This is a genomic window from Variovorax sp. GW821-FHT09D04, assembly GCF_059416405.1.
The window spans coordinates 1-40,510 of record NZ_JBWKPA010000017.1; the positions used below are offsets into that span (position 1 = coordinate 1).

General features: G+C 69.4%; 35 protein-coding genes. 18 read left to right on the forward strand and 17 right to left on the reverse strand.

What is annotated here, in order from left to right; all coding sequences use genetic code 11:
• The first annotated feature begins 90 nt into the window (after nt 1–90).
• Together AC07O4_RS30275 and AC07O4_RS30280 are read left to right on the forward strand one after the other, a co-directional pair.
• The gene (locus tag AC07O4_RS30275; protein WP_495267634.1) at nt 91–3,351 is read left to right on the forward strand and encodes an efflux RND transporter permease subunit; all 3,261 of its coding nucleotides are present in this window, start codon (nt 91–93) and stop codon (nt 3,349–3,351) included.
• 11 nt (nt 3,352–3,362) lie between these two features.
• On the forward strand, nt 3,363–4,862 hold the full coding sequence (locus AC07O4_RS30280) for an efflux transporter outer membrane subunit (RefSeq protein WP_495306453.1): 1,500 nt from the start codon (nt 3,363–3,365) through the stop codon (nt 4,860–4,862).
• A gap of 131 nt (nt 4,863–4,993) precedes the next feature.
• Here the strand turns inward: AC07O4_RS30280 and AC07O4_RS30285 are convergent, their stop codons facing one another.
• On the reverse strand, nt 4,994–5,359 hold the full coding sequence (locus tag AC07O4_RS30285; protein WP_062474873.1) for an SPW repeat protein: 366 nt from the start codon (nt 5,357–5,359) through the stop codon (nt 4,994–4,996).
• A 169-nt stretch (nt 5,360–5,528) separates the two neighbouring features.
• Here AC07O4_RS30285 and AC07O4_RS30290 point away from each other — a divergent pair, with 169 nt between their 5' ends.
• From AC07O4_RS30290 to AC07O4_RS30305, 4 genes are all read left to right on the forward strand, one after another.
• The gene (locus tag AC07O4_RS30290; protein WP_495306454.1) at nt 5,529–6,113 is read left to right on the forward strand and encodes a TetR/AcrR family transcriptional regulator; all 585 of its coding nucleotides are present in this window, start codon (nt 5,529–5,531) and stop codon (nt 6,111–6,113) included.
• A 51-nt stretch (nt 6,114–6,164) separates the two neighbouring features.
• The gene (locus AC07O4_RS30295; protein WP_495306455.1) at nt 6,165–8,444 is read left to right on the forward strand and encodes a xanthine dehydrogenase family protein molybdopterin-binding subunit; all 2,280 of its coding nucleotides are present in this window, start codon (nt 6,165–6,167) and stop codon (nt 8,442–8,444) included.
• A gap of 28 nt (nt 8,445–8,472) precedes the next feature.
• Nucleotides 8,473–8,937 carry a (2Fe-2S)-binding protein gene (locus AC07O4_RS30300; protein WP_062474886.1) on the forward strand — a complete coding sequence of 155 codons (465 nt, stop codon included), beginning with the start codon at nt 8,473–8,475 and terminating at the stop codon, nt 8,935–8,937.
• Nucleotides 8,938–9,101: 164 nt separating this feature from the next.
• On the forward strand, nt 9,102–9,833 hold the full coding sequence (locus AC07O4_RS30305) for a GntR family transcriptional regulator (RefSeq protein WP_495306456.1): 732 nt from the start codon (nt 9,102–9,104) through the stop codon (nt 9,831–9,833).
• On the opposite strand, the gene AC07O4_RS30310 is transcribed toward AC07O4_RS30305, so the two are convergent.
• Complete coding sequence (locus tag AC07O4_RS30310; protein ID WP_307589068.1) at nt 9,834–10,700, reverse strand: MurR/RpiR family transcriptional regulator; 867 nt, start codon at nt 10,698–10,700, stop codon at nt 9,834–9,836. It abuts the gene before it with no gap.
• A gap of 205 nt (nt 10,701–10,905) precedes the next feature.
• Here AC07O4_RS30310 and AC07O4_RS30315 point away from each other — a divergent pair, with 205 nt between their 5' ends.
• From AC07O4_RS30315 to AC07O4_RS30325, 3 genes are read left to right on the forward strand one after another with little or no spacing between them, the layout of a single operon-like run.
• On the forward strand, nt 10,906–12,240 hold the full coding sequence (locus AC07O4_RS30315) for an aspartate aminotransferase family protein (RefSeq protein WP_495306457.1): 1,335 nt from the start codon (nt 10,906–10,908) through the stop codon (nt 12,238–12,240).
• A gap of 43 nt (nt 12,241–12,283) precedes the next feature.
• Nucleotides 12,284–13,201, forward strand: coding sequence for a transporter substrate-binding domain-containing protein (locus AC07O4_RS30320; protein ID WP_159276009.1), 918 nt, complete (start codon nt 12,284–12,286; stop codon nt 13,199–13,201).
• Between the two features lie 15 nt (nt 13,202–13,216).
• Complete coding sequence (locus AC07O4_RS30325; RefSeq protein ID WP_159276010.1) at nt 13,217–13,867, forward strand: aspartate/glutamate racemase family protein; 651 nt, start codon at nt 13,217–13,219, stop codon at nt 13,865–13,867.
• On the opposite strand, the gene AC07O4_RS30330 is transcribed toward AC07O4_RS30325, so the two are convergent.
• A complete protein-coding gene (locus AC07O4_RS30330) occupies nt 13,859–14,716 on the reverse strand; it encodes a hypothetical protein (RefSeq protein WP_062474909.1) in 858 nt (285 codons plus the stop codon). The two genes, AC07O4_RS30325 and AC07O4_RS30330, sit on opposite strands and share 9 nt — an antisense overlap.
• A gap of 182 nt (nt 14,717–14,898) precedes the next feature.
• Here AC07O4_RS30330 and AC07O4_RS30335 point away from each other — a divergent pair, with 182 nt between their 5' ends.
• Nucleotides 14,899–15,723, forward strand: a complete 825-nt coding sequence (locus tag AC07O4_RS30335) for an undecaprenyl-diphosphate phosphatase (protein WP_062474913.1) — start codon at nt 14,899–14,901, stop codon at nt 15,721–15,723.
• Nucleotides 15,724–15,733: 10 nt separating this feature from the next.
• Here AC07O4_RS30335 and AC07O4_RS30340 read toward each other — a convergent pair whose 3' ends face one another.
• The gene (locus tag AC07O4_RS30340) at nt 15,734–16,543 is read right to left on the reverse strand and encodes an IclR family transcriptional regulator (protein ID WP_062474916.1); all 810 of its coding nucleotides are present in this window, start codon (nt 16,541–16,543) and stop codon (nt 15,734–15,736) included.
• 113 nt (nt 16,544–16,656) lie between these two features.
• Between AC07O4_RS30340 and AC07O4_RS30345 the strand changes: the two genes are divergently transcribed.
• The 3 genes from AC07O4_RS30345 (at nt 16,657) to azu (ending at nt 20,541) form a co-directional block, all read left to right on the forward strand.
• The gene (locus AC07O4_RS30345; RefSeq protein WP_095746145.1) at nt 16,657–17,631 is read left to right on the forward strand and encodes a Bug family tripartite tricarboxylate transporter substrate binding protein; all 975 of its coding nucleotides are present in this window, start codon (nt 16,657–16,659) and stop codon (nt 17,629–17,631) included.
• A 10-nt stretch (nt 17,632–17,641) separates the two neighbouring features.
• Complete coding sequence (locus AC07O4_RS30350; RefSeq protein WP_495306458.1) at nt 17,642–19,990, forward strand: cytochrome P450/oxidoreductase; 2,349 nt, start codon at nt 17,642–17,644, stop codon at nt 19,988–19,990.
• A 98-nt stretch (nt 19,991–20,088) separates the two neighbouring features.
• Complete coding sequence (gene azu, locus AC07O4_RS30355; RefSeq protein ID WP_307589052.1) at nt 20,089–20,541, forward strand: azurin; 453 nt, start codon at nt 20,089–20,091, stop codon at nt 20,539–20,541.
• Here the strand turns inward: azu and AC07O4_RS30360 are convergent.
• The 5 genes from AC07O4_RS30360 to AC07O4_RS30380 all read right to left on the reverse strand — a co-directional run bounded on the left by AC07O4_RS30360 (nt 20,534) and on the right by AC07O4_RS30380 (nt 25,775).
• Nucleotides 20,534–22,465 carry a sensor histidine kinase gene (locus AC07O4_RS30360; protein WP_495306459.1) on the reverse strand — a complete coding sequence of 644 codons (1,932 nt, stop codon included), beginning with the start codon at nt 22,463–22,465 and terminating at the stop codon, nt 20,534–20,536. The genes azu and AC07O4_RS30360 overlap by 8 nt on opposite strands.
• A complete protein-coding gene (locus tag AC07O4_RS30365; protein ID WP_495306460.1) occupies nt 22,375–23,088 on the reverse strand; it encodes a response regulator transcription factor in 714 nt (237 codons plus the stop codon). The genes AC07O4_RS30360 and AC07O4_RS30365 overlap by 91 nt, the downstream gene beginning before the upstream one ends.
• A 113-nt stretch (nt 23,089–23,201) precedes the next feature.
• Nucleotides 23,202–24,014, reverse strand: coding sequence for an SDR family NAD(P)-dependent oxidoreductase (locus tag AC07O4_RS30370; RefSeq protein ID WP_495306461.1), 813 nt, complete (start codon nt 24,012–24,014; stop codon nt 23,202–23,204).
• A 100-nt stretch (nt 24,015–24,114) separates the two neighbouring features.
• The gene (locus tag AC07O4_RS30375; RefSeq protein WP_070062632.1) at nt 24,115–24,495 is read right to left on the reverse strand and encodes a YciI family protein; all 381 of its coding nucleotides are present in this window, start codon (nt 24,493–24,495) and stop codon (nt 24,115–24,117) included.
• Nucleotides 24,477–25,775: an RNA polymerase sigma factor gene (locus tag AC07O4_RS30380; RefSeq protein ID WP_495306462.1), complete on the reverse strand. Its 1,299-nt coding sequence runs from the start codon at nt 25,773–25,775 to the stop codon at nt 24,477–24,479. The genes AC07O4_RS30375 and AC07O4_RS30380 overlap by 19 nt, the downstream gene beginning before the upstream one ends.
• Before the next feature lie 113 nt (nt 25,776–25,888).
• Between AC07O4_RS30380 and AC07O4_RS30385 the strand changes: the two genes are divergently transcribed.
• Nucleotides 25,889–26,401, forward strand: coding sequence for an MOSC domain-containing protein (locus AC07O4_RS30385; RefSeq protein ID WP_495306463.1), 513 nt, complete (start codon nt 25,889–25,891; stop codon nt 26,399–26,401).
• Between the two features lie 7 nt (nt 26,402–26,408).
• Here AC07O4_RS30385 and AC07O4_RS30390 read toward each other — a convergent pair whose 3' ends face one another.
• From AC07O4_RS30390 to AC07O4_RS30405, 4 genes are read right to left on the reverse strand one after another with little or no spacing between them, the layout of a single operon-like run.
• A complete protein-coding gene (locus AC07O4_RS30390; protein WP_495306500.1) occupies nt 26,409–27,215 on the reverse strand; it encodes an alpha/beta fold hydrolase in 807 nt (268 codons plus the stop codon).
• A 2-nt stretch (nt 27,216–27,217) separates the two neighbouring features.
• On the reverse strand, nt 27,218–28,057 hold the full coding sequence (locus tag AC07O4_RS30395; RefSeq protein WP_495306464.1) for a proteasome-type protease: 840 nt from the start codon (nt 28,055–28,057) through the stop codon (nt 27,218–27,220).
• A gap of 28 nt (nt 28,058–28,085) precedes the next feature.
• Nucleotides 28,086–30,743, reverse strand: coding sequence for a DNA mismatch repair protein MutS (gene mutS, locus AC07O4_RS30400; protein ID WP_495306465.1), 2,658 nt, complete (start codon nt 30,741–30,743; stop codon nt 28,086–28,088).
• Nucleotides 30,744–30,775: 32 nt separating this feature from the next.
• Nucleotides 30,776–30,955, reverse strand: a complete 180-nt coding sequence (locus tag AC07O4_RS30405; RefSeq protein ID WP_354344846.1) for a hypothetical protein — start codon at nt 30,953–30,955, stop codon at nt 30,776–30,778.
• A gap of 321 nt (nt 30,956–31,276) precedes the next feature.
• Here AC07O4_RS30405 and AC07O4_RS30410 point away from each other — a divergent pair, with 321 nt between their 5' ends.
• The 3 genes from AC07O4_RS30410 to AC07O4_RS30420 all read left to right on the forward strand — a co-directional run bounded on the left by AC07O4_RS30410 (nt 31,277) and on the right by AC07O4_RS30420 (nt 33,188).
• On the forward strand, nt 31,277–31,465 hold the full coding sequence (locus AC07O4_RS30410; RefSeq protein ID WP_354344848.1) for a polysaccharide deacetylase: 189 nt from the start codon (nt 31,277–31,279) through the stop codon (nt 31,463–31,465).
• A gap of 73 nt (nt 31,466–31,538) precedes the next feature.
• The gene (locus AC07O4_RS30415; protein WP_495306466.1) at nt 31,539–32,165 is read left to right on the forward strand and encodes a hypothetical protein; all 627 of its coding nucleotides are present in this window, start codon (nt 31,539–31,541) and stop codon (nt 32,163–32,165) included.
• Between the two features lie 33 nt (nt 32,166–32,198).
• On the forward strand, nt 32,199–33,188 hold the full coding sequence (locus AC07O4_RS30420; protein WP_495306467.1) for a magnesium and cobalt transport protein CorA: 990 nt from the start codon (nt 32,199–32,201) through the stop codon (nt 33,186–33,188).
• Nucleotides 33,189–33,232: 44 nt separating this feature from the next.
• Here the strand turns inward: AC07O4_RS30420 and AC07O4_RS30425 are convergent, their stop codons facing one another.
• From AC07O4_RS30425 to AC07O4_RS30440, 4 genes are all read right to left on the reverse strand, one after another.
• Nucleotides 33,233–34,075, reverse strand: coding sequence for a siderophore-interacting protein (locus tag AC07O4_RS30425; RefSeq protein WP_495306468.1), 843 nt, complete (start codon nt 34,073–34,075; stop codon nt 33,233–33,235).
• Nucleotides 34,076–34,089: 14 nt separating this feature from the next.
• Nucleotides 34,090–34,677, reverse strand: coding sequence for a PadR family transcriptional regulator (locus tag AC07O4_RS30430; RefSeq protein WP_062474958.1), 588 nt, complete (start codon nt 34,675–34,677; stop codon nt 34,090–34,092).
• A gap of 119 nt (nt 34,678–34,796) precedes the next feature.
• Nucleotides 34,797–37,109, reverse strand: a complete 2,313-nt coding sequence (locus AC07O4_RS30435) for a sensor histidine kinase (protein WP_495306469.1) — start codon at nt 37,107–37,109, stop codon at nt 34,797–34,799.
• 15 nt (nt 37,110–37,124) lie between these two features.
• Nucleotides 37,125–37,952 carry a response regulator transcription factor gene (locus AC07O4_RS30440; protein ID WP_354344853.1) on the reverse strand — a complete coding sequence of 276 codons (828 nt, stop codon included), beginning with the start codon at nt 37,950–37,952 and terminating at the stop codon, nt 37,125–37,127.
• 621 nt (nt 37,953–38,573) lie between these two features.
• On the opposite strand from AC07O4_RS30440, the gene AC07O4_RS30445 reads away from it, so the two are divergent.
• A partial coding sequence (locus tag AC07O4_RS30445; RefSeq protein ID WP_495306470.1) for an Ig-like domain-containing protein occupies nt 38,574–40,510 on the forward strand: 1,937 nt, incomplete at its 3' end.

Below are 40,510 nucleotides of genomic sequence, written 5' to 3' on the forward strand. Positions count from 1 at the left end.
CTTTTGCCTACGTTTCTTTGGCGAAGCAAAGAAAAGTAGGTCGGCCGCCGGGCCGAGACCCGGCCTCGGGAAGCAAAACGAGGCACTGCGATGAACCTGTCGCGTCCTTTCGTCCGCCGCCCCATAGGCACAGTCCTCCTGACCATAGGCATCGCCCTGGCAGGAATCGCAGCGTTCTTCGTCCTACCAGTCTCCCCGCTACCCCAAGTCGACTATCCAGTCATCTCGGTAAGAGCCTCGATCCCAGGCGCAAGCCCAGAGACGATGGCAACCAGCGTCGCCACGCCACTGGAAAGACACCTGGGCACCATCGCAGGCGTCAACGAAATGACGTCCACCAGCTCCGTAGGCTCCTCCCGAGTCACGCTGCAATTCGACCTCAGCCGCAACATCGACGGCGCCGCCAGAGAAGTCCAGGCCGCCATCAACGCCAGCCGCGTAGACCTGCCCGCCACGCTAAGAAGCAACCCCACCTACCGCAAAGCCAACCCGGCGGCGTCGCCAGTCATCATCCTGGCCCTCACGTCCAAAACAAAGACCCCAGGCCAGATCTACGACGCCGTCTCCAACATCGTCAGCCAGCGCCTGTCTCAGGTAGACGGCGTAGGCGACGTAGAGATCGGCGGCGGCTCGCTCCCCGCGGTACGCATCGAGCTGCTCCCCTTCGCCCTCAACCGCTACGGCATCAGCACCGAAGACGTGCGCGCCGCGATTCAAGCGTCCAACGCCAACCGCCCCAAGGGCATGGTGCAAGGCGAAGGCCGCAAGCTGCAGATCTACACCCAGACCCCGGCGCTGCGCGCGAGCGACTACGCCTCGATGGTCGTGGCCTGGCGCAACGGCGCGGCGGTGCGGCTGCGCGAGGTGGCCGATGTGATCGACGGCGTGGAAGACACGCGCACGCTGGGCCTGTTCAACGGCGAGCCGGCGATCATCGTGCTGATCACGCGCCAGCCCTCGGCCAACATCATCGAGACCGTCGACAACGTGCGTGCGCTGCTGCCCGAGTTGCAGGCGCAACTGCCGCCCGACGTGACGCTGCAGGTCGCCTCGGACAGCACCAACTCCATCCGCAGCTCGCTGCGCGAGGTGGAGATGACGCTGGTCATCGCGGTGCTGCTGGTGGTGCTGGTGGTCAGCCTGTTCCTGCGCAGCGTGCGCGCGACGGTGGTGCCGGCGGTGGCCACGGTGGTGGCGCTGCTGGGCACGTTCGGGGTGATGCACCTGCTGGGCTTCAGCCTTAACAACCTGAGCCTGATGGCGCTCACGGTGGCCACGGGCTTCGTGGTGGACGACGCCATCGTGGTGCTGGAGAACACCAGCCGCCACATCGAATCGGGCATGTCGCGCATGAAGGCGGCGCTGCTCGGCGCGCAGGAAGTGGGCTTCACGGTGCTGTCGATCAGCGTGTCGCTGGTGGCGGTGTTCATTCCGCTGCTGTTCATGGGCGGGCAGGTGGGGCGGCTGTTCCGCGAGTTCGCGGTCACGCTGTCGGCGGCGGTGCTGATCTCGCTGGTCATTTCGCTCACCACCACGCCGATGATGTGCGCGTGGATGCTCAAGCCCGGCGGCGAGCACGACAAGAACAAGCCGCAAGGCCGCTTCGGCCGCGCGGCGGCGCGCAGCTACGACTGGATGCTCAAGCGCTACGAGAGCGCACTCGACTGGGCGCTGGACAGCAAGGCGATCGTCATGGTCGTGCTGCTGGCGGTGGTGGGGCTCAATGTCTACCTGTTCAGCGCGGCGCCCAAGGGCTTCTTCCCGCAGCAGGACAGCGGCCAGCTCAACGGCGGCCTGCGTGCCGACCAGAGCATTTCGTCGCAGGCCATGGGCGCCAAGCTGCGCGAGGTGGTCGACATCATCCGCAAGGACGAGGCGGTCGACACCGTGGTGGGCTTCACGGGCGGCGGGCGCGCGGGCGGCGGCTTCATGTTCGTCAACCTGAAGCCGGCCAGCCAGCGCAAGGACAGCGGCCTGGCCGTGATCGCGCGGCTGCGCCCGCAGCTGGCGCAGGTGACGGGGCTGCGCGTGTTCCTCGGCCCGGTGCAGGACGTGCGCTCGGGCGGACGCTCCAGCAACTCCACCTACCAGTACACGCTCAAGAGCGACAGCCTCTCCGACCTGCGCACCTGGGCCGTGAAGCTGGCCGACGAGATGAAGCAGCAGCCCACGCTGACCGACATCGACACCGACCAGGACCAGAACGGCGTGGAGACGGTGGCCAAGGTCGACCGCGACAGCGCGCGGCGGCTGGGGCTCACCTCCACCGCCATCGACAACGCGCTGTACAACGCCTTCGGCCAGCGGCAGGTGGCCACCATCTACACCGAGCTCAACCAGTACCACGTGGTGATGGAATGGGCGCCGGGCTACACGCGCAGCCCGAACGCGCTGCGCGACGTGTACGTGCCGGCCACCAAGACCTCGGTGGTCGCGGGGCAGGCGGTGACCACGCAGGTGGCGGCCACGACGTCCACGGGCGGCACGACGACGTCTGCCAGCGCCGCTGCCGCGACGGTGCCGGTGTCGGCCAACGCCGGCTCGCGCAACGCCTCGACCGGCAACGTGCTGAGCAACACGGCCACCGCGCTGGTGCCGCTGTCGGCGGTGGCGAAGTTCGAGGAGCAGTCGGTGGCCACGTCGGTGAGCCACGAGGACGGCGAGCTGGCCACCACCATCTCGTTCAACCTCGCCGAGGGCGCCAACCTCGGCGACGCGCGCGAGGCCATTGCCAAGGCCGAGGCCAACATCGCCATGCCGACCAACGTGCGCGGCGCCTTTGCCGGCACCGCGCTGAGTGCGCAGCAGTCGCAGGGGCAGCAGGCGATGCTGATCGTGGCGGCGCTGGTGGTGATCTACATCGTGCTGGGCATCCTGTACGAGAGCCTGGTGCATCCGGTGACGGTGCTCTCGACCTTGCCTTCGGCCGGCGTGGGCGCGGTGCTGGCGCTCTTGATGTTCCGCATGGAGTTTTCCATCATCGCGCTGATCGGCGTGTTCCTGCTGATCGGCATCGTGAAGAAGAACGCCATTTTGATCATCGACTTCGCGCTGGAGGCCGAGCGCTCGCGCGGCCTGAGCCCGCTCGAGGCGGTGCGCGAGGCCTGCCTGCTGCGTTTCCGTCCCATCCTGATGACCACCCTGGCCGCCGCGCTCGGTGCGCTGCCGCTGGCCATCGGCTTCGGCGAGGGCGCCGAGCTGCGCCGGCCGCTGGGCGTGGCGATCATCGGCGGGCTCATCGCGAGCCAGCTGCTGACGCTGCTCACCACGCCGGTGGTGTACCTGCTGCTCGACAAGCTGCGCCGCCGCGGCAAGAACGAACACGCGCTGAGCCGCGCCCCGGCCGCCTGAGACCCATGACCATGAATGCCTCCATTTCTTCCTTTGGTTCTTCACGACGCTTCTTCGCGCTGAGCACGCTCGCGCTGGCCGCCGTGCTCGCCGGCTGCGCCGTGGGCCCGGCCTACAAGGTGCCCGAGTCGGCGGCATCGGCCGGCTGGAAGGAACAGCCCGCCGCCGACGGCTGGCTGCCCGCCGCGCCGGCCGACGCGCTCGACCGCGGCGAGTGGTGGAAGCTCTTCGGCGATGCCACGCTCGACGAACTCGCGGCGCGCGTGCAAGTGTCGAACCAGAACATCGCCGCCGCTGTCGCCAACTACACGCAAGCGCAGGCGCTGGTGCGCGAGCAGCGCGCGGGGCTGTTCCCGTCGGTGTCCCTCGACGGCAGCGGCAAGCGCTCGGGCACGGTGGGCGGCAACGCCTCGGCCAGCCCGTCGAACACCTTCGGCGCCACGCTGGGCGCCAGCTGGACGCCCGACGTGTGGGGCCGCCTGCGCGAGGCCGTGAACGGCGCGCAGGCCAATGCGCAGGCCAGCGAGGCCGACCTGGCCTCGGCGCGGCTGTCGGCCGTCGGCGACCTAGCGACCAACTACTTCTCGCTGCGCGAGGCCGACGCCGAGATCGTGCTGCTCGACGAAACCATCCTCGGCTACCAGCGCGCGTTCGAGATCACGAGCAACCGCTATGCCGCCGGCATTGCCGCGCAGACCGACGTGCTGCAGGCGCAGACGCAGCTGGTGAACGCCAAGGCCGACCGCGTGGGCCTGCAGCGCACGCGCGCCACGCTGGAGCACGCCATCGCGATGCTGGTGGGCGTGGCGCCGGCCGACTTCAGCCTGCCGCCCGCGCGCTGGACGCCCACGGTGCCCGGCGTGCCGACCGGTGTGCCCTCGACGCTGCTGCAGCGCCGTCCCGACATCGCGGCGGCGGAGCGCGCGGTGGCCGCGGCCAATGCGCAGATCGGCGTGGCGCGCTCGGCTTATTACCCGAACATCTCGCTCACGGCCTCGGTCGGCAGCAACGCCAGCCGCGTGAGAGACCTCTTCGGCGCGGCCAACACGCTGTGGGGGCTGGGCCTGTCGGTGGCGCAGGTGGTGTTCGACGCGGGCGCCATCAGCGCCAGCGTCGATGCCGCCAAGGCCGGCCACGAGGCCAGCGTGGCGCGCTACCGGCAGACCGTGCTGGCCGCGTTCCAGGCCGTGGAAGACCAGCTGACCACCGGCGCCACGCTGGCGCAGCAGGAAGGCTTGCGCCGCGAGGCCACGGCAGCGGCCGACAAGACCGAGCAGCAGTTGCTCAACCGGTATCGCGCGGGTCAGGTGAGCTACACCGACGTGGTGCAGGCGCAGGCCGCTGCACTGAGCGCGCGGCGCGCGCTCGTGCAGCTTCAGGTCAATCGCCAGGCCGCGGCAATCGCGCTGATCCAGGCCATGGGCGGCGGTTGGCAGGCCGACTGGATGGGGGCGACCCGCCCGGCCGGCAACAGCCCTTCAAACAGCAACGCCGCTTCCCGCACACCGTAAGGGGCGGGTGTTGCGGGCGGGCATGGGAACCTGCCTGGCCCGTCGGCCCGACCGGCGCGAACACCGGACCGGGCGTCGTCGCTTCGCGGCGGTGGTCACCGCTCGGCGCTCACAGGATCGCTCTCTCCCCATCAGTGCGCTGGTCGGTCGAGGGCCTCGCCCAGGTAGTCCTTGTCTGTCACCAGGACCCAGAGGGCGAGCACCATGATCACCGCAGCCACGAGGACTGCATTGACCAGCGCCGGCTCGACCATGCGGAAGTCGAGCAACCAGGGCGACACCGCCAGCCAGGCTGCCAGCGCCACTTCGGTCCACTCTTCCCACTGGTGCGGCACGAAGGTCGCGCCCAAGGCCACGGCGCCCAGCACGATGCCGGTCGCCACCATGGTCCACATGGCGAGCGAATTGCCCTGAAAGCCCAGTACCCATGGCGAGACGATCAGCCACACGCCGGCGACGGCGTTGACGGGGTCCTGCCAATGCTTCACATGCTTCATGGTCGTACCTCCTGTCGCAGCACGACGCCACGACACTGGTTGGACTGCCGCGCCGCGCCGTGGTTCCGCCATGCGGCATGGCGCGGGCCGCGCGGGGCTTGCGGATCGGCGCCGCCTTCCTATACTTGAGTGCGCACTCAACTAAACGAACGATGGAGACCGTCCGCGCATGGCCAGGCCCCGCAGCGCAGACAAGCACAACGCCATCCTCGAGGCGGCGCTGGTCGAGTTCGGCCGGCGCGGCGTGTGGGCCACGCCGACCTCGGCGATCTCGCGCACCGCGGGCGTGGCCGAGGGCACGTTGTTCACCTACTTCGCGAGCAAGGCGCTGCTGACCGACGCGCTGTACCGCGCGCTGAAGACCGAGCTGGCCGGCGTGATGCTGGCCGACTGGCCCGAGGCGGCCGACCCGCGCACCCAGTTCCGCCACATCTGGGACCGCTACGTGCGCTGGGGCGTGGCGCACCCCGGCAAGCTGCGCGTGCTGGCGCAGCTCAAGGTGTCCGACGAACTGAGCGACGAGAGCCGCGCCGCCGGCATGGCGCCGTTCGCGCGGCTGGAGGCGGTGGCGCAAGACTGCATGCGGCGCGGCGAAGTCGTCGAGCGGCCGATGGAGTTCCTGGGCGCGATGTTGACCGCCATGGCCGAGACCACCGTCGGCTACATCGCGCAGGCTGGTGATGAACAAGAGGTCTTCGACTACGCCGAAGCCGGCTTCGAGATTTTCTGGCGAGGCATCGCCGTGCCGTCCTGACGACGACCGCACCTCTGAACGACAAGACCCCCACCGAAGAAAGACCACCCCATGCCTCAACTCAAACGCCGCCACTTCGTGCTCGGCACCCTCGGCGCCGCCGGCGCCCTGGTCGTCGGCTGGGCCGCCACGCCGGCGGCTTCGCGCCTCGTGCCCGGCGCACCGTTGCCGGCGGGCAACGGGCAGGTCGCGCTCAACGGCTGGGTCAAGGTGGGCAGCGACGACACGGTCACGCTGGTGATGACGCAGTCGGAAATGGGGCAGGGCACGCACACCGGCCTGGCGATGCTGCTGGCCGAAGAAATGGACGCCGCGGTGTCGCAGGTGCAGCTCGAGCAGGCCGGCTTCGACGCCATCTACAACAACCAGGCCATGATCCTCGACGCGCTGCCCTTCAAGCCTGGCGACGAGGGCTTCGGCAAGCGCGCGGCGCACCAGGTCGTGGGCAAGCTGCTGCGCACGATCCCGGGGCTCTCGGGCACGGGCGGCTCGTCGAGCGTCACCGACCAGTGGGGCCCGGTGCGCGAGGCCGGCGCCTCGGCGCGGCTCATGCTGGTGGGCGCGGCCGCCGCGCAGTGGCAGGTGCCCGCCAGCGAATGCCGCACCGAGGCCGGCCGCGTGCTGCATCCGGCCTCCAACCGCAGCGCGCGCTTCGGTGAGCTGGCCGCGAAGGCCGCGCAGCAGCCGCTGCCCACGGCGGTGAAGCTCAAGGCGCAAGCCGACTTCCGCGTCATCGGCCAGCCGCAGCGGCGCATCGACAACGCCGGCAAGCTCAATGGCACCGCCACCTACGGCATCGACGTGCTGCCGCCGGGCCTGCTGTACGCCAGCATCGCCATGTGCCCGACGCTGGCCGGCCGCGTCGCGCGCTTCGATGCCAAGGCGGCCGAGGCGCTGCCCGGCGTGCGCAAGGTGATGGCGCTGGAACCCGTGGCCGCGAGCCTCGTCGGCACCGGCAGCACGGCGGGCGGCGTGGCCGTGATCGCCGACACGCCGTACCACGCGATGCGCGCGCTGAAGCAGGTCGACATCGAATGGGACCACGGCCCCGCCGCGAGCCTGTCGAGCGCCGAGATGATCGACCGCCTCGCGCGCACGCTCGACGCCGACGCGGGCAATGCGCGCCTCGATACCGGCGGCGTGGCGGCGGCGTTGAAGTCCGCCGCGCGCACGATCGAGGTCGAGTACCGCGTGCCCTTCCTGGCGCACGCCACCATGGAGCCGATGAACTGCACCGTGCAGTTCAAGGACGGCGCCGCCACCGTCTGGGCGCCCACGCAGGCGCCGGGCTTTGCGCGCGCCGCGGTCGCCAAGGCGCTGGGCATCGATGCCGAGAAGGTCACGCTGCACGTCACCTACCTGGGCGGCGGCTTCGGGCGGCGCTACTTCATCGATTTCCTGGTGCAGGCCGCGCAGCTCGCACGCGAGGCCGGCGGCGCGCCGGTGCAACTCATCTGGTCGCGCGAGGAAGACATGACGCACGACTTTTATCGCCCCGCCTACGTGGCGCTGTGCAAGGCCGGCTTCGACGCGGCGGGCGCACTGGTCGCGTGGCAGACCACCAGCGCCGGCTCCAGCCTGGGTGCGCCGTCGTTCATGGACAACTCGACCGACGGCGCCTGGAACACCGCCTACGACTTCCCGCAGGCCCGCGTGGCGCACGTGCCGGTGGAGTCGGCCGTCACCACCGGCATCTGGCGCTCGGTGGCGCATTCGCAGAACGGCTTCTTCGTCGAGAGCTTCATCGACGAATGCGCCGTGGCTGCCGGCAAGGACCCGGTGGCCTTCCGCGCCGGCCTGCTCGCCAAGGATGCGCGCCACCTGGCCGTGCTGAAGCGCGTGGCCGAACTCTCGAAGTGGGGCGAGCCGCTGGCCGACGGACCCGACGGTACGAAGCGCGCACGCGGCGTGGCCATTCACCGCGCCTTCGGCAGCATCGTGGCGCAGGTGGCCGAGGTGTCGGTGACGCCCGAGCGGCAGATCCGCGTGCACCGCGTGGTGTGCGTGATCGACTGCGGCCTGCCGGTCAACCCGAACCTGATCCGCCAGCAGATGGAAGGCGGCATCGTGTTCGGCCTGTCGGCCGCGCTGCGCGGCGAGATCACCGTGGCGCGCGGCCAGGTGCAGCAGAGCAACTTCCACGACTACACGCCGCTGCGCATCGACGAGTGCCCGGCCATCGAGGTCGACATCCTCGCCGGCACCGGCGCCGAGGTGCCGCCCGGCGGCGTGGGCGAGCCTGGCACGCCGCCCATCGCGCCTGCCGTGGCCAACGCCGTGTTCGCGCTGACCGGCCAGCGCCTGCGCAGCCTGCCTCTGCGGCTGGCCTGACCCCCGAGAACAGCAAGAAAGACACCCCATGACCACCACCACGCTGAAGATCAACGGCCAGACCGCCACCGTGAGCGCCGAGCCCGACACCCCACTGCTGTGGGTGCTGCGCGGCGAAATGAAGCTCGTCGGCACCAAGTTCGGCTGCGGCAAGGCGCTGTGCGGCGCCTGCACCGTGCACCTGGACGGCCAGGCCGTGCGCTCCTGCGTCACCCCGCTGGAGGCCGTGGCCGGGCGCGAAGTCACCACCATCGAGGGCCTGAAGGGCCGGGAGGCCGACGCCCTGCGCGCGGCCTGGACCGAGGTCGACGTGGTGCAGTGCGGCTACTGCCAGAGCGGCCAGCTCATGTCGGCCTGCGCGCTGCTCAAAGCCACGCCCAAACCCAGCGACGACCAGGTCTCGGACGCCATGCGCGGCAACATTTGCCGCTGCGGCACCTACCCCCGGATTCGCGCCGCGATCCACCTTGCGGCAGAAACAGCGGGGCGGTAACGCAGAAACCGGGGTGGTTGTTTACAGAAGTTAATAATTTTTCCGTAATTCTCGAAAAAGTCGCCAGAACGGTATTTTTACGGAAATTGGGGATATGAAGCTTCGATACGCCGCCGTACCATCCGCGCGGCCCGCTTCCGGCCGTCCCCTGTTTCCGACTTTCGATGACCCCCCCAGACCCCTCGCGGACGCGCGTTCTGTCCGTGGCCGACACGCTGCGCACCCGCATCTTCGACGGTGCGATCGCCCCCGGCGCCCACCTGATGGAGATTTCGCTCGCCAATGAGCTTGGCGTGTCGCGCACCCCTGTGCGCGGCGCCATGGCGCGTCTGGCCGACGAGGGGTTGCTGGTCTACCACCCGCAGCGGGGTTTCCAGGTGCGCCGCTTCGACGCCAAGGACGTGTTCGACGCCTTCAGCGTGCGCGCCACGCTCGAAGGCATGGGCTGCCGCCTGCTCAGCGAGCGCGGCTTGGACGACGAGGCGCTGGCCGAACTGACGGCCATGGTCGACGAGCAGCATGCGCTGCTGCACGGCAGCGGCGAATGGACCGACGAGCGGGCCGACCAGTGGCAGGACCTGAACCAGGCTTTCCACCACAAGCTGCTGTCGCTGGCCGACAACCGCTGGCTCAGCGAGGCCGTGCAGCGCGCCTGCCAGCTGCCGGTGATCTTCGACAGCCGCTCGCGCCCGCACAGGCACGACGCCGCGATGTTGCTGTACCGGCACAGCCAGGCCCTGCAGGCGCTCGAAGAGCACCGCTGCATCGTCGAGGCGCTGGGCCGGCAGGAGGCCTCGGGCGCCGAAGCCGCGATGCGCGAGCACATCAACGCCAACCGCGACTTGCTGGTGCTCTACCTGCGCCAGAGCGCAGGCCGCACCCGCGCGCTGGCCTGATCAGCCGCCCCGCGCCACCGGCGCCATGAGGTAGGCCCCCGACTCGAACAGCTGCGCCTCGGCCTGGTCGATGCGCCGGATCACCGGCTTGCCCGCGCGGCTCGCCAGCAGCTCGACCAGCGCTTCCGTCACGGCCACGCCGGCGGCGACCGAGGGGAAGAACGAGGGGCTGTGGATGGTGAAGAGCAGCGTCTCGTCCGCCAGCAGCGACAGCGGCGAGGTCACGCTGTCGGTGATCGCCACGATGCGGCAACCCGCCGCCTTCGCCGCCTCGGCCACCTGCAAGGCTTCGCGCGAGTAGGGCGCAAAGCTCGCCACCACCAGCGCGTCTCCCTTGGCGAAGGCGCGTTGCTGCATCTCGAGCGAGCCGCCCTGGCCGTCCACCAGGTGCACGCTGGTGCGAAAGAGCCGGTACACGTACACGAACGAGAAGGCGATCGGAAAGCAGGCGCGAAAACCCGCCGCGTGCACGGCCGGCGCCTTCTCCAGCAGCGCGCAGGCCTTGAGCAGCGCCGGCCCGCTCTGCTGGTGCGTGAGCTCCAGGTTGCGCCGCTGCACCTCGAACATCTCGCCCGCCAGGCCCTGGTCGGCGACGCGGCCCACCAGCTGCTTGGCGCGACCGCCGTAGGTCTCGGTGCCCAGGCCCATGTCGGCGGCGAAGGCCTCCTTCAGCTGCGGCCAGCCCTCGAAGCCCAGGTGCTGGGCGAAACGCACCAGCGTGGCCGGCGTGCTCTGCGCGCGCGTGCCGACGTTGCGCATCGAGCCCGTGACCACTTCGTTCGGGTGGTCGAGCACGTAGCGCGCGACCTGCTGCAGGGCGGGGCTCAGGTCGTTGAAGCGTTGGCGGATCAGTTCTTTGGCGTTCATCGAAATACCTTCGTGCTTCGCACTGCGGTGCGAGCTTGCTTGGGGCGGCCCGGCGCAGCGCTCATGGCGGTGTCTCTTTTCGTGCGGTGTCTGGAACGAATGTACCGGAGCAGGGAAATCACGAGAGTTGACGGAACAAATGTTCCATACAATAATTCGGTCGAAACGTTAGTTCCAAACACAGGCCCCCCGCTTTCTTCCCGCCATGACGCACGTCTTCCACCGCCACCTTCGCCAGACCCCGCCCGTTGCCGCCAGCGCGCAGGGCATGTTCATCCGCGACGCCGAAGGGCGCGAGTACCTCGATGCCTCGGGCGGCGCGGCCGTGTCCTCGCTCGGCCACGGCCACCCCGAGGTGATGGCGGCCATGCACGCGCAGATCGACACACTGGCCTACGCCCACACCAGCTTCTTCACGAGCGAGGTGGCCGAGCAACTGGCCGACGAGCTCATCGGTTCTGCCCCCGAAGGCATGAGCCACGTGTACCTCGTGAGCGGCGGCTCCGAGGCGGTGGAGTCGGCGCTGAAGATGGCGCGCCAGTACTTCGTGGAAATCGGCCAGCCGCAGCGCACGCACTTCATCGCGCGCCGCCAGAGCTACCACGGCAACACGCTGGGCGCGCTCGCGGTGGGCGGCAACGCCTGGCGGCGCGAGCCCTTCGCGCCCATCCTCGTGCCGGCCACGCACGTCGCGCCGTGCTACCCGTACCGCGAGCAGCGTGCCGACGAGAGCGCCGAGCAGTACGGCCTGCGCCTGGCAGATGAGCTGGAAGCGGCCATCGTCGCGCAGGGCGCCGACCGCGTGATCGCTTTCGTGGCCGAGACCGTGGGCGGTGCCACCGCCGGCGTGCTCACGCCGGTGCCGGGCTATTTCAAGGCTGTGCGTGAGGTCTGCGACAAGTACGGCGTGCTGCTGATCCTCGACGAGGTGATGTGCGGCATGGGCCGCACCGGATCGCTGCATGCCTGCGAGCAGGAGGGCGTGGTGCCCGACCTGATGACCATCGCCAAGGGCCTGGGCGGCGGCTACCAGCCGATCGGCGCGGTGCTCGCGCAGCGCCGCATCGTCGAGGCGATGTCCAAGGGCAGCGGCTTCTTCCAGCACGGCCACACCTACCTGGGCCATCCGATGGCCTGCGCGGCGGCGCTCGCGGTGCAGCAGGTGATCCGCCGTGACGGCCTGGTCGCCAAGGTGCGCGACGACGGCGTTGTCTTCGGCGCGATGCTGGCCGAGGCGCTGGGCGATCACCCGCACGTGGGCGACATCCGCGGGCGCGGCTTCTTCTGGGGCGTCGAACTGGTGGCCGACCGCGCGAGCAAGCAGCCCTTCGATCCGGCCCTGGCCGTCAACGCGCGCCTCAAGAAGGACGCGATGGCGCGCGGCCTGCTGTGCTACCCCTTCGGCGGCACGGTGGACGGGCGCCAGGGCGACCACGTGCTGCTGGCGCCGCCGTACATCGCGACGCGCGACCACCTGCAGGAGATCGTCGCGCGGCTCGCCGCCTCGGTCGACGCGGTCACGCGCATCGCCGCGCGCTGAGCCACCGCCCCTTTTCTTCAACCGCCGTTCCGAGGAGCGTTCCATGCCCCAGCTTCGCCCGTCGCTTTCCATCGCCGCCGCCGCCTTCGCGCTGGCCCTTGCCGCCCTGGCACCGACCGCTCCCGCGCAGGCGCAGCCCGCCAACGACACGCTCGCCAAGATCAAGGCCAGCGGCGCCATCACCTTCGGCTACCGCGAGGCCTCGTTCGGCTTCTCGTACCTGGACGCCAACCTCAAGCCCGTGGGCTACAGCATCGAGATCTGCAACCGCATCGTCGAGGCGGTGAAGACCGAGCTGAAGCTGCCGGCTCTCGACATCAAGTACCAGGCCGTGACCTCGGCCAACCGCATCCCGCTGGTGCAGAACGGCACGGTGGACATCGAGTGCGGCTCCACCACCAACCTGGTCGAGCGCCAGTCGCAGGTGGCCTTCTCGCCGGACATCTTCCGCTACAACGTGCGCACGCTGGTGAAGGCCGATTCGGGCATCAAGAGCATCGCCGACCTGCAGGGCAAGACGGTGGTCACCACCGCCGGCACCACGTCGTTCCGCCTGCTGCGCGCGGCCGACAAGGGCCGCAGCCTCGAGGTGAACCAGCTCTCGGGCAAGGACCACACCGACTCGTTCCTGCTGGTCGAGAGCGGCCGCGCGCAGGCCTTCGTGCTGGACGACATCCTGCTGGCGGGCCAGATCGCCAACGCGCGCAATCCGAAGGACTTCGTCATCACCGGCGAGAGCCTGCGCACCGAGAACCAGTCGCTGATGTTCCGCAAGGACGATCCGGCCTTCAAGGCGCTGGTGGACCGCGTGGTGTCGGGCATGATGAAGTCCGGCGAGATGGAAAAGCTCTACAGCAAGTGGTTCATGTCGCCGATTCCGCCCAAGGGCATCAACATCAACTACCCGCTCAATGCCGAGACGAAGGAGGCCTTTGCCAACCCGTCGTCCAAGGGCATCTGATCCCACCCTGACTTCATGACACGCATCGCCCTCATCCACGCGCTCTCGCATTCCGTCGCCCCCATCAACGAAGCCTTCGCACGCGACTGGCCCGAGGCCGTGCGCATGAACCTGCTGGACGACAGCCTCTCGGCCGACCTCGCGCGCGACGGCAAGGGGCTCGACGCGGCGATGCACGAGCGCTTCCAGCGCCTGGCGCAGTACGCGGTGGACACGGGCGCGCGCGGCATCCTCTTCACCTGCTCGGCCTTCGGGCCGTGCATCGAGGCGGTGGCGCAGCGGCACGCGGGCATTCCGGTGCTCAAGCCCAACGAGGCCATGATCGAAGAGGCCGTGCAGGGCGAAGGCCGGCTGGGCCTGATCGCGACCTTCGCGCGCACGCTGGAATCGATGCCGCCGGAGTTTCCTTCGGGCATGGCGCTCGAACTCGCGCTGGCCGAGGGCGCGCTGGCCGCGCTCGATGCGGGCGACACGCAGCGCCACGATGCGCTCATTGCCGAACAGGCCGCCGCGCTGCGCGCGCGCGGCTGCACGCGCATTGCCCTGGCTCAGTTCAGCATGGCGCGGGCGCGTGGCGCCTGCGAAGCGGCCAGCGGCCTGCCGGTGCTGACGACGGTCGACAGCGCGGTGCGTGCGCTGCGCCGGCGTGCTTCAGCTTCAGTGTGAGCCGCCGTTGCCGACGACCGTGACCAGCGTGGTCATCGCCACCTGCGCCGCCTCGCCGCGTGCGAGCGGGCGGCCCGGGCCGGCGTTGCCGCTGTCGGTTTCCAGGCCCTGTGCCAGGCGGCGGTAGATGTCCGACGAGGGCATGGTCGCCGCCGTGCCGAGCGCGTCGCAGTAGGTGTCGGTGAGCACGGCGGCCAGCCGCTCGCGTTCGGCGTCGCACAGCACGGGCGCTTCGGCGGCGAAGACCGACGCCACGCAGTGCATCAGGTAGGCCTGGGTCTCGAGCGAGAAGGCCTGCTGGCGCACGTAGTCTTCCACCGCGTGCCAGAAGAGGGTGTCGGAGGTGCGGCGCCAGCTTTCGAGCACCTTGCGCGACTTGGCGACCAGGTCGGCGTGCGCGTCGTGCGGTTCGGCCGGCCGCAGCGCCAGACCCTGCAGCGTGAGCGCGGCCACCGGGCCGGCCGCGCCGAGCAGGAAGCTCCAGAACTTCCAGCGCGCAAACCATTTCTTGTCGTGGGCCGGGCCCAGCGGCTCCAGCAGCCGGAAGTCGATGCACAGGGCGGCGTTGGCCTGCAGGCCGGAGGCCATGCGGTCGGCCTCCACATGGCCCTGCGCGACGATGCAGGCGCTGGCGCCGCAGCGGTCGATGTCGGCCAGGCGCTGTGTCAGCTGGCGCAGCTCGTGGGCCGAGGCGCCGGTGGCTTCGGCCACGCGCAGCATGCCGTGGCACTGCTCCCGCTCCCGCTGGCAGGGGCTCTTGAGACGGTCTTCGACATGGTCGTCGAGCGTCGAGGGGCGTTCTTCTGCGACGCAGTCCTCGAGTTCACTCCCGGTGGTGAACGTTGACATGGATGCTCCTTCGGGCGCAGATGAATAACTGTTATCAATATGTATTAACGCGCCGAGGTCGAACATCACCTGAACTAGGTATTTCCGTGGGCGGGCTGCCTCGTGTTCCACCGGCGGAACGGCGCCTGAACAGGGCCTGACCGATGGCCTCGCCATAATTGCCGCTCTTTCAAGGAGTACGCGTGGATATCGTTTTGCTGGTCAAGGCCGCTGTCATGGGCATCGTGGAGGGTCTGACCGAATTCCTGCCGATCTCGTCGACCGGCCACCTCATTCTTGCGGGCTCGCTGCTGGGCTTCGACGACGCCAAGGCCAAGGTGTTCGACATCGCCATCCAGACCGGCGCGATCTTCGCGGTGATCCTGGTCTACTGGCAGAAGATCCATTCGACCGTGGTGGCGCTGCCGCGCCAGCCCAAGGCGCGCCGGCTGGCGCTGAACATCGTCATCGGCTTCCTGCCCGCGGTGGTGCTGGGCCTCTTGTTCGGCAAGATGATCAAGGCGCACCTGTTCATCCCGACCGTGGTGGCCAGCACCTTCATCATCGGCGGCTTCATCATCCTGTGGGCCGAGAAGCGCCCGCCCGGTTCGGTGCGTGTCGAGCACGTGGACGACATGACGCCCTGGGACGCGCTCAAGGTCGGCCTGGTGCAGTGTTTCGCGATGATCCCCGGCACCAGCCGCAGCGGCTCGACCATCATCGGCGGCATGCTGCTGGGCCTGTCGCGCCAGGCGGCGACCGATTTCTCGTTCTTCCTGGCCATTCCGACGCTGATCGGCGCGGGCGCCTACAGCCTCTACAAGGAGCGCGCGCTGCTGTCGGTGGCCGACATTCCGATGTTCACGGTGGGCCTGGCCTTCTCGTTCATCAGCGCATGGCTGTGCGTGCGCTGGCTGCTGAAGTACATCAGCACGCACAACTTCATTCCGTTCGCGTGGTATCGCATCGCCTTCGGCATCGTGGTGCTGGCCACGGCGTGGACCGGCGCGGTGGTCTGGGCGGAATAAGCCAGCAGCCTCAGGCCGCCGCGCCCAGCAGCGCGCCGGCGGCCTTCGCCTCCCGCCGCACGGCGATGGCGATCGGCCCGTCGATCGATGGGTCGAACCCGCCCGTGGCGCCCAGCGCGGTGATCACGGCGCACACCCTTCCCGCGTAGTCGTACACCGGCGCCGCCACGGCGCTGATGCCGCGCAGGTAGGTGTCCCGCACGATGGCGCAGTGCGCCTGCTGCACCTCGCGGCGCAACGCGCCGATGGGGTCGTCGGCATCGAGCAGCGCGCGCATGTCCTCGGTGGCGTCGGCCAGTTCCTGCTCGGCCAGCGCCACCACGCGCGACTCGTCGAGCAGGCCCAGGAAGGCGCGCCCGGTGGCCGACCACAGCATCGACATCACCGAGCCGGCGCGCACGTTCACCGTCACCGGCAGGCCCGGCTCCTCGAAGCGCACGATGGTCGGGCCCTTGTTGCCCATCACCGCGACGAAGCAGGTCACCTCCAGCGATTCGCGCAGGCGGATCAGGCAGGGCTCGGCCGCGCGGATCGGGTCGGCCTGGCGCATGGCGGCCAGGCCGATCTGGATTGCCTCGGGGCCCAGGTAGTAGTGCTGCGAGGCGGTGTCCTGGCGCACCAGGCTTTCTTCCATCAGGCTCGCGAGGTAGCGGTGCACCTTGGCCGGGCTCTCGCCCACATGGGTGGCCAGCGCCGTGAGGCTGCTGCGCCCGCCCAGGTGCGCCAGGCCCTTGAGCACGGCCATGCCGGTCTCGGCGGACTGCACGCGCTGGCGGCGCTCGCGGGGAGGGGAAGAGGGTGCTTCAGCGGGGGAGGTCATGTCGTCCTCATCTTAGGTGGCGGCCTCGGTGGCCGGGTAAACCCGTGGTTTGGTGATTACGCAATGCGTATGATAATTACGCAATACACAATTCTTACCCCGGAGACACCCCGATGAAGAAGCACTTCGCCCGCGGCCTTGCGGTCCTGTCCCTGGCTGCCCTGGCCACCGCCGCCAGCGCCCAGACCACCTTCCCCGCCAAGCCGATCCGCTGGCTCGTGCCCTACGCCGCGGGCGGTGGTTCCGACTTCCTCGCGCGCACCGTCGCCCAGACGCTGTCGACGCAGGTCGGCCAGCCGGTGCTGGTGGACAACAAGCCGGGTGGCAACACCGCGCTGGCCGCCGCCGAAACCGCGCGCGCCCCGGCCGACGGCTACACCGTGCTCTCGGCCGACAACGGCACGCTGGTGTTCAACCCGGCGCTGTACAAGTCGCTGAGCTACAGCCCCACCAAGGACCTGGCGCCCGTCACGCTGATGGGCAAGTTCCCGATGATCCTGGTGGTCGGCGCCAACTCGGGCTTTGCCACCGCCAAGGACTTCATCGCCCAGGCCAAGGCCAAGCCGGGCGGCATCAACTACGCCTCGGCCGGTGCGGGCAGCCCGCACCACCTGGCGATGGAACTGCTGAAGGTGGAAGCCAAGCTCTTCATGGTCCACGTGCCGTACCGCGGCGCGGCGCCCGCGCTGGCCGACGTGGTCGGCGGGCAGCTGCCGGCCATGATGGTCGACATGGCCGCCGGTGCCGGCTTCATCAAGGGCGGCAAGGTGCGCGCGCTGGCCGTGGCCAACCCCACGCGCCTGCCGCAGCTGCCCGACGTGCCCACCTTCGCCGAGCTCGGCTACAAGAACGTCGAGGCCGCCGCGCTGGTCGGCGTGGTGGTGCCCGCGGCCACGCCGGCCGACGTGGTGAACACGCTCAACCGCCAGCTGGTGGCCGCCATCCACGAGCCCTCGGTGAACAAGCGCATGGTCGACTTCGGCGTCGAGCCCGTGGGCAACACGCCCGCGCAGTACACCGAGCTGCTCAAGGCCGAGACCGCGCGCTGGCACAAGCTGATCCGCGACCTGAAGATCACGCTCGACTGAGTCTGCTGCCATGTCCGACACCGCCATGCCTTCGCGCACTTCCGGTTGCCCCGTCGCGCACGGGGCGCTCTCCGCCGAGCGCACGCCCACCGGCTGCCCCGTGAGCCAGCGCGCCGCCGAGTTCGATCCCTTCGAGGACGGCTACCAGCAGGACCCGCCCGAGTACGTGCGCTGGGCCCGCGAGCAGGAGCCGATCTTCTACAGCCCCAAGCTGGGCTACTGGGTGATCACGCGCTACGACGACATCAAGGCGGTGTTCCGCGACAACCTCACCTTCAGCCCGTCGAACGCGCTGGAGAAGATCACGCCCACCGGCGAAGAAGCCAACGCCGTGCTCGCAAGCTACGGCTTTGCGCTCAACCGCACGCTGGTGAACGAGGACGAGCCGGCCCACATGCCGCGCCGCCGCGCGCTCATGGACCCGTTCACGCCCGAGGCGCTGAAGCACCACGAGCCGCTGGTGCGCGAACTCGCGCGCAGCTACGTCGACCGCTTCATCGACAACGGCCGCGCCGACCTCGTCGACCAGATGCTGTGGGAGATTCCGCTCACCGTGGCACTGCACTTTCTCGGTGTGCCCGAGGAAGACATGGACACGCTGCGCAAATATTCCATTGCGCACACTGTCAACACCTGGGGCCGCCCCAAGCCCGAGGAGCAGGTCGCCGTGGCGCACGCCGTCGGCAACTTCTGGCAGTACGCCGGCAAGGTGCTCGACAAGATGCGCCAGGACCCCGACGCGCCCGGCTGGATGCAGTACGGCATCCGCAAGCAGATGCAGCACCCCGAGGTCGTTACCGACTCGTACCTGCACTCGATGATGATGGCCGGCATCGTGGCCGCGCACGAGACCACCGCCAACGCCACTGCCAACGCGGTGAAGCTGCTGCTGCAGCACCCGCAGGTATGGCAGGAGCTGTGCGACGACCCGGGCCTCATTCCCAACGCGGTGGAAGAGTGTCTGCGCCACAACGGCTCGGTGGCCGCCTGGCGCCGGCTTGTCACCAAAGACACGCAGGTCGGCGGCGTCGACCTGCCGGCGGGCTCGCGCCTGCTGATCGTCACCTCGTCGGCCAACCACGACGAAGGCCACTTCGCCGACGCCGACCTGTTCGACATCCGCCGCGACAACGCCAGCGACCACCTGACCTTCGGCTACGGCTCGCACCAGTGCATGGGCAAGAACCTGGCGCGCATGGAGATGCAGATCTTTCTGGAGGAGTTCACGCGCCGCCTGCCGCACATGCGCTTGTCGGCGCAACGCTTCAGCTACGTGCCCAACACCTCGTTCCGCGGCCCCGAGCACCTGTGGGTCGAATGGGACCCGCGCGCCAACCCGGAGCGCGCCAACGCCGGCCTGCGCGACGTGCAGGTGCCGGTGCGCATCGGCGAGCCGTCGGCGCACGCCATCGCGCGGCCCGTGGTGGTCGAGCGCGTGACGCCGGTGGCCGACGGCATCGTGCGGCTGCGCCTGGTGTCGCCCGACGGCAAGCCGCTGCCGCGCTGGACGCCGGGTTCGCACATCGACGTCGAATGCGGCACGCCCGAGCTGTCGCGCCAGTACTCGCTGTGCGGCGACCCCGACGAAGCCCATGCGCTGGAGATCGCCGTGCTGCACGAGCCCGACGGTCGCGGCGGTTCGGCCTGGGTGCATGCGAACGTGAAGGTGGGCGACCGCCTGCGCATCCGCGGCCCGCGCAACCACTTCCGGCTTGACGAGTCGCTGCCGAAGGCGATCTTCATCGCCGGCGGCATCGGCATCACGCCCGTGAGTGCGATGGCGCGGCGCGCCAAGGCGCTGGGCATGGACTACGAACTGCACTACAGCGGCCGCAGCCGCGCGAGCATGGCCTTCGTCGACGAGCTGGCCGCGCTGCACGGCGAGCGCCTGCACGTGCATGCGGCCGACGAAGGCCGGCGCAACGACCTGCGCGCGCTGCTGGCCACGCCCGTGCCCGGCGCGCAGGTGTACGCCTGCGGCCCGCTGCGCATGCTCGAAGCGCTGGAAGACTGCTGCGCCGCGTGGCCCGAGGGCGCGCTGCGCGTGGAGCATTTCGAATCGACGCTGGCCACGCTCGACCCGTCGAAGGAACATGCCTTCGAGGTGGAGCTGAAAGACTCCGGCCTCGTCATCACCGTGCCGCCCGACCAGACCTTGCTGACGGCGCTGCGCGCGGCCAACGTCGACGTGCAGAGCGACTGCGAGGAAGGCCTGTGCGGTTCGTGCGAAGTGCGCGTGCTGGCCGGCAAGGTCGATCACCGCGACGTGGTGCTCACGCGCAGCGAGCGCGATGCGAACACGAAGATGATGGCCTGCTGTTCGCGTGCCTGCGAAGGCCGGCTGGTGCTCGAGCTTTGAGGCTTTTCGCCGCGCATTGATTCATCGCAAGTGTTTCGCGGCACGCCCACCGCACAGTGGGGCGTGCCGAATCGGCACCTCACCGAAGGAACCATGTGATGAAGACGAGAACCACCGCGGCCCTGCTTTTCACGGCGCTGCTTGCAGGCCCCGTGCTGGCCGCCACCTGCGACATCGAGATCGAAGGCAACGACGCGATGCAGTTCAACAAGAGCGCCATCGCGGTGCCGGCCAGCTGCAAGCAGTTCACCGTGAAGCTCAAGCACGTCGGGAAGCTGCCCAAGGCCTCGATGGGCCACAACTGGGTGCTGAGCAAGGCCGCCGACGCGCAGGGCGTGGCGGCGGACGGCATCGGCGCGGGGCTGGACAAGGCCTACGTGAAGCCGGGCGATGCCCGCGTCATCGCGCATTCGAAGGTCATCGGCGGCGGCGAGACCGATGCCGTGAGCTTCGACGTGAGCAAACTCAAGGCGGGAGACAGCTATGCGTGGTTCTGCTCGTTCCCGGGCCACGCGTCGCTCATGAAGGGCACGCTGGCGCTGGTCAAGTAGCCGCCGCACCGCCCAGAGGCATCCGCAGCACCACCTGCGTTTCGCCGGGGCGCGACTGCAGCTGCAGCTGCGCGCCCAGGCGGCGTGCGCGCGCCCGCAGGTTGCGCAGCCCCGCGCCGCCGCTCACGCCGTCCACTGCAAACCCCCGGCCGTCGTCGCGCACGCTGAGCTGCAGTTCGGCTCCCGCGCGCGCCACCGTCACGTCCACGCGCCGGCCCGCGCTGTGCTTGAGCACGTTGGTCAGCGCCTCCTGCAGGAAGCGCATCAGGTCCAGGCTCTGCGAGGGCGCGAGTTCGAGCGTGTCGATGCCCGAGACCTTCCAGCGGCAGTCGATGCCGTTGGCGTCCAGCAGCTGCGCACTGCGGTAGCGCAGCGGCGCCAGCAGCTCGCCGAGCGCGCGCGCGCCGTCGTCGCGGCCGGTGGCGTCGATGATCAGCCGCAGGTCGTCGCGCAGGCTCTTGAGCATCGCCAGCAGCTGCGGCGCGCTGAGGTGCTCGGGCGTGCGCTCCAGCGTCGCGATGCTGCCCACCAGCATGCCGCCCAGTCCGTCGTGCAGGTCGCTCACCAGGGCCACGCGCTCGCCGATGCGCGCGTGCGCGAGCTCCAGCGCGTGCTGCTGCGCGAGCGTGGACGCGAGCTCCGCCTTGGCGGCGTTCACTTCCTCGATCAGCTCGGTGTTGAAGTTCTCGATGCGCCGCAGGCTCTGCACGAAGCGCCCGGCCTGCGTGAGCGCCATGCCCAAGAGCAGCACGTACGAGGACATGGTCGTGTAGTAGATGTTGCTGTCGATCACCTGCGTGAACACCAGCAGGTCGTGCGCGCCCGTGAGCGCCGACACCGCCATGAACGGCGCGAGCGAGCGCATCGGGCTGCCCCGGTGGCGCAGCGCGTGGAAGATGCCGCTGCTGTTCACCACGATGATCGTGAGGCCGCCCACCAGCGTCCAGATCGCGCGGTGCGTGGGCAGGTTGGCGGTGCCCGCGAACCACAGGTCGAGCACGCCGACGGCCGCCACCGCGAACGCCGCGATCTCCAGGCGCGGCAGGCGCCGCCCGGCAAAGCGCAGCACGAACACGCCGTACGACACGCTGAAGAACAGCAGCAGCGAGGTGTTCAGCGCCTGCCAGCTGTGGTTGCTGGCAAAGGGCCAGGGGCTGGTGGCGATCTGGTTGTAGCCGAACAGCAACCACAGCACCGACATTGCCGCGAACCAGCCGTAGGCCGTTTCGCGCCGGCGCAGCAGCCACCACGCCGCGAAGAAGGCCGACACCGCCGCACTGGTCGCCAGGCCGAACACCTGCAGGTCGCGCCGCATGAGCTGCTCGCGGCCGAACTCGGCCTGCATGAGCGCGGGCGTGCCCAGGCTCACCGGCCCCAGCCCGGCCTGGTAGGCCGACAGCCCCGACACGCGCACCAGCAGCGTGTTGGTGCCGGCGCGCAACTGCGGCGCGGCCAGCAGCCAGTAGCGCGGCGAGTTCCAGGCGCGCGTGAGCGGCTCGACCAGGCTGCGGTCGCGCCAGATCGTCGTGCCGTTGAGCGAGACCTCGCCGGCCATGTTCAGGTAGTGCAGCAGCAGCCCGGTTTCGGTCACTGGCGCGGGCTGCTCCCAGGTCAACCGGTACCAGACCACGCCGTCGAAGCCGGGCCAGCGCGTGGCCCAGCTGTCGGGCAGGGCGACGGGCGTCCAGCCGTCGGCGGGCGGCGTCGTGTCGTGCCAGCCGGTGCCGCGTGCGGCTTCGGCGCGCAGTTCAGGAACAACCGGTGTTTGTGCGTGTGCGCTGCCCGTCGGGAGCAGCAGCCACAGGGCCCACAGCAGCAGGCCCGCAAGGAGCCTCAGCGCAGCAGGCCCTGCCTTCGGCCCTGGTAGACCGCCTCGGTGCGCGAGTTGACGGCCAGCTTGCGGTAGATGTTCTTGGTGTGGCATTCCACGGTCAGTCTGGAGATCGACAGCGCCTCCGCCATGTCGCGGTTGCTCATCCCTTGCGACACGAGCTCGAGGATTTTGCGCTCGCGCGGCGTCAGCATGACGGGCGTGGTGGCCGGCGTCAGCGACGGATCGTCGGGCGGCGAGGGCAGGCCGGGCAGCTGGGTCGCGACCCAGCCGAGGATGCGGCGGGCGATGGCCGGGTCGATCGGCGCGCCGCCTTGCTCGATGCTGCGCAGCGCGATGCTGAGCTCGAGGTCGTCGCGTTCCTTCAGCAGGTAGCCGATGGCGCCGGCGCGCAGCGCCGCGAAGATCACGGCCTCGGTGCGCCAGGCCGAGATCACCACCGCGGGCACCAGCCGGTGGTGCTCGTGCATCCACTCGATCAGGTCGACGCCGCTGCCGTCGGGCAGGCCGATGTCGACCAGCGCCACGCCGAAATGCTGCTGCTCCAGCAGCGAGCGGGCCGAGGTCAGGCTGTCGGCCCAGGCGATCTGGGGCTCGTCGCATCCGAGCGTCGACAGCACGTACGCCAGGCGCTCGCGCATGGCCGGATCGTCTTCGACCACCAGCGCGGGGCTCAGCGAGACCACTTCAACGTCTTCCAGGAGAGGGGCAGACATAGGACGACATTTTTGAGCCGTGGTGTACGTGGTGCAACGTTTTTTCTTAAATGAAACGACTGTTTCTAAAGTTCCTATTTGTATCTTGATGTTAATTCAAAGCGACCACAACCCTAATCGAGGATGACCCCTCCGCTCAGGTTGACTATTGCGCCCGTCATGGCCCCGGCCAGCGGCGAGGCCAGGAACACCGCGGTGCCCGCGAGCTGGTCCAGCGAGGGCAGGCGTTCGACCAGCAGCCCCTCGGGCCGCGCGGCCAGCATCTGCTCGACCGTGAGGCCCATGCGCTCGGCCGCCGGGCGAAACACCTCGCCGCTGTGCGAGCCCGCGGCCACCGCCTCGGGAATTGCGTGCGAGCGGATGCAGGCGGTGCGGATGCGAAACGCCGCCAGCTCGCCCGCCATGTGGCGCGCGAGCCCCTCCACGCCGGCGCAGGCCACGGCATGCCCGAGGTACCCGGGGCCGGGTAGGCGCGAGGCGGGCGTCGACACCGACAGGATCACGCCACCGCCGCGCGCCGCCATGTGCGGCGCCACGGCCTTGGCGGTGAGGAAGTTGGCGCGCGTGTAGGCGTGGATGGGGAGGAAGAAGTCCTCCAGCGCCAGCTCGGCCAGCGGCCGGCCCTGCACGTGGAAGACGCCGACCGCGTTGAATGCGAGGTCGATGCCGCCGGCCTGCTCGGCGACCTCGGCCGCGTGGCGCAGCATCGCGGCTTCGTCCAGCGCATCGACCACCGCGGCCTGCGCGTGGCCGCCGGCTTGGGTGATGTCTCGCACGACCGCATCGAGCTTGTCGCGGTTGCGGCCGGTGATGAACACGCGGACGCCTTCGCGTGCAAAGGCGCGGGCGACGGCGCCGCCGAGGGCACCGCTGCCGCCGTGGATCACGGCGCAGCGGTCTTGCAAAGAGGGGGCATTCGAGGGCATGGACGTTTCTCCTTGGCGTGAGTGGCGACCCGCGACATGCGGGCGCTCGTTCCAAGGACGGCGCAGGCCCAGCTGATCCGACAGCGCAGTGGGATTTTTTTCAGACCTGCGGGATGCGCGGCGCGATCACGCCCGGGTCGTACCAGGTCACCGGGCGGATCTCGAACACGCCGCCCTCGAAGTCCAGCCGCCGCGCCGCATGCCGCGCGTCTTCGAGCGACTCACATTCGACGATGTAGATGCCCATCAGCTGCTCCTTCGTCTCGGCGAACGGCCCGTCGGTCACCAGCGGATGCGCGGCGCCGGCGTGCCGCACGGTGGTGGCGGTGTCGGGCATCAGGCGCAGCACGGTGCCGAGCCGGCCGGCGGCCTGCAGCTCGTCGCGCAGGTCGGTGTGGCGCTCGAGCATCTCGTCTTCGACCTCGGGCGCCCAGCCGGCCGCCGCAGCTTCGGAACCGTAGATCAGGATGGAATAGAGCATCGTGCGTCCTTTGCTTGAAGGGAGTCGGAAGAGGCGCCCGCGCCGAGGCGGTCGAGCAGCAGGCGGATGTGCGCGGCCTCGGCGGCGGTGCGGGCCAACGCGAGCGCGTCGGCAAAGGCGCGGCGCGCTTCGTCGGCGCGGCCCAGCTGCGTCAGCAGCCCGCCGCGCAGGCCGTGGAAGTGGAAGTACGCCGACAGCGGCTCTGCCAGCCCGTCGACCATCGCCAGCGCCGCCTCGGGCCCGCGCACCTTGGCCACGGCCACCGCGCGGTTGAGCGTGACCACGGGCGAAGGCTGCAGCTTTTCGAGCCCGGCGTAGAGTCGGTCGATCTCGGCCCAGTCGGTGTCGGCCGCGCGCGCCGCCCGTGCGTGCGTGGCCGCGATGGCCGCCTGCAGCTGGTACGGCCCGACGCGGCGTTGGCGCAGCGCGGTGTCGAGCAGGGCCAGGCCTTCGTCGATCGCCGCGCGGTGCCAGCGCGTGCGGTCCTGGTCTTCGAGCAGCACGACCATGCCGCCGGCGTCCAGCCGCGCATCGGCGCGCGCGTGCTGCAACAGCAGCAGGGCGCACAGGCCGGCGGTCTCGGGCGCGTCGGGGAACAGGTCGCACAGCAGGCGCGCGAGCCGGATCGCCTCTTCGCACAGCGCCACGCGCACATGGGCCGTGCCGCCGCTGGCGGCGTAGCCTTCGTTGAACAGCAGGTAGACCACCGCGCCCACGGCCGCCAGCCGCTCGCCGCGTTCGCGCGCCCCGGGCGCATCGAAGGGCAGGCCGGCCGCGGCCACGCGCTGCTTGGCGCGCGTGATGCGCTGCTCCATCGCACGCTCGCCGACCAGGAAGGCGCGCGCGATCTCCGGCACCGACAGGCCCGAGACGATGCGCAGCGCGAGCGCGATCTGTTGTGCGAGCGGCAGCGCGGGGTGGCAGCACACGAAGAGCAGGCGCAGCACGTCGTCGCGGTAGTGCGACTGGTCGAGCTGCTCGGCGAGGTCAGGGTCGAGGGCCATGTCCGCGTCGCCGTCTTCCTCTTCGGGCAACGGATCGTGCCGGTCGCGCCGCCGCAGTTCGTCGAGCGCCGCGTTGCGCCCCACGAGGATCAGCCACGCCAGCGGATCGTCGGGTGGCCCGTGCTCGGGCCAGTGCCGCAGCGCACGCAGGCTGGCTTCCTGGAAGCCTTCCTCGGCCGTGTCCAGGTCGCGGAAGTAGCGCAGCAGCGCCGCCACCGCGCGCGGGCGCGCGGCGGTCAGCGTGGTGGCGATCCAGCTCAGCTCGGTGGTGGTCATCGTCGGCGCGGTGCGTGTCGCTTCGAAGAAGGTCGGTTCAACCCCAAGGACGCGCCAGTATGCGGCGGGCCGACAGCGGTACGCAAAAAAAGTCCGCGTGGACAATGCGGCGCATGTCCGACCTCCACGCCCTGACCCGGCAGTTCCCACACCCTGGCCGGCTCGATGCCATCCTGCTGCGCCCCGCGCGGCGCACGCCTGTCGAATCGGTGCAGGAGGTTCAGGCGATCGAAGGGCTGGGCCTGGCCGGCGACCGCAGCAGTGCCGGGCGCGGCGGTGGCAAGCGGCAGGTCACGCTGATCCAGGCGGAGCACCTGCCGGTTGTCGCGGCGCTCGCGCAGCGCATGGAAGGGGTCGACGCGGGGCTGCTGCGCCGCAACCTCGTCGTGTCGGGGCTGAACCTGCTGGCGGCGCGCTCGCTGTTTCGCGACCAGCCGCTGGTGCTGGCGCTCGGGCCCGAGGTGCTGCTCGAGATCACCGGGCCCTGCGAGCCCTGTTCGCGCATGGAAGAACTGCTCGGCCCCGGTGGCTACAACGCCATGCGCGGGCATGGCGGCGTGACGGCGCGGGTGCTGCGTGGCGGTGTGCTGCGCGTCGGCGACGCGGTCGCCTGCCGCACCGCCTGAACACCACCTACATCAGGTTGCGCAACGAGGCCTCGATGGCCGCCGCCGTGGCCAGCGGCTTTTCCATCGGAAACAGGTGGCTGCCGTCGAGCATGGTGATGCGACCCTTGGTGACCTGCTCGGTCATCGCCATGCCCACCTGCTTCATCTCGACCGACTGGCGCCCGCCGATGAAAGCCACCTTGCACTTGAGCGGGTGGCGGCGCAGCAGCCCGCCCAGCGTGTGGGGCAGGGTGTTGTAGATGGCGGTTTCCACGTCGCGGTCGAAGCTCAGGGAGCGGGTGTCTTCGCTGTCGAAGGTGCCGTGGTCGATGTAGTCGTGCAGCACCTGCTCGTCCCACTTCGCGAACGCCTTCTTGCTGCGGAAGTGCTCGAACACCGCCTCGCGGTGCTCCCAGCTGTTGCGGCGCTTGCGGCTGGTGGCGCCGGGCGAAATGCTCTTCATGAGCGGCGTGCGCTTGACCACGTTGAGCGTGTTCGCGCGCCAGCCGCCGAGGATCGGCGAGTCGATCAGCAGCACGCCGCGCGCCAGCTCGGGATGGCGCGCCGCGCACATCAGGCTCAGGAAGCCGCCCAGCGAATGGCCGATGAGAAACACCGGGCCGCCCGCGCGGTCGGCGCGCAGCTTGGCGAAATCGGCCAGCTGCTGCACCAGGTGCGGCCAGTTGTCGGTGACGGGGTACTTCGGGTCGTGCCCGAATTTCTCGATGGCGTCGACCTCGAAGCCCCGGTTGCGAAGGCTGTCGAGAACGACGCGGTAGGTGCTCGCCGGAAAGCTGTTGCCGTGCGAAAAGATGACAGGAGGCACGGACAGATTCAGATGAGCTTTTCGTCGGGGGTCGAGATTTTTCGCAGCGGGCTGTGGCGCGTGGCCGGCATCCGCAGCGGGTGTTCGGTGGCGCTGTCGTCCCACACCGGGTCTTCGATGCTGTCGAACACCTCGCGCAGCTTCTGGCCCCAGCTGTTGTGCATCATGCGGTAGTAGGGGTTGTCGGCGTCGATGCAGATCACGCGGTCGGTCTCGAGCTTGTTGGCCTCGTACACCACCAGGTCCAGCGGCAGGCCCACCGACAGGTTCGACTTCATGGTCGAGTCCATCGACACCAGCGCGCACTTGGCGGCTTCGTCCAGCGGCGTCTCGGGCGTGAGCACGCGGTCGAGCACGGGCTTGCCGTATTTCGACTCGCCGACCTGGAAGTAGGGCGTCTCGGTGGTGGCTTCGATGAAGTTGCCCGCGGCGTAGACCAGGAACAGGCGCATGCCTTCGCCCTTGACCTGTCCGCCGAAGATGAACGACACGTTGAAGTCGAGGCCCGCATGCTTGAGTGCTTCGGCATCGCGGTCGTACACATGGCGCACGGCCGAGCCCAGCACGCGCGCGGCGTCGAACATGCTCTTGGCGTTCCAGATGGTGATGGGGTCGCCCTGCGTGCCGTCTTCGCGCGTTTCGCGCAGCTCTTCGATCTGCAGGATTTCGCGCACCGACTGCGAGATGCTCAGGTTGCCCGACGACAGCAGCACCATCACGCGGTCGCCCGGCTGCTCGTAGACGATCATCTTGCGGAAGGTGCTGATGTGGTCGACCCCCGCGTTCGTGCGCGAGTCGGAGAGAAACACCAGGCCGGCGTTGAGTTTGATGCCTACGCAATAAGTCATGGGTTCGCCTTGCAGGAACTGGGCCCGCTCATGCGGTACTGCGTTCACGTGCGTTCAGTTTCTGGAGGGCATAGAGCGCGTCGAGGGCTTCGCGCGGGCTCATGGTGTCCGGGTCGAGGGCAGCCAGCGCGGATTCTACGGCGCTGGCCATGGGGGTTTCGGTGGCCGGCGGCGGTGCGAACAGGTCGACTTGTGCACGCGTTTGCGCATGCTGCGATTCGAGTGCGTCGAGCGCCTGCCGCGCGTGGTTGACCACCGCCGCGGGCATGCCCGCGAGGCGCGCCACCTGGATGCCGTAGCTCTTGCTGGCCGGGCCCGGCTGCATCTCGTGCAGGAACACGATGTCGCGGCCTGACTCGGTCGCGCTCACGTGCATGTTCACCGCGCCGTGGTGCGTGGCCGGGAACTCGGTCAGCTCGAAGTAGTGGGTCGCGAACAGCGTGAAGGCCTTGCTGCGGTCGTGCAGCTGCGCCGCGATGCCGGCCGCCAGCGCCAGGCCGTCGAAGGTGCTGGTGCCGCGGCCGATCTCGTCCATCAGCACCAATGACTGCGCCGTGGCGCTGTGCAGGATCTGCGCGGCCTCGGTCATCTCGAGCATGAAGGTCGACTGCGCGTTGGCCAGGTCGTCGGCCGCGCCGATGCGCGTGTGGATCGCGTCGATCGGCCCGAGCCGGCAGGCCGTGGCCGGCACGTGCGAGCCGATGGAGGCCAGCAGCACCACGATCGCCACCTGCCGCATGTAGGTCGACTTACCGCCCATGTTCGGGCCGGTGATGATTTGCATGCGCTGCTGCGGCCCCATCTGCGTGTCGTTGGCAATGAAGCCGCCCGACGACTTCTCGGCCAGCCGCGCCTCCACCACCGGGTGGCGGCCCTGCTGGATCTCGATGCACGGGTGCGACACGAAGGTCGGCGCGCGCCAGTTCAGCGTGTGCGAGCGCTCGGCCAGCGCGCACAGCGCGTCGAGCGCGGCAATGCCGCCGGCCAGCTGCGTGAGCGCGGGCACCGAAGGCTGCAGCGCGTCGAGCAGCTGCTCGTACAGCCACTTCTCGCGCGCCAGTGCGCGGTCTTGCGCGCTCAGTGCCTTGTCTTCGAAGGCCTTCAGCTCGGGCGTGATGAAGCGCTCGGCGTTCTTCAGCGTCTGGCGGCGGCGGTAGTTGTCGGGCACCTTCGAGAGCGCGCTTTGCGTCACCTCGATGTAGAAGCCGTGCACGCGGTTGAACTGCACGCGCAGGTTGCTGATGCCGGTGCGCTCGCGCTCGCTGATCTCGAGCTTGAGCAAAAAGTCGTCGCAGTTCTCGCTGATCTCGCGCAGCTCGTCGAGTTCGGCGTCGTGGCCGGTGGCGATCACGCCGCCGTCGCGCACCAGCGCCGACGGGTCGGGCTTGATCGCGCGCACCAGCAGGTCGGCGCAGCCCGGCGGCGGTGCCAGGCGTTCGGTGATCTGCGCCAGCAGCGCGGCCGCGCCCGGCAGCAGCGGCGCCAGCTGCTCGGCCTTCGCCAGCGCAAGCTGCAGCGCCACCAGTTCGCGCGGGCGCACCTGGCGCAGCGCGATGCGCGCCGCGATGCGTTCCACGTCGCTGGTGTTCTTCAGCTGCTCGCGCAGCGTGCGCCAGGGCGCGGCCGTGGCGCCGGGCCCGGGGGACTGCAGCGCACCGATGGCATCGAGCCGCCCCTTGGCTTCGCTGCGGTCGCGGCGCGGCGAGAGCAGCCAGCGCTTGAGCAGGCGGCTGCCCATGCCTGTCATGCAGGTGTCGAGCAGCGAGAACATCGTGGGCGAGTCTTCGCCGCGCAGCGTCTGCACCAGCTCCAGGTTGCGGCGCGTGGTGGGCGGCAGCTCGATCAGGTCGCCGTCGCGCTCCACCGACAGGCGCTGGACGTGCGACAGCGCGCGGCCCTGCGTGTGCTCGGCATAGCCCAGCAGCGCGGCGGCGGCGGCGTGCGCGTTGCCCAGCGATTCGGCGTTCCAGGCCGCGAGGCTGTGGCTGCCCATCTGCTCGCTGAGCTTGCGCTCACCCAGGCCGGGATCGAACTGCCAGGCCGGACGCAGCGACAGCGTGAACGGCACGGCCGCGCGCGCGGCCTTCAGGCGCTGCTCGAAGGCGGGCGTGACCTCGGCGCTGTACAGCAGTTCGCTCGGTGCGATGCGCGCGATCCAGGCTTCGAGCGCGTCGGCCGGGCACTCGGCCAGCCGCAGCTCGGCGCCCGTCACGCTGAGCCAGGCCAGGCCGCAGAAATTGCGCGTGCCCGCATGCACGGCGAGCAGCAGCGAATCGCTCTTGTCGTTGAGCAGTTCCGAATCGGTCAGCGTGCCGGGCGTGACCACCCGCACCACCTTGCGCTCGACCGGCCCCTTGCTGGCACCGACCTCGCCCACCTGCTCGCAGATGGCGACCGATTCGCCCAGCTTGATGAGCCGCGCGAGGTAGGTGTCGACCGAGTGGAAGGGCACGCCGCACATCAGCACCGGCTGCCCGGCCGACTGGCCGCGCTGGGTGAGCGTGATGTCGAGCAGGCGCGAGGCCTTTTCGGCGTCGGCCCAGAACAGTTCGTAGAAATCGCCCATCCGGTAGAACAGCAGGGTGTCCGGATGGTCGGCTTTGAGGCCCAGGTATTGCGCCATCATGGGCGTGTGCCCGGAGAAGTCGCTGGAGGAGGGCGCGGGGTGGGCAGTCGTCGTTTTCACTCGGGCGATTATCGGGGACGGGCGGACGGGGATCAGCCGACGGTCGGTGTGACCGGCTTGCCGATGCGGTTGCGCATTGCGACCCGCGTGTCGTCGATCTGCTTGTGCGATGCGGCCTGCAGGCGGCGGGCCTTGGCTGGCGCAAAACCCAGTTCCAGAAAGAGGTTGGTGCCCGGCGGGGTGACGTGGCGGATGGCGGTGTCGGTCTTCATGGTCTGCTCTTCCTGAGAGGGGTCGCCGGGCGGTCGTGTGCTTCTGGCTCGGGTCGGCATTGTCGAGAAGCGCCGGAGGTCTTCGCCTCGCGTGGCACCATGCCGGTCCCGATGACCGTGAACTTTGTGGGGATCCGGCGCAGATCCACCACGCGGCCTGTTCCAGGCGCGGCGCCCCGTCGCACGCGCTTCTTGGCCGTTCCTGAATCCAAACGCTTTCCCCGTGCGTAGTCATGCGCATGCGCATGACTACGCGGGCGCACGCGACCTTCATCGATGGAGACCCCAGTGAGCTACGAGGACATCCGGAAACGATTTCATGTGCCTGCCCGCAAGGGCGCCAGGGTGCTGGTGCACGGGCAGCCCGGCACGGTGACCACCGTGCGGGGGCTCACGCTGCGCGTGCGGCTGGACGGCATGAGCTGGTCGCGGCCGTACCTGCCGGACGAGCTGCAATGGCTGCCGGCCCCAGCGCCCGAGCCGCAGGGGCAGGGCGGCCCCGAGCACTGACGCGGCCGGGCGGCCTGCACCGCCCCTCCTAAAATCCCTCGGCGCAAACCCCGCGTGAAGAACAAAGGCGCCCATGGCCCCGTCGGATGAAATCAAAGGCCCTGCAGCGGACGCGCTCCCGGACACCGCCACCCTGCCCGCTGACCTCGCGGCGCTGTACCTGTGCTTGTCGCCGGCCCAGCTGGCGGACCTGCGCAAGTCGAAACGGCCCGAAGGGCGCCCGGGCACGGGCAACGCGCCGTCCGTCATCCGGCCCGTCGAGGGCACGGGCGGCGCCAAGGACCCGGCGCTCTACCAGCTCGGCACGCTGCGCGAATTTGCCAAGGCGCACGCCGCGCCCTCGGCTTTCGACACCGCGCTGAACACCGGCCTGCCGGGCTGGTTCGGCGCCAAGCTGCCTTTCTTTGCCGAGCGCGAGCCCCGCATCAAGCGCGGCAAGCGCGTGCTCATCGGCGGCGCCTGGGACCGGGCCGATCCGCTGCGCGAGCAGCGCTTCGTCGCGCTGGCCAAGGGCCGCATCCGCTTCACGTCGCTGACGTGTGCCGAAGCTGCGGCGAGCCTGTGGGCCGACGTGGAAAGCCACCGCGCGTTCGCCGACCAGGGGCTGGCCCTGCTCGCGCGCGAGACGCAGGCCATCGAGGCCTCGCTGGCCGACACGGCCCGCCTGGCCGCGACCGCACCGACCGATGCGGCGGCCTGACCTCCCTTCAAGTTCGACGATGGAAGTGCTCCGATGCTGATCAATTGCGTGGCCTATGAAAACGGCGCCAAGCTCGCCGACATTCCCGTCGAGGACATCAGCGACTACATCTCCCGCGCCGGCTGTTTCGTCTGGGTGGCGCTGAGCGACGCCACGCCCGAAGAGCTGGCGCAGATGCAGGACGAGTTCGACCTGCACCCGCTGGCCGTCGAAGACGCCCAGCACGGCCACCAGCGCCCCAAGGTGGAGGAGTACGGCGACTCGCTGTTCGTCGTGATGCACCTGGTCGAGCCCTCGACCGAAGCCGAGGGGGAGGGTGGGCACAGCGTGAACGTGGGCGAGGTCAACGTGTTCGTCGGCCGCAACTACGTGCTGTCGGTGCGCAACCGCAGCCAGCAGGGCTTCCTGGGCGTGCGCGAGCGCTGTGAGCGCGAGCCCGACCTGCTGCGCAACGGCGCGGGCTTCGTGCTCTATGCGTTGATGGACGCGGTGGTCGACCGCTACTTTCCGGTGATCGACGCGCTCGAAGTGGAACTCGAATCCATCGAGCAGCAGATCTTTGCGCAGGGCGGCGCGGCGCGCGACAAGATCAAGCAGCTGTACGACCTGAAGCGCCGCAGCCTCATCCTCAAGCGCGCGGTGGCGCCGCTGGTGGAGGCGGCGGGCAAGCTGCACGGCGGGCGCGTGCCGCAGATCTGCGTGGGCACGCAGGAGTATTTCCGCGACGTGGGCGACCACCTGGTGCGCATCAACGGCTCGATCGACGCGGTGCGCGACACCATCGCCACGGCGGTGCAGGTGAACCTCTCGATGGTCACCATCGAAGAGAGCGAAGTGACCAAGCGGCTCGCCGCCTGGGCCAGCATCTTCGCGGTGTGCACGGCCTTTGCGGGCATCTGGGGGATGAACTTCGAGCACATGCCTGAGCTGAAATTCCGCTATGGGTACGCGATGGCGCTGGGGCTGATCGTCAGCACCTGCGGCTACCTCTACTACCGGTTCAAGCGCGTCGGCTGGCTCTAGCGCGAAGCCCGGCCCCCGGGCTTCGCGACTGAATTGCGCTTTCCTTATTCGTCGTGCGTGTCGTGCGTCGCCACAGCACCGCGACGCCAGTAACCCGACGCCCGAACCCACTTCGGGTTCGCGCCGCGCTCGCCCACGAGGTGCGCGCGCAGCGCCTTCGCGATCGCCGATTCGCAACCGACCCAGGCGTGGAAGTCGCCGTCCGGCAGTGCCATGGTTTTCAGCGTGTCGACCAGCACGGGGCTCAGGCCCGGCGCGGCGCCCTGGCGGTGCACCCAGCGCAGCGTGAGCTCGGCCTGCGTCTCGAACGGGATCTCGTCGGCCGCGCTGTCGACTTCCGCCAGCACCACCACGCGCGCACCGGCCGGCAGTTCGGCCAGGCGGCGCGAGATGGCGGGCAGGGCGGTGTCGTCGCCGATCAGCAGGTGCCAGTCGAATTCGGTCGGCACGATGAACGAGCCGCGCGGGCCGCCCACGCCGACGATGTCGCCGGGCTTGGCCTGTTCGGCCCACTGCGTGGCGGGGCCGGCGTCGTGCAGCGCGAAGTCGATCTCGAGCGTGTTGGCCTGCGCGTCGTGGCGGCGCGGCGTGTAGTCGCGCATGGCGGGGCGTCCGCCCTCGGGCCACACGGGGCCGTCGGGGCCGGCGGTCGGCAGCGTGAGCTGGCCGGTGGCGGCATCGGGAAAGAACAGCTTCGCGTGGTCGTCGAAGCCGGGGCTGGTGAAGCCTTCGAGCGCGTCGCCAGTCAGCGTGATGCGGATCAGGTGCGGCGTCACGCGCTGCACGGTCTTCACCGTGAGTTGGCGAAAACGCAGTTCGTGGCGCACGCGGCGGGGCGTGCGGTCGGGCGTGTTGGAAGGAGAAGCAGTGGTGGTGAAGTCGGTCATTTGCAGAGATGGGTTCAGATGCGTTCGAGTTGTTGTGCGGCGCTGTCGAGCACCGCGGCGAATTCGTGGGCTTGTTGTTCGGTGAGAGGGGCGCCGCCGAGGCGCAGGCGCATCGCGAGCTTGAGGTTCTCGATGGCGCGGGTGACTTGCGGGGGCCGTCCGGCGCGCGGGCCGGCGCCGTCCACGCCGCCCGCCATGCGGGCCATCATGGCGTCGGCCGTCTCGCGGTTGGCGGCCAGGAACTCCTGGCCGCTCGGCGTGATGCTGTAGCGCTTGCGACCGCCGACATCGGCGGTTTCCACGCTCAGGTAGCCCAGCTCTTCCAGCAGCGTGAGCGTGGGGTAGACCACGCCGGGGCTCGGCGCGTAGGTGCCGCCCAGGCGGTCTTCGATGGCCTTGATGAGCTCGTAGCCGTGCGAAGGCTTGTCGGCAATGAGCTGCAGCAGAACGAAGCGCAGCCCGCCATGGCCGAACACCCGGCCCGCGCCGCCGCCGCGCCCGCCGCGCATCCCGCGGCCGCCGCCGGCCAGGCCGTCTTCGTGTTCGCCGCGCGGGGCGTGGCGGTGGTGATGGTGGTGCGGAGCGTGGTGAAGGTGGCGCATGAGGATTGCTTTCTTGAGTGGGTCGAGACTATTCTAGATATATCGAAATAGAAAACGAAAGCCCACCCATCGGGCGACCCTGCCGGTCGCATGGGTTCTGGCGGCGCGGCCCCTTCGGACTACAGCGGGCGCAAAGGCGCCGCGCGCGCAATCAGCCGGATCTGCTCGAAATCCAGCCGGTCCAGCGCCTGGCGCAGCGTCAGCACCATCGGCTGGCTGTGCGCCTCCGTGGCCAGCCGGTTCACCCACTCGTGCAGGTCGCTCCAGCGGCCATCGCGGGCGAGCACTTCGAGTTCGTCCTTCTGCGCCGGCGACAGCGGCGTCAGCACCGGCAGCAGCCGGCCGCGCGCCCGGGGCCTGGCACGCGGGCGCGGCGCGGCAATGGGTTCCGATGGCGGCGGTGCAGGCGCATCCGACGAAGGCGCCGGCTCGGTCGACAGCGAGAAGACCACCCGCGTCCCCGTGCCCATGCCGCTGTGGATCGCGAGCCGCCCGCCCATCCGCTGCACGATGCGCTGCGCGATCACCAGCCCGAGGCCGCCGCCCGCCATGCTGGGCGCGTTGTCGGCCAGCAGGCGGGTCATGCGATCGAGCGTGTCGGTGTCGATGCCCGTGCCGCTGTCGGTCACCTCGAAATGCAACAGCCATGCGCCGTCGCTCGGCTGCGCCTGCAAGCGCAGCCCGATGGCGCCGTTGCGCGTGAACCTGGCGGCGTTCGACAGCAGGTTCAGCACCACCTGCTGCAGCCGCTTGCCGTCCAGGTGGACCAGGGCCGGCAGCTCGCCGTCGATCGTGAGTTCGAAGCTGTTGTGCTGGCGCTGCGCGAGTGCGTCCGCGTACTGCGCGACGTTGTCGACCAGCGTGCGCAGCTGCACCGGCTGCGCCTCGACGGCCAGCGGCGCCAGCTCGCCCTTGGCGTAGTCGACCAGGTCATCGATGAGCTCCAGTTGGTAGGCCGCGCTGCGTTCGATGGTGGCGAGCCGCGTCGGCGCGGGCATGTCGCCGGCGTCCTGCATCAGCCGCAGGTTGCCCAGGATGGTGGCCACCGGCGCGCGCAGGTCGTGGCTGATGTAGGCCAGCAGCTCCTTCTGCTCGCGCGTGCGCTGCTCGGCCTGGCCCAGCGCCTCGCTCAGCGCGCGCGTCTTGCGCACTACTTCTTCCTCGAGCCGCTGCTGTTCCTGGGCCTGCCACGCCAGCAGCGTCTGCTGCGCCGCGTTGCGCTGGCGCGTTTCCTGGAACGACCACGCCGTGATCGCGAAGGCGCCGACCAGCATGCCCGGGAACGCGAGCGCATAGTGGTCGAAGTCGGACATCGAGCGCTCCGCGAACATCAGCGCCGACATGCGCATCAGCGCGCCCACGCAGATCACGAGCATCACCATCAGCGACAGCCGCCCGCCCGGCCCGGCGCGCCGCTGGTAGATGAAAGTGCAGACCGTCAGCGCGAGCACGATCAGCGGCGCGTTCACGATGCCGATGGCCGCGAAGGTCGCGTAGGGGCCGAGCAGGGTGCCCAGCAGCACGACGATCTCGACGCCGGCCAGCACGAACAGCAGCGGGCGCCCCGGCACGCGCACCGGGCTCTGGCGGCCGCGCTCGTGAAAGTACAGCAGCAGGCACAGCGCCGTGGCCGCCACCATCACGCTGTGCCCGCGGTAGCTCCAGGTGGTGCTGTCGGGCCACAGCGCAATGCGCGCATAGCCCCGGTAGGTGGCCTCGTACAGCGCCAGCAGCGCAAAGCTCCCCGCCTGGAACGCGAGCATTGGCGCGCGCGAAATCCACCACAGCGCCGCCGAATACACCGCGAAGGCCAGCAGCCCGCCGATCAGCAGGCCGCTGAGCAGCGCATGGTTGCGCTCGATGTGGTGCCATGCCTCGTCGGTGTGCAGCTCCAGCACCAGCTTGATCTGGCCCGTGCTCATCACGCGCACCAGCACCTGCACCGACTCGCCCGGCTGCAGGTCGATCTGCAGCTGCGGAATGCGGTCGTAGCGGTGCGTGCTGTCCATCGGGTCGGACACGCCGGCCTGCGCGTGGGTCCATGCGGGTTGGCCATTGCGCGTGCGCAGCAGATGAAAGTCGACATGCCGCAGCCACGTCACGTTGAGCCCGAGCCGCGCCGTGCGCACCTCCTGCGCATCGTTGACCAGCGACAGGCGCAGCCACACCGCCGAGGTCGAGAACCCGCGCATCAGCTGGTCAGGCGTGGCGGGCACGAACCCGTTCGCACCGCCGCTGGGCAAGGCGAGCACCTCGCGCGCCGACAGGCGGGCCGTGGGGTCTTCCAGCACTTCGACGGTCTGTTCGACGGAGACATTGCCCCGGGTCAGCGCGCTGAACCTGACGGCTTCGGCCGCGCTGGCCGCGAAGCCCCACAACCACAAGGCCAGGCCGAGCAGCAAGCCGCTTGCCCACCAGGGGCGTGTGCGCACCGGATGCATCGCGCGTCAGGTGCCGGAACGTTCGACGCCGGCCTGGCGGCATGCCGAGGGCGTGCAGTCGAAGTACTCGCGAAACGCTGTCGCGAAATTCGCGGCGCTCGAGAACCCCACCGCCGCGGCGATCTCCTCGATGCGCATGGCCGATTCGAGCAGCAGGCGCTGCGCCTCGTGCAGCCGCGCCTCGCGCACGAACTCGAACACCGTGCGGTTCGCGAGCTCCTTGAACACGCGCGACAGGCGCTTTTCATGCGTGCCCACGCGCGCCGCCAGCTCGCGCAGCGGCAGCACGCGGCTCAGGTCGGCCAGTATCAGCCGCTCCGCCGCCTGCATGAGCGCGCGGTCCATGCCCGAGCCCGGCGCGCCGCCGTCGTTCGCAGCGGGGTCATCGGGCGGGGGCGCCGCCTGCGTGGCGGGGGCGGTGCGCGCCCTGCGGGATTCCGCCAGCGCGAGGTGAATTTCGACGCGGGCCATCACCTCGGCCGGGTCGAAGGGCTTCACGATGTAGTCGACTGCGCCGGCCCGCAGGCCCGTCAGGCGCTCTTCCAGGCTGGCTGACGAGGTCACGAAGATCACCGGAATGTCCGCCGTGGCCGGGTCGGCCTTCAGCAGGCGGCAGGCGGCAAACCCGTCGGTGCCGCCCAGGCGCACGTCCAGCAGCACCAGGTCCATCTGCAGCGTCGTCGCGCGCCGGTAGCCCTCCATCGCATCGAAGGCGAGCGTGATGCGGTAGCCGGTGCCCCGCAGCGTTTCCAGCAAGAGCTTGAGTTCGTCAACGTTGTCGTCGACAACCAGCAGATGAGCTCTCCGGGGCTCCGGAGGTGACCAATAGGACATGGAAAGAGGGGGCGCCGGCACCGCGTTGGAACGCCCTGTGGCCGAAACAATGTAACCAAGAAATTAATTTGGTAATCATTGTCACAAGAAATGCAAATTCATCCAATGACCGGTCTTCATTCCTGATCGATCCGCCCGCCATTGCCGCCCGAGGCCTTAAAAAAGGTGCCGCGGCGAGGGGGTCTGTCAGAGGGAAAACGGGGTGCTGGACAGGGCCCGTCCGGTATTGCAGGAAATAGCCGGGCCGATTCCGTCCATCAAAAGAATTGGACGCTCCGGCAAAAGCCCGTAAGCCAAAAGACCGCCAGCGCTCGCTTTCCCAACTTGCGAATTGCTGATTTTCTTTCGCCAATCGTGTGAAGTATTCGACATTCACACACGTTTGTGAACAGTTGTACGCCACGGCAAACGCCACGGCCTCTCCGGCAAAAGTCCGGACACCCCCCCGAACCAAGAATCCCGCCCCATGCAAGCGCAAGCCTGCGTGACCCGCACACCGGGTCGCGCCGGCGAGTCCTCGAGAGCCACCCGCGGCCTTCGAGATTTCCCAACGTGCGACCCGGGCTGTTCGCTGAAAGCGAGGGCTGGCCCGAGGTCCGGAGTCAAGGAGAAAGACCAATCATGGAAGCTGTTTACAAGTCTGGTGGCGCGTCATCCCGCAAAGCGACGGCGGAAGCCCCTCTGGTTCTGGATCGCCCGTCGATCGTCACGCTGAAGATCGCGCCCGAGAGCGTGCTCAAGTTCGAGCGCCGCGGCGACGACCTCGTGCTCGTGCTGCGCGACGGCCAGGAAGTCGCCGTGCGCGGCTTCTTCGCCGAGTACCCCGACGGCGGCCGCAACGACCTCGTGCTCGAGGACGGCGCCGGCGTGCAGTGGTGGGGCCAGTACACCGCGCCCTGGAAAGACTTCCACTTCACCGAGATCGAGTGGAACGACGCCGGCGGCGCCTTGCTGCCCGACGGCGTGCCGGGCTGGCTGCTGGGCGCGCTCGGCGTGCTGGGCGTCGGTGCCGCCGCGAGCGGTGGTGGTGGCGGCGGCGGTGGCGCCCCGGCCTTCATTCCGCCGTTGCTTCCCGCGCAGAACCGCGGCCCCGAAGGCAAGGCCGACCCTGTCGTCACCGATCAGGACAAGCCTGTTAGCGGACAAGTGCAGGCGACCGACCCGGACCGTGACACGCTGAACTACACCGTTGCCAAGGGCCCCGAGCACGGCACCGTCACCGTCGACCCGTCTACCGGCCAGTTCGTCTACACCCCCAAGCCCGGCTACGAAGGTCCCGACAGCTTCGAGGTGACTGTCAGCGACGGCAAGGGCGGCACCACCACCGTCACGGTGCCCGTGACCGTCTCGCCCGTGAACGACGCGCCCACCGCGCCCGACTACACCGAGACCACGACCGAAGACACGCCCGTGAGCGGCCGCGTGACCGGCAGCGACATCGACAGCGGCGACACGCTGACCTACACGAAGGGCAGCGACCCGGCGCACGGCACGGTGACGGTCAACCCGGACGGCACGTACACGTACACGCCGAACCCGGACTTTCATGGGACGGACAGCTTCACTGTCACGGTGAGTGATGGCCATGGCGGGACGACGACGAGCACGGTGACGGTGACGGTCGATCCGGTGAACGATGCGCCGACGGCGCCGAACTACACCGAGACCACGAACGAAGACACGCCGGTCAGCGGCAAGGTGGTTGGCAGCGACGTGGACGGCGACACGCTCACGTACGTGAAGGGCAGCGACCCGGCACATGGCACCGTCACGGTCAACGCGGACGGCACCTACACCTACACCCCGGGTGCCAACTTCAACGGAACCGACAGCTTCACCGTGACGGTGAGCGACGGCCACGGTGGCACGACCACCAGCACCGTGAACGTGACCATCAACCCGGTCAACGACGCACCGACGGCGCCCAACTACACCGAGACCACGAATGAAGACACGCCGGTCAGCGGCAAGGTCGTCGGCAGTGACGTGGATGGCGACACGCTTACCTACGTGAAGGGCAGCGACCCGGCGCACGGCACCGTCACGGTCAATGCCGATGGCACCTACACCTACACCCCGGGTGCCAACTTCCACGGCACGGACAGCTTCACCGTGACGGTGAGCGACGGCCACGGTGGCACGACCACCAGCACCGTGAACGTGACCATCAACCCGGTCAACGACGCACCGACGGCGCCCAACTACACCGAGACCACGAATGAAGACACGCCGGTCAGCGGCAAGGTCGTCGGCAGTGACGTGGATGGCGACACGCTTACCTACGTGAAGGGCAGCGACCCGGCGCACGGCACCGTCACGGTCAATGCCGATGGCACCTACACCTACACCCCGGGTGCCAACTTCCACGGCACGGACAGCTTCACCGTGACGGTGAGCGACGGCCACGGTGGCACGACCACCAGCACCGTGAACGTGACCATCAACCCGGTCAACGACGCACCGACGGCGCCCAACTACATCGAGACCACGAATGAAGACACGCCGGTCAGCGGCAAGGTCGTCGGCAGTGACGTCGATGGCGACGCGCTGACGTACAC

Bases quoted from the DNA above. Each gene is read 5' to 3' on its own strand.
- AC07O4_RS30310 (WP_307589068.1), bottom strand. From the start codon at position 10,700: ATGAACGCCAAAGAACTGATCCGCCAACGCTTCAACGACCTGAGCCCC.
- AC07O4_RS30370 (WP_495306461.1), bottom strand. From the start codon at position 24,014: ATGCCCTCGAATGCCCCCTCTTTGCAAGACCGCTGCGCCGTGATCCAC.
- AC07O4_RS30280 (WP_495306453.1), top strand. From the start codon at position 3,363: ATGAATGCCTCCATTTCTTCCTTTGGTTCTTCACGACGCTTCTTCGCG.
- AC07O4_RS30425 (WP_495306468.1), bottom strand. From the start codon at position 34,075: ATGACCGACTTCACCACCACTGCTTCTCCTTCCAACACGCCCGACCGC.
- AC07O4_RS30365 (WP_495306460.1), bottom strand. From the start codon at position 23,088: ATGTCTGCCCCTCTCCTGGAAGACGTTGAAGTGGTCTCGCTGAGCCCC.
- AC07O4_RS30305 (WP_495306456.1), top strand. From the start codon at position 9,102: ATGACCCCCCCAGACCCCTCGCGGACGCGCGTTCTGTCCGTGGCCGAC.
- AC07O4_RS30290 (WP_495306454.1), top strand. From the start codon at position 5,529: ATGGCCAGGCCCCGCAGCGCAGACAAGCACAACGCCATCCTCGAGGCG.
- AC07O4_RS30385 (WP_495306463.1), top strand. From the start codon at position 25,889: ATGTCCGACCTCCACGCCCTGACCCGGCAGTTCCCACACCCTGGCCGG.
- AC07O4_RS30275 (WP_495267634.1), top strand. From the start codon at position 91: ATGAACCTGTCGCGTCCTTTCGTCCGCCGCCCCATAGGCACAGTCCTC.
- AC07O4_RS30440 (WP_354344853.1), bottom strand. From the start codon at position 37,952: ATGTCCTATTGGTCACCTCCGGAGCCCCGGAGAGCTCATCTGCTGGTT.
- AC07O4_RS30350 (WP_495306458.1), top strand. From the start codon at position 17,642: ATGTCCGACACCGCCATGCCTTCGCGCACTTCCGGTTGCCCCGTCGCG.
- AC07O4_RS30430 (WP_062474958.1), bottom strand. From the start codon at position 34,677: ATGCGCCACCTTCACCACGCTCCGCACCACCATCACCACCGCCACGCC.
- AC07O4_RS30330 (WP_062474909.1), bottom strand. From the start codon at position 14,716: ATGTCAACGTTCACCACCGGGAGTGAACTCGAGGACTGCGTCGCAGAA.
- AC07O4_RS30380 (WP_495306462.1), bottom strand. From the start codon at position 25,775: ATGACCACCACCGAGCTGAGCTGGATCGCCACCACGCTGACCGCCGCG.
- azu (WP_307589052.1), top strand. From the start codon at position 20,089: ATGAAGACGAGAACCACCGCGGCCCTGCTTTTCACGGCGCTGCTTGCA.
- AC07O4_RS30360 (WP_495306459.1), bottom strand. From the start codon at position 22,465: ATGCCACACCAAGAACATCTACCGCAAGCTGGCCGTCAACTCGCGCAC.
- AC07O4_RS30285 (WP_062474873.1), bottom strand. From the start codon at position 5,359: ATGAAGCATGTGAAGCATTGGCAGGACCCCGTCAACGCCGTCGCCGGC.
- AC07O4_RS30300 (WP_062474886.1), top strand. From the start codon at position 8,473: ATGACCACCACCACGCTGAAGATCAACGGCCAGACCGCCACCGTGAGC.
- AC07O4_RS30315 (WP_495306457.1), top strand. From the start codon at position 10,906: ATGACGCACGTCTTCCACCGCCACCTTCGCCAGACCCCGCCCGTTGCC.
- AC07O4_RS30325 (WP_159276010.1), top strand. From the start codon at position 13,217: ATGACACGCATCGCCCTCATCCACGCGCTCTCGCATTCCGTCGCCCCC.
- AC07O4_RS30340 (WP_062474916.1), bottom strand. From the start codon at position 16,543: ATGACCTCCCCCGCTGAAGCACCCTCTTCCCCTCCCCGCGAGCGCCGC.
- AC07O4_RS30420 (WP_495306467.1), top strand. From the start codon at position 32,199: ATGCTGATCAATTGCGTGGCCTATGAAAACGGCGCCAAGCTCGCCGAC.
- AC07O4_RS30415 (WP_495306466.1), top strand. From the start codon at position 31,539: ATGGCCCCGTCGGATGAAATCAAAGGCCCTGCAGCGGACGCGCTCCCG.
- AC07O4_RS30375 (WP_070062632.1), bottom strand. From the start codon at position 24,495: ATGCTCTATTCCATCCTGATCTACGGTTCCGAAGCTGCGGCGGCCGGC.
- AC07O4_RS30405 (WP_354344846.1), bottom strand. From the start codon at position 30,955: ATGAAGACCGACACCGCCATCCGCCACGTCACCCCGCCGGGCACCAAC.
- AC07O4_RS30345 (WP_095746145.1), top strand. From the start codon at position 16,657: ATGAAGAAGCACTTCGCCCGCGGCCTTGCGGTCCTGTCCCTGGCTGCC.
- AC07O4_RS30295 (WP_495306455.1), top strand. From the start codon at position 6,165: ATGCCTCAACTCAAACGCCGCCACTTCGTGCTCGGCACCCTCGGCGCC.
- AC07O4_RS30395 (WP_495306464.1), bottom strand. From the start codon at position 28,057: ATGACTTATTGCGTAGGCATCAAACTCAACGCCGGCCTGGTGTTTCTC.
- AC07O4_RS30320 (WP_159276009.1), top strand. From the start codon at position 12,284: ATGCCCCAGCTTCGCCCGTCGCTTTCCATCGCCGCCGCCGCCTTCGCG.